This is a genomic window from Aquirufa sp. (assembly GCF_044342065.1).
GTDB lineage: Bacteria > Bacteroidota > Bacteroidia > Cytophagales > Spirosomataceae > Aquirufa.
Genome location: NZ_JBIIQN010000002.1, coordinates 1 through 57,671 on the forward strand (window position 1 = coordinate 1; position 57,671 = coordinate 57,671).

Annotated in this window: 38 protein-coding genes (1 of these 38 running past the window's edge); 12 read left to right on the plus strand and 26 right to left on the minus strand. The window is 42.1% G+C overall.

All coding sequences use genetic code 11. The features are described 5' to 3' along the window. Nucleotides 1–95 precede the first annotated feature (95 nt). From ACIQZ2_RS01000 to ACIQZ2_RS01065, 14 genes are all read right to left on the minus strand, one after another. Nucleotides 96–2,507: an alpha/beta hydrolase family protein gene (locus tag ACIQZ2_RS01000; RefSeq protein ID WP_395766967.1), complete on the minus strand. Its 2,412-nt coding sequence runs from the start codon at nucleotides 2,505–2,507 to the stop codon at nucleotides 96–98. 54 nt (nucleotides 2,508–2,561) lie between these two features. After that, on the minus strand, nucleotides 2,562–4,049 hold the full coding sequence (locus ACIQZ2_RS01005; RefSeq protein ID WP_395766968.1) for a RagB/SusD family nutrient uptake outer membrane protein: 1,488 nt from the start codon (nucleotides 4,047–4,049) through the stop codon (nucleotides 2,562–2,564). A 9-nt stretch (nucleotides 4,050–4,058) separates the two neighbouring features. Then, complete coding sequence (locus ACIQZ2_RS01010; protein WP_395766969.1) at nucleotides 4,059–7,211, minus strand: SusC/RagA family TonB-linked outer membrane protein; 3,153 nt, start codon at nucleotides 7,209–7,211, stop codon at nucleotides 4,059–4,061. Nucleotides 7,212–7,382: 171 nt separating this feature from the next. After that, the gene (locus tag ACIQZ2_RS01015; protein WP_395766970.1) at nucleotides 7,383–8,828 is read right to left on the minus strand and encodes a RagB/SusD family nutrient uptake outer membrane protein; all 1,446 of its coding nucleotides are present in this window, start codon (nucleotides 8,826–8,828) and stop codon (nucleotides 7,383–7,385) included. Nucleotides 8,829–8,846: 18 nt separating this feature from the next. After that, nucleotides 8,847–11,996 (minus strand): SusC/RagA family TonB-linked outer membrane protein, encoded by a 3,150-nt coding sequence (locus ACIQZ2_RS01020; protein ID WP_395766971.1) that lies wholly within the window; start codon nucleotides 11,994–11,996, stop codon nucleotides 8,847–8,849. Between the two features lie 310 nt (nucleotides 11,997–12,306). Beyond that, the gene (locus ACIQZ2_RS01025; protein ID WP_395766972.1) at nucleotides 12,307–13,821 is read right to left on the minus strand and encodes a SusD/RagB family nutrient-binding outer membrane lipoprotein; all 1,515 of its coding nucleotides are present in this window, start codon (nucleotides 13,819–13,821) and stop codon (nucleotides 12,307–12,309) included. A 20-nt stretch (nucleotides 13,822–13,841) separates the two neighbouring features. Further along, nucleotides 13,842–16,949 carry a SusC/RagA family TonB-linked outer membrane protein gene (locus tag ACIQZ2_RS01030; RefSeq protein WP_395766973.1) on the minus strand — a complete coding sequence of 1,036 codons (3,108 nt, stop codon included), beginning with the start codon at nucleotides 16,947–16,949 and terminating at the stop codon, nucleotides 13,842–13,844. 164 nt (nucleotides 16,950–17,113) lie between these two features. Continuing rightward, complete coding sequence (locus ACIQZ2_RS01035; RefSeq protein ID WP_395766974.1) at nucleotides 17,114–18,544, minus strand: SusD/RagB family nutrient-binding outer membrane lipoprotein; 1,431 nt, start codon at nucleotides 18,542–18,544, stop codon at nucleotides 17,114–17,116. 21 nt (nucleotides 18,545–18,565) lie between these two features. Next, nucleotides 18,566–21,772, minus strand: a complete 3,207-nt coding sequence (locus ACIQZ2_RS01040; protein WP_395766975.1) for a SusC/RagA family TonB-linked outer membrane protein — start codon at nucleotides 21,770–21,772, stop codon at nucleotides 18,566–18,568. A gap of 327 nt (nucleotides 21,773–22,099) precedes the next feature. After that, nucleotides 22,100–23,614 carry a RagB/SusD family nutrient uptake outer membrane protein gene (locus tag ACIQZ2_RS01045; protein WP_395766976.1) on the minus strand — a complete coding sequence of 505 codons (1,515 nt, stop codon included), beginning with the start codon at nucleotides 23,612–23,614 and terminating at the stop codon, nucleotides 22,100–22,102. Between the two features lie 19 nt (nucleotides 23,615–23,633). Then, on the minus strand, nucleotides 23,634–26,582 hold the full coding sequence (locus ACIQZ2_RS01050; RefSeq protein ID WP_395766977.1) for a SusC/RagA family TonB-linked outer membrane protein: 2,949 nt from the start codon (nucleotides 26,580–26,582) through the stop codon (nucleotides 23,634–23,636). Nucleotides 26,583–26,825: 243 nt separating this feature from the next. Beyond that, nucleotides 26,826–28,139 (minus strand): gluconate:H+ symporter, encoded by a 1,314-nt coding sequence (locus ACIQZ2_RS01055; RefSeq protein ID WP_395766978.1) that lies wholly within the window; start codon nucleotides 28,137–28,139, stop codon nucleotides 26,826–26,828. A 356-nt stretch (nucleotides 28,140–28,495) separates the two neighbouring features. After that, on the minus strand, nucleotides 28,496–29,365 hold the full coding sequence (locus tag ACIQZ2_RS01060; protein ID WP_395766979.1) for a sugar phosphate nucleotidyltransferase: 870 nt from the start codon (nucleotides 29,363–29,365) through the stop codon (nucleotides 28,496–28,498). Nucleotides 29,366–29,368: 3 nt separating this feature from the next. Next, nucleotides 29,369–30,445, minus strand: coding sequence for a mevalonate kinase (locus ACIQZ2_RS01065; protein WP_395766980.1), 1,077 nt, complete (start codon nucleotides 30,443–30,445; stop codon nucleotides 29,369–29,371). Nucleotides 30,446–30,521: 76 nt separating this feature from the next. Here ACIQZ2_RS01065 and ACIQZ2_RS01070 point away from each other — a divergent pair, with 76 nt between their 5' ends. Then, nucleotides 30,522–31,607, plus strand: a complete 1,086-nt coding sequence (locus ACIQZ2_RS01070) for a DUF5009 domain-containing protein (protein ID WP_395766981.1) — start codon at nucleotides 30,522–30,524, stop codon at nucleotides 31,605–31,607. A 299-nt stretch (nucleotides 31,608–31,906) separates the two neighbouring features. On the opposite strand, the gene ACIQZ2_RS01075 is transcribed toward ACIQZ2_RS01070, so the two are convergent. From ACIQZ2_RS01075 to ACIQZ2_RS01085, 3 genes are all read right to left on the minus strand, one after another. Beyond that, nucleotides 31,907–32,281: a group III truncated hemoglobin gene (locus tag ACIQZ2_RS01075; protein WP_395766982.1), complete on the minus strand. Its 375-nt coding sequence runs from the start codon at nucleotides 32,279–32,281 to the stop codon at nucleotides 31,907–31,909. Further along, the gene (locus ACIQZ2_RS01080) at nucleotides 32,281–33,600 is read right to left on the minus strand and encodes a vanadium-dependent haloperoxidase (RefSeq protein ID WP_395766983.1); all 1,320 of its coding nucleotides are present in this window, start codon (nucleotides 33,598–33,600) and stop codon (nucleotides 32,281–32,283) included. The genes ACIQZ2_RS01075 and ACIQZ2_RS01080 overlap by 1 nt, the downstream gene beginning before the upstream one ends. A gap of 61 nt (nucleotides 33,601–33,661) precedes the next feature. Continuing rightward, nucleotides 33,662–34,855, minus strand: coding sequence for an NAD(P)/FAD-dependent oxidoreductase (locus tag ACIQZ2_RS01085; protein WP_395766984.1), 1,194 nt, complete (start codon nucleotides 34,853–34,855; stop codon nucleotides 33,662–33,664). Between the two features lie 87 nt (nucleotides 34,856–34,942). Here ACIQZ2_RS01085 and ACIQZ2_RS01090 point away from each other — a divergent pair, with 87 nt between their 5' ends. The 3 genes from ACIQZ2_RS01090 to ACIQZ2_RS01100 are packed head-to-tail and all read left to right on the plus strand — an operon-like array spanning nucleotide 34,943 to nucleotide 37,262. Then, nucleotides 34,943–35,704, plus strand: coding sequence for an alpha/beta fold hydrolase (locus ACIQZ2_RS01090; protein WP_395766985.1), 762 nt, complete (start codon nucleotides 34,943–34,945; stop codon nucleotides 35,702–35,704). A gap of 1 nt (nucleotide 35,705) precedes the next feature. Next, entirely contained in the window at nucleotides 35,706–36,374 is a 669-nt protein-coding gene (locus tag ACIQZ2_RS01095; protein WP_395766986.1) for a hypothetical protein, read from the plus strand. Nucleotides 36,375–36,377: 3 nt separating this feature from the next. Beyond that, nucleotides 36,378–37,262 carry an NAD kinase gene (locus ACIQZ2_RS01100; protein WP_395766987.1) on the plus strand — a complete coding sequence of 295 codons (885 nt, stop codon included), beginning with the start codon at nucleotides 36,378–36,380 and terminating at the stop codon, nucleotides 37,260–37,262. Nucleotides 37,263–37,505: 243 nt separating this feature from the next. Here ACIQZ2_RS01100 and mutS read toward each other — a convergent pair whose 3' ends face one another. Next, nucleotides 37,506–40,136: a DNA mismatch repair protein MutS gene (mutS, locus tag ACIQZ2_RS01105; RefSeq protein WP_395766988.1), complete on the minus strand. Its 2,631-nt coding sequence runs from the start codon at nucleotides 40,134–40,136 to the stop codon at nucleotides 37,506–37,508. 76 nt (nucleotides 40,137–40,212) lie between these two features. On the opposite strand from mutS, the gene ACIQZ2_RS01110 reads away from it, so the two are divergent. The 3 genes from ACIQZ2_RS01110 to pgeF are packed head-to-tail and all read left to right on the plus strand — an operon-like array spanning nucleotide 40,213 to nucleotide 43,320. Next, on the plus strand, nucleotides 40,213–41,970 hold the full coding sequence (locus ACIQZ2_RS01110; protein WP_395766989.1) for a GMC family oxidoreductase: 1,758 nt from the start codon (nucleotides 40,213–40,215) through the stop codon (nucleotides 41,968–41,970). Next, nucleotides 41,970–42,593, plus strand: coding sequence for a gluconate 2-dehydrogenase subunit 3 family protein (locus ACIQZ2_RS01115; protein ID WP_395766990.1), 624 nt, complete (start codon nucleotides 41,970–41,972; stop codon nucleotides 42,591–42,593). The genes ACIQZ2_RS01110 and ACIQZ2_RS01115 overlap by 1 nt, the downstream gene beginning before the upstream one ends. Next, nucleotides 42,583–43,320: a peptidoglycan editing factor PgeF gene (gene pgeF / locus ACIQZ2_RS01120; RefSeq protein ID WP_395766991.1), complete on the plus strand. Its 738-nt coding sequence runs from the start codon at nucleotides 42,583–42,585 to the stop codon at nucleotides 43,318–43,320. Before ACIQZ2_RS01115 ends, pgeF begins: the two co-directional genes overlap by 11 nt. Nucleotides 43,321–43,418: 98 nt before the next feature. On the opposite strand, the gene ACIQZ2_RS01125 is transcribed toward pgeF, so the two are convergent. The 3 genes from ACIQZ2_RS01125 to ACIQZ2_RS01135 are packed head-to-tail and all read right to left on the minus strand — an operon-like array spanning nucleotide 43,419 to nucleotide 47,721. Continuing rightward, nucleotides 43,419–46,502, minus strand: a complete 3,084-nt coding sequence (locus tag ACIQZ2_RS01125; RefSeq protein ID WP_395766992.1) for a hypothetical protein — start codon at nucleotides 46,500–46,502, stop codon at nucleotides 43,419–43,421. A 21-nt stretch (nucleotides 46,503–46,523) separates the two neighbouring features. Then, nucleotides 46,524–47,018 carry a T9SS type A sorting domain-containing protein gene (locus ACIQZ2_RS01130; RefSeq protein WP_395766993.1) on the minus strand — a complete coding sequence of 165 codons (495 nt, stop codon included), beginning with the start codon at nucleotides 47,016–47,018 and terminating at the stop codon, nucleotides 46,524–46,526. A gap of 1 nt (nucleotide 47,019) precedes the next feature. Then, nucleotides 47,020–47,721 carry a hypothetical protein gene (locus ACIQZ2_RS01135; RefSeq protein WP_395766994.1) on the minus strand — a complete coding sequence of 234 codons (702 nt, stop codon included), beginning with the start codon at nucleotides 47,719–47,721 and terminating at the stop codon, nucleotides 47,020–47,022. A 619-nt stretch (nucleotides 47,722–48,340) separates the two neighbouring features. Here ACIQZ2_RS01135 and ACIQZ2_RS01140 point away from each other — a divergent pair. Beyond that, nucleotides 48,341–49,078 carry a helix-turn-helix domain-containing protein gene (locus ACIQZ2_RS01140; RefSeq protein ID WP_395766995.1) on the plus strand — a complete coding sequence of 246 codons (738 nt, stop codon included), beginning with the start codon at nucleotides 48,341–48,343 and terminating at the stop codon, nucleotides 49,076–49,078. A 279-nt stretch (nucleotides 49,079–49,357) separates the two neighbouring features. On the opposite strand, the gene ACIQZ2_RS01145 is transcribed toward ACIQZ2_RS01140, so the two are convergent. Genes ACIQZ2_RS01145 through ACIQZ2_RS01160 form a run of 4 tightly spaced genes read right to left on the minus strand, consistent with a single transcriptional unit; the run spans nucleotide 49,358 to nucleotide 52,112 of the window. Further along, nucleotides 49,358–50,074, minus strand: coding sequence for a carboxypeptidase-like regulatory domain-containing protein (locus ACIQZ2_RS01145; protein ID WP_395766996.1), 717 nt, complete (start codon nucleotides 50,072–50,074; stop codon nucleotides 49,358–49,360). A 56-nt stretch (nucleotides 50,075–50,130) separates the two neighbouring features. Beyond that, entirely contained in the window at nucleotides 50,131–50,964 is an 834-nt protein-coding gene (locus ACIQZ2_RS01150) for a phosphatidate cytidylyltransferase (protein WP_395766997.1), read from the minus strand. 2 nt (nucleotides 50,965–50,966) lie between these two features. After that, nucleotides 50,967–51,161 carry a hypothetical protein gene (locus ACIQZ2_RS01155; RefSeq protein WP_395766998.1) on the minus strand — a complete coding sequence of 65 codons (195 nt, stop codon included), beginning with the start codon at nucleotides 51,159–51,161 and terminating at the stop codon, nucleotides 50,967–50,969. Next, the gene (locus tag ACIQZ2_RS01160) at nucleotides 51,162–52,112 is read right to left on the minus strand and encodes a lysostaphin resistance A-like protein (RefSeq protein ID WP_395766999.1); all 951 of its coding nucleotides are present in this window, start codon (nucleotides 52,110–52,112) and stop codon (nucleotides 51,162–51,164) included. It lies immediately after the preceding gene. 33 nt (nucleotides 52,113–52,145) lie between these two features. Here ACIQZ2_RS01160 and dusB point away from each other — a divergent pair, with 33 nt between their 5' ends. The 3 genes from dusB to ACIQZ2_RS01175 all read left to right on the plus strand — a co-directional run bounded on the left by dusB (nucleotide 52,146) and on the right by ACIQZ2_RS01175 (nucleotide 55,343). Next, nucleotides 52,146–53,123 (plus strand): tRNA dihydrouridine synthase DusB, encoded by a 978-nt coding sequence (gene dusB / locus ACIQZ2_RS01165; protein WP_395767000.1) that lies wholly within the window; start codon nucleotides 52,146–52,148, stop codon nucleotides 53,121–53,123. Next, nucleotides 53,116–53,997: a DMT family transporter gene (locus tag ACIQZ2_RS01170; RefSeq protein ID WP_395767001.1), complete on the plus strand. Its 882-nt coding sequence runs from the start codon at nucleotides 53,116–53,118 to the stop codon at nucleotides 53,995–53,997. Before dusB ends, ACIQZ2_RS01170 begins: the two co-directional genes overlap by 8 nt. Nucleotides 53,998–54,074: 77 nt before the next feature. Continuing rightward, on the plus strand, nucleotides 54,075–55,343 hold the full coding sequence (locus tag ACIQZ2_RS01175; RefSeq protein WP_395767002.1) for a DUF2851 family protein: 1,269 nt from the start codon (nucleotides 54,075–54,077) through the stop codon (nucleotides 55,341–55,343). On the opposite strand, the gene ACIQZ2_RS01180 is transcribed toward ACIQZ2_RS01175, so the two are convergent. Further along, complete coding sequence (locus tag ACIQZ2_RS01180; protein WP_395767003.1) at nucleotides 55,330–57,072, minus strand: family 43 glycosylhydrolase; 1,743 nt, start codon at nucleotides 57,070–57,072, stop codon at nucleotides 55,330–55,332. The genes ACIQZ2_RS01175 and ACIQZ2_RS01180 overlap by 14 nt on opposite strands. A gap of 39 nt (nucleotides 57,073–57,111) precedes the next feature. Here ACIQZ2_RS01180 and ACIQZ2_RS01185 point away from each other — a divergent pair, with 39 nt between their 5' ends. After that, nucleotides 57,112–57,671, plus strand: partial view of a fatty acid desaturase gene (locus ACIQZ2_RS01185; protein ID WP_395767004.1) — the 5' portion only. Its footprint extends 139 nt past the window's final position; only the first 560 of its 699 coding nucleotides appear in the window; its start codon is at nucleotides 57,112–57,114; the stop codon falls past the right edge of the window.

The following is a 57,671-nucleotide window of genomic DNA, read 5'->3' on the forward strand; positions in this document are numbered from 1 at the left end:
TAGAGACGCGATACCTCGCGTCTTTAAAATAAATTTAGACGCGAGGTATCGCGTCTCTACAATTAAAAAGGCGACCGAAGGGTCGCCTTTTTAATTTATTTAAGATATTTCTCCAACCACTGAAACTGTTCCCACAGCAAGTGTAGGACATTTTCTCGGCCACGGTAGCTATGTGCTTCGTAGGGTAAATACACAAAGCGGGTTGTGCCTCCATTTCCTTTCAAAGCCGCGTATAAACGCTCACTGTTAATTGGGAAGGTTCCCGTATTATCATCTTGCTCACCGTGCACTAGTAAAATCGGTTCCTTGATTTTATCGGCATAACTGAATGGACTCATCTCAAAATATAATTGAGGTGCTTGCCAGTAGGTACGATCTTCGTTTTGGAAACCAAAAGGCGTCAACGTACGGTTATAGGCGCCACTTCGTGCGATTCCTGCTTTAAACAAATCGGTATGGGCCAATAAATTAGCCGTCATAAAGGCACCGTAGCTATGACCACCCACGGCCATGCGCTTGCGATCACCTACGCCCAATTGCACCAAATAATCAATCGCTGCGGACGCATTTAAACGTAATTGATCCACAAAGTTATCATTTGGCTTCTTCGAAGGATCCGTTGAGACAATCGGCATTTCGGCATTGTCTAAGATGGCATATCCTTGGGTTGCGTAGTAAATCGGCGAAGCCCAGCTCAAGGTCGTAAATCGGTCTTTGCTTCCGCGAATCTGCGCTGCATCTGCTGCGGAATTAAATTCACGCGGATATGCCCAGATTAAAACAGGCAAAGGACCATCCTTTTCTTTGTTATAGCCTTTGGGTAAGTACAAATCTCCGGTAAGATCTACCCCATCGGCACGCTTGTACTTGATTTTCTCCTTGGTAATCCCCACTAAATTCGGATAAGGATTCTCAAAATGAGTCAATGCTTTGTCCTGGGCAGGATTCAATAGGTTTTTGATGTAGTAGTTCGGCACCTCTGTTTGAGATTCCTTTCTGCTCAATACAATCCCTTTTTCCGCATCGATAACCTCTTCTACTTGCTCGAAATGACCCGGCTTCGCGCGCCAAATAATCTCGTTATTCTTCGAGGCTAAATCAAATTTGGCAATAAAAGGAAGGTCTCCTTGATCTGATGAGCCCACTGGGTTGTTCATCAAAATCTTAGTTCCGCCATCCGTTACCTGAATCACATCGCGCCCAAAGGCATTTTTAGTCTGAACAGGACTACCTGGATTGCGGTAAGCATCTGTTAGATTTCGTTCATACAAAACCTCCATCGCACCCGTCTGTGGCGTATAGCGACTCACTTTAGACGTCTGCTTCCCACGCAATACCTCGGATACCAAGGCAAGATTTTTATCTCCCCAAGTCACCCCGGCAAAACGCGTTTTAGTCTTGAACAACTCTTTCGGCTCTTGGTTAAATGGCGCGGCTAGGCTATACACCGCATCATGAAATTCTACTGGTTTCTTGATGAAACCACTATCCAACGGCATGGCGTACACGATCGAAGCTGGTTCATCATCACGCCACTCAAATCCCCTAGGGACATTTTGCACGTTGTCATTTCCTGATGGTGCGCTCTCGGCAGAGGGAAGTTTGGCTAATTCTTTGATAAGTTTCCCCTCCAGGTTCAGTACAGAAACAGTCGATGTAAATCCATAGGCAGGCACCGCATACGAGAATGGCTTGGTCAATGTCCGCGTCATCACATACTGGCGATCAGGCGATAATTGGAAAGAGTTTGTCAGCTCAGGCTTGCCCACTTTCTTGTTTACCCCATTTTTATAAAGTACCAGTTGGCTTTCAGCATAATACGCAAACAGACTCTCATCGTACGGGGATTTGATCAAATCCTGAAATGTAGGTCTTGGTGCTGCTTTGCCAATATTTTGTTGGATTGTTGGCCCCTTCGGCGTAATAGGACGCTTCGGTGCACCAGCCGCATCATGTGTGGTGGCTTTGTATAAAATAGTTTGATCGTCCACCCAAGTAAAGGCATTGCCTAGTACTTGGTTAATGGGATCCGCATTCACACGTGTCACTTTTTTAGTTGCGATATCGATGACATATAGGTCGACCCGATTAACCTCGGTTTGGGTAAAAGCAATTTTGGTTTCGGATGGATTCCAAGCAAAGCCACCAGCTGCCATGTTTTTCGGTAAACCGGTAATTTCCAGGGTAGCACCTGATTTTATCACCTGCAAGGTAATGCTGCTGATGGGGCTTTGTCGGCTTGGTGAAAAATTAAGGGGATTCAATCGCAATCCCGCAATCTTCATTTCCGGTTGGCCTAATTCCTCCACACTCGGATACGAATTACGGCCCAGTAATAAGAGATATTCTGCTTTCGAATCTATGCGAACAAAAGGTGTAGGCTTCGCTAAAAGCAAGTCGGCAATTTCCTTAGGCGGCAGTTGATAGGTATCAGCATCTTGGCTGTAACTTGAAAACGCTGAACCTAGAAACAAGCTAAGCGATACAAAAAGGGATATTTTTTTCATAGGATAGAGTAAAAAAAAGGTGGCTGATTTGTCAGCCACCTTTTGAAATTCAATTTATAGTGGATTTTGGACGATCGCTGGATTTGCGTTAATCTCACGACGTGGGAATACAAATTCCCACCGAACATCACCCGCTGGCACATCAAATAACAAGACAACAGCTGGAATTGCATTCGTACCATTCCGATTCAATGGCGCATTGGTACGCTTCAAATCAAAGAAACGATGTCCTTCACCCCATAACTCGATGCGGCGTTGGAGTAAAATTTCATTAACCAATGCATCACCCGTACGCGTTGATTGTACATAATTCGGATCACGTGCTTTGACTAAATCAAATAATACTCTGGAAGCTCCAGCTGCATCATTCAGTCTAGCTCTTGCTTCAGCTTCGATCAAGTACATTTCAGCTGCACGCATGTACGGTACATCACCCATGGCCGATGTAGAAGGTACACCTGGCAATCTGAACTTCTGGTTCAAGAAACGTGGACGAACACCTCCTGGAGGAACGATTGAGTTGGTTGCTGTGGGATTCTCTACCCACATTCTCGATCTCACATCCGAAGCTGGAATCTGCGCATACAATAAGTTATTGATAATTTTAGGGTACGTTCTAATAACCGTTGAGTTATAGTTACATGAAATGTACGAGTGATACCCACCAAAAAACTCAGATTGATCTTCTAAGTGGTCAAAACCCCACATCCACTCCGGATTAGCGATATCTTGAAAACCATCTTGATACTGCGTCGCGTTCATTGGAACATATCCAGCACGTGCCTCAGCTGCAAATCTAGCTGCATTCGTCCAGTCTTGCTGTACCAAAGCCACACGTGCTTGCATACCTCTTACCACATTTAAATTAAAATGCGATTTGTTCAACCGAGCAGAAGTCAATAATAAGGCAGCATCCGCTAGGTCCTTATTGATTTGTGTATAAATCTCCTCCACGGTGTTACGTGGTTTCCCTTCGGTTGTTGGCTCTAAAACCAATGGTACACCTAGCTGAGTATTCGGTTTAGCACGCGACTCGTAGCGCTTGCCATATAACTGAACCAAGTTAAAGTACCCAAAAGCGCGTAAAGCTAAGGCCTCTCCTTTTAACGAATTACGATCAGCAGCAGGACCTGCAGCCTTATCAATATTCGCAATACCAATATTAGCATTACCAATAATACGGTAATACATCTCGTAAGGGAACTGCGAAAACGTACCTACGTCGGTACGGTGCGCTACCCATCTGGACTCGTTTGCATGCCATCCGTTCGTTCCGGCAGTTGTACCGATTAAAAAATCCTCCCCTAAATGATCTAAGGTAATCATCATAGCCGGGTGACCTGAGTGACCTTGAGAACTTAAATAACGAACGACAAAAGAACGGTAGATTCCGTTAATAGCTGCAGCTGCATTCTTAGTAGTTGCATATGCTGAGCCTGCATCGATACTCGCCGTAGGCGTTGTATCCAAATATACGTTCTCACATGAAATCGAAATCATGCTGAACAATAAAGCGATAAATATGACTAATTTATTTTTCATGATTCAAAATTATAAAGAGAATGAAATACCTAATACCAAAGATTTCGCTGGACTATACACATTACTCGTTGTTCCACCAAAATTCTGCTGAACGTTCATACCGCTTCTACGAGATAACATTAAGAAATTCTCACCACTCATGTATACCTGCGCATTATCAATTTTATACTTTGACAAAACTGATTTTGGTATGCGATATGACAAAGTAACGGTTCGAATGTTCATGAAACTTCCGTCGATTAACCAGCGATCTGACGCGGCATCAAAATCCGCGGTACGACCTGCATCCATACGAGGAACGTTGGTAACATCACCAGGATTAACCCAGCGCTTTAAGATATCAACGTGTTTCGCATTGTGGTAGCCAGCACCCATCAAACTAGCATACGCACCATCGTAGATTTTTCCACCTACCTGATAAACCATTAAAGCAGAAAGTGAGAACCCTTTATAGTTTAATGATGTATTAACCGAACCCGTTAAATCTGGAATCGAAGTACCATTATACCAAAAACGTGCATTCGTAATGTTGGTAGTCAAAGTATCTCCTTTTTCAGTTATGCGTGAATTTGAAGGCACAAATGAAATAGCGCGATACTCGGCGGCACCAGTCGCTGGATCTACGCCTTTATACTCACGTAACCAATAATCATAAAGGGAACTTCCCTCTTTCAACTTCTTCGTACCATCGATGATTTCCTTACTCTCCTGTGGCATTTTGGTAATCTTATTTTCTAAACGCGTCGCGTTTAAATCAATATGCCAATTGAAATCTTTTGTACGAATCACATCATAGCCCAATTGAATCTCAATTCCTTTGTTATACATCGAACCGATATTACGAGTCTCTGAACCAATACCCACAGAAAGTGGCAATGGAACTGCAAAAATCAAATTGGTCGACTGGCGATCGAAATATTCAATGGTACCGGATAAACGATTCTTGAACAAACCGAATTCTACCGCTACATCAAAGGCTGTATTCGTTTCCCATTCCAATGACTTACTACCTAATGAAGATTGCAAGATACCAGGTTCAGTCGCGTTATTCCAGCCTAAAGCATATAATGGTTGCCAAGCGTAGTTGCTAATACCACCATCGTTACCTGTTTGACCCCATGAACTTCTTAATTTCAAGTTATCAATGAAGCTAAACTGCTTAATGAAATCCTCTTGATCTAAACGCCAAGCAGCAGAAACTGAGTAGAAATTACCCCAACGCTTATCTTTATAGAATTTAGATGAACCATCACGACGCGCTGAAAATGAAACAAAATATTTTGAATCAAAATCGTAATTCAAACGCGAAAAGAAACCTTCCACACGGCGCATGTCATATTGTGATGTCAAGTTGGTCGTTGTCGTAAAGTTGATCAACTCATAATTTCCATCCAAAATTTGCTGCGAACGAGAACCGTCTAAGCTATTGCTTACTAGGTTGTAATTTTCATGACCAACAAGTGCATCAACATTATGCTTACCAAATGAATGATTGTAAGTTAATAATTGAGACAAGTTGTAATTTGTTACATTCTCAAACAAATTAGACGCACGACCTGCTGGAGCTCCATCACCAATTTCTGGGTTACCAAAAACAATGGAGTTGGCATTGGTAATATCAACACCTACGTTGTTTGTAAATTTAAAATCTTTCAAGAAAGAGATTTCAGCGAAAGCACGACCACCTAATAAGTTTCTACGGAAGAAGTTTTCATTTAATTCCGTTTCAGCGATTACGTGACGACCACCGTATTGAGGACGGTTAGATAAGCCCAAAGAACTTAAATTACCATAGTCATAACGACGTCTACCATCTTCTAACGTTAAGAAAGTACCTGGACTAGCCGGATTATACGCATATACAGGATAAATAGGCGCCATTCCACGAGTAAAGAAGAAAGGATTCACAAATGAAGTACCCCCATCAGCTGTTGACTGATTCGAAGTAGTTACCGTTGTGTTCATATTCGCACCCACTTTAAACCAATCGTTCATTTGGCTATTCAAGTTTAAACGAGCCGTAAAACGATCATAATCAGATTTAATTTGATACCCTTTATCGTTCAAATAAGAAACAGATAAGAAATAATCTGTTTTTCCCGTTGCACCAGAGAAATTGGCATTAAGTTCATCACGAACTCCTTGACGCATCACTGCTTTCTCCCAATTCAAATCATCTGGATTGTAAATCAACTGTGCTGATGGATTTAATTTACCATCTGTACCTACTAATTGAGCAAAGGGTACATTGTATACGTTGTATCCTGCACCAACAATTGCTCCTAAACCCGCAGAAGCGGTAGAATTAGCTGTAGCAATAGGTACAGGGTTAGTTGCACGGTATGCTAAGTTATTACGATTTGCCTCCCACATTAATGGATAATAATCCGCGGTACCCACGCGATCATACTCGGGCATAGCTCGCGTATTAAAACCTTTGGTATACTTAATGTTAATTGTATTCTTACCTTTTAGACCCTTTTTAGTTGTCACCATCACCACACCATTTGCAGCACGTGCTCCATATAATGCAGTAGATGCGGCATCCTTTAATACTGTGATTGACTCAATATCATCGTTGTTCAAATTGGCAATACTCGCCGAATATGGAACGCCGTCAACCACATATAATGGATCGTTGGAAGAAGAAATTGAACCAAAACCCCGGATACGAACTGCGGGAGAAGATCCTGGCTGACCACCAGTAGACGTTGTCGTTACACCGGCAGCAATACCCTCTAAAGCTTGTCCAATATTGGTAATAGGTCTAACCGCCAACTTTTCAGCTCCAATTTTAGCAGATGATCCTGTAAAAGATGTCTTTTTTGTTGAACCAAAAGTGGTGACAACAACTTCATCCAAGGTGGAGGACGTCGATTGTAGCGAAATATTTACCACGGAACGGTTCCCAACCCGCACCTCTTGCGTACTATATCCTACTGAGCTCACGACAAGCACGGCATTAGGAGATACGTTTAATTTAAATGCACCATCTACGTCTGTATTGGTACCATTTTTAGACCCTTTAATGGCAATGTTAACACCAGGCAAAGTTGAACCGTCATCTCCGGTCACTTTTCCTGTGATAGCTCTATCTTGGGCTAGCAATGGAACCATTGCAATGAGCCACAAGAAGATACTTAATAGTAGCGTTTTTTTCATAATGTCTTTAGTTTAACAAATGATGAATGAATAATCATTAAAATAGAAATAGATAACACCTCTAACAAAAATTAACAATAAATTGTTTTTATGATACTGATAAAAGTTCAAAAAAAAAGGCGACCGATGGGCCGCCTTTTTTTTAATCCCAATAAGTTTAAAATACTTATTTTATTTACCGATACTTGGGTTTGTTTGAACCTCAACTAAAGGTATACCGAAAATATAACGTGGATCAGAAGGCTGAATGATTGCACCAGCACCGAACGAGTTCAAAGGCTCACCACGACGTAACACGTCATTGGCACGGAAACCTTCTCCCAAGAATTCAATACGACGCTCTGTCAAGATAGCACGAACGACTTCTGATTTAGTTGCCAAAGATGGAAACTCAAACGTCGCATCAGAACGAGCGTGCACCGCGCGCAAAATCGCAGTTGCACGTGTCAAGCTACCTCCTTCTGCTTCCGCCTCAGCAACGTTCAACAAAACCTCCGCATAACGGATGTTCGGAACAAAATCCACAAATGGAGCTACACCACTGAATTTAGTCAATGATGGCGCATTTGCCACAGCTGTTCTTGGAACAGTCAATTTTGTTTTACGGTCATCATTAGCACCAAATTGCGCATTGTTGTAAATACCCGTTGGACCTGGATTCAACGTATATTCTACGTTACCTGCATTCCAGTAAAAACCTAATTGGTTTTGTGTTCCTGGCGCATTTGTTGCATCCATTGGGAAAGACAAGATAGACTCAGTCGTTGTATATGGTGCCTTAAATACGTTAGTAACGTCAGCCTGTAGGGCATGTGCTACACGCGTCGTTGAACGGAAAGGTGCCGCTGCAGTAACAATTTTGTTACCTTCTGCGATAACAGCTGCATAATCACCCATGGCCAACAATACACGCGTTTTCAAAGCAACTGCTGTGTTTTTGTGTGCTCGTGAAGTGTTCAACAAAGCTGTTCCATAAGAATCTGGCAATTCAGCTTCCGCCTCATTCAAATCCTTTAACACTTGAGCATACACTTGAGCAACTGAAGAACGAGCTAAATCGTTATTTGCTGAAGAAGCCTCTCCTTTTAAACGTAAAGGTAAACCTGCCGATGCACCCTTATCTAAAATATAAGGCTTTGCAAAGAATTGTACCAATGAGAAATAAGTCAATGCACGCAAAAACTTAGCCTCTCCACGGTAATTCGCTGCTAATGCAGGTGATACAGCGGTTGGATTAGCCGCTAAACCCTCAAGAAACAAGTTGGCACGATTGATTGTCAAATATCCTTGAATCCAGAAGTTGGCAATATACGAATCAGAAGGATCTTGATTTCCTTGATACGTACCGTAACCAGTTACACCGTTTGTAGTCCGGTTAATCCACTCCTCACCACGGATATCGTTGTAAATCAAATAACGACCTCCAAATAAACTTCCGCTTTTCGCAGAACCATACAAACCATTTACCTGAGAAAGTACACGTGCAGGCGTATTGAATACGGTTGCATCTGATAAATCCAATTCAGGAACTGCATTAAGGAATTCCTTATTGCATGAAGAAACAGTCATCGCTAGTGCGATAGACAAGATTCCTATTTTTGTTGTGAATAATTTCATTTTATATCTGCGTTAAAATTATAGACCAATGTTGATACCAAAAGTAAATGCACGTCCTTGAGGAATTGAGTTACGCTCAATACCTGAAGCCAAGTTAGAATCTCCATTTGATGAAATTTCAGGGTCAACACCTAAGTAAGGAGTGAACAACAACAAGTTGTTTCCTTGAGCGTATACACGAATAGATGTAATACCGATTGAAGTCAAATTCGTAGGGATTTTGTATCCTAATGTTGCAGTCTGCAAACGTAAGAAATCACCCTTTTGAACATTGGCATCAATCAAGAAAGCAGAACCATTTGAAATATTGTCACCATAAATGGCACGAGGAATTTCAGTAATTTGACCTGGCGTTTTCCATGAGTTCAACACATCCACAGAGTTGTTCCATACACGTTGGTCACGAAGACCTGCTTGTGAACCATTGTAAATGTAATTACCTCCTGAGAACGTAAAGTTTAAGCCTAAATCAAAACCTTTGTAACGGAATGTGTTGTTGAAACCACCGTAGAACGTAGGCAATGTATTACCTAATACTTGTTGTTGGTTAGAAGGTGAAGTGGTAGGCGTACCATCTAAGGTTGTCCATGCATTCACACCACCCAAGTGTAGGTATTGAACTTTTGTACCATCACGTGTGATATAGATACGACGACCATTCGCTGGGTTAACACCACCCGTCTTCACACCGTAAATTTGTGCTGCAGAATAACCCACACGTGTAATGTTAGTAGTCTCAAGTCCCGAAGTCGCTGTTAAGATTGGCGTATTTGCGTCAACCAATGACGTAACCATGTTTTCGTTTGTCGCAAAGTTTACATTAGTTGTCCAAACAAACCCATTGTTGTCAATTGGCGTTGCTGTAATTGCTAATTCATAACCTTTGTTGTACATCGAACCTACGTTAGCCAAGATTGAGTTTCCTGGAATACCTTTCGAAGGTGCTTGAGGAACGTTCAAAATCAAGTTATCAATATCCTTGTAGTAGTAGTTAGCTTCAACCTGGATACGATCGTTCAAGAAACTCACGTCTAAACCTACGTTGGTTTGTGTAGAAGTCTCCCATTTCAAATTCTTATTTCCTGCTTGGTTAAACGCCAATGTTGGCGCAGCACCGTACAATCCAGAAGCAAATGTTGAGTAAGAACCGTACGCATTCGGTACGTTACCGTTACCTACTTTACCGTAACTTGCTTTCAAACGTACATTTGAAACCTTATTTCCTAAGTTCAAGTTCTTGAAGAATTTCTCTTCAGAAACTGTCCATCCTAAAGATGCTCCACCGAAATCACCCCAACGGTTCTCTGAAGATAATGCAGAGTTACCATCCACACGGTAGTTTGCGCTTAAGAAATACTTATTTGCATAGTTGTATGAGAAGCTAGAAAAATATGCCTCATATGAAACTTGGAAAATACCATTTCCCGCAGCCAAGTTTGTACCAAAATTTCCTTGGAAATCGGTAAAGAAGAAATCAGCCAATCCTTGACGTTGCGCACCCCAGTTCAATACACGTGTTTTCTGAACGTCAGAACCTGCTACAACCGAGAAATTATGCTTCTCAGCTAAAGTCTTATTGTATTGCAATGTATTAATCCAGTTCCAGTTGTCTGAACGCGCTGTGTTGTTATATGCGTCACCACTTACAGACCAACCGTCACCATTGAATGGGTTAAAGAAACGAATGTTCTCTGTGTTACGACGATCCCAAGAATAGCTTGTTTTCGCAGTTAAACCTTCCGCTAAACGGAATTCAGCTCCTAAATTAGCAATCAAACGTGTATTCTCAGATGTAATGTTATCTAAGTCACGAACCACAGCCGGGTTAGGAAATTGTGCTGGCAACAAGTTATTCATACGACCAATCGTATTGTTTTCCAAGTTGTATGAACCATCAGCTAAACGTGCAGGCAAGTTAGGCACTTGAGCCACAGCAATACGACCTAAACCTGACGTATTAAATGCACCACCCGCATTTGAACCTGACATTGGCGCCTGATTAAATGTATTCGAGTAATTTAAGTTGGCTGATAACTTCAACCATTTCGTTGCTTGGTGATCCATGTTGAAACGACCTGAACGACGTTGGAAAGTATTACTCTTCAAGAAACCATCTTGATCTGAAAAACCAGCAGAGAAGTAATAATTTGTTTTATCTGTACCACCTGTAATAGATAAGTTGTGGTTTTGAGAAACTGAAGTTTGATAAACTTCCTTGTACCAATCTGTATCAATTAATTTACCATCTGCCGTGTAAGAAGGCAAAAATGATTGATTTAGTGCATTACGCTGCGATGCAGCTACGGCGTTTGGATTCAATGCTAACGCGTTTGCAATCGCACCATTTTTGTGCAACATATATTGTTCAGCGTTCAATACATCTGGAAGACGTACCGCCTCTGAAACACCAGCCCAAGATTCTATTGAAACTTTTGCTCTACCAGACTTACCGCGTTTTGTTGTAATTAACAAAACACCCGCACCTGCACGAGAACCGTAGATCGCAGCAGAAGCCGCATCTTTCAAGATATCAATCGACTCAATATCAGATGGGTTAATATCTGCTAATGGGTTGTTGGTCGTTGAGTTAGCCGAAACGTTATCTGTAGAAATAGGTATACCATCGATAACTACCAACGGAAACGAGCTCAATGATAATGAACTCAAACCACGTACACGAATTACTGGAGGGTTATTCAACAAACCGTTCGGTTGTGTAATGTTAACACCCGCAGCTTGACCCGTCAAACCTTGTGAGAAAGATTGTACCGGACGCTCAGCAATACTTGCAGCCTTCACTGACGAAGCAGCACCCGTAAACTCTTGGCGCTTTCTCGTACCATAACCTACCACAACTACCTCTGATAATTGTTGATTGTCAACTTGCAATTGAACATCAATTACACTGCGAGAACCTACCGAAACCGATTGCGAATTGAAACCCACAAAAGAGAAAACAAGGCTTGCGCCATCGTTTACTGCAATTTTATACGTTCCATCAGCGGCAGTCGTTGTCCCTTTTGAAGACCCCTTTGCACTAACGCTTACGCCCGGCAACCCGCTTCCATCCTCAGACGAAGTGACTTTACCGGTAACTTGCCTTGTTTGAGCGAATAATGTGCTTACAACAGCCATCATCAACACCCAGGATAGTACTAGTTTTTTCATGTTGTTTAGTTTAATGAATGAATTTGAATCCGAAATTTACTACTGAAACTCCAAATTGCAACAAATAGTTGATAATTATTCTTCAACTATACGAATAAACAATAGAAAATTTGGCAAAAAAGGCGCCCAGTAGAACAAGATACCAACTTTGTATATCATCATGCGTCACAACAATTTCATAATTTGCCACTAGGCGAATAAAACCAAATAGTTATAAGATGCCATCTCTACAGATTTTACATGTGAAAAGGCTTAAAAAAAAGGCTGTTCTAGTTAAAGAACAGCCTTTTTATATACCCATAAATCAAATTTATGGACGAGTATCCCAGAAAACTCTAGTCAACATATTGGTTTTTTGCTTGAAGTTGGTGTTTGCACTAACCTCTGAATCTGGATAAAACAACGAGCGCGGAATACCACCTGTTGAAGCAGCGACACTTGGATCTACTGCTAGTAAGGTTGGATAGCCAGTACGTCTCCAGTCGTTCCATGGCTCTAAAGCAACGCCATAATTAGCGACGTACTTTTCCCGTATAATTTTCGCGATGTTTAATTCCGTAGATGCTTCATTCAGATTTCCATGCGTTGCTAAATAGGCAGTTTGATCAGCTGCACTAACTCCCACAAGACTCATAGAAGCTCTAATGCCCTCCTTGAAGAAACCATCAGCGACACTTGCACCCGCACCATAGCGTAAAGCATGCTCAGCTCTGATAAAATTGTATTCCGCAAATGTTAACATACGTATAGGTGCAGCACCAGTATACGCATTGTTGTAGGCTGCAGCTGCAATAATGGCACCTGAAGCATTAACACTTGTGGCTGGAATCGCAGATTTCAAATTTCCTCTTAAGAATGTATGAATTCGAGAAAAAGAAAATGACTGCCCATCCACCGGACTTGCGCCTCGATAATTTCCTGAACCAAAAGGAAAATCAGTGAAGTAAAATGGTCTTCTTGGATCAGCTGAACTATTCATCATGTCTACCAACGTTTTGTTCGGGAAAAACTGATCTGGTCTTGAAATCTCAAACTGATGGATTGAATTTTGAGAAGAAACAGCATCCACAAAGTTCATTTGGAAATTATCCGCATTAGAACTTAAGAAAATCGCATTGCTAGCCACGAGAGCATCCATTTTAGATTTTGCAAAAGCAGCATCCTTTGCTGAATAATGCAAAAACAAACGTAGTTTCAAGGTGTTAGCAAGACGCTCCCATCGCATTCTGTTACCCAAAAATATGGTTTCATCCACACCTGGACTTAACGCAGAGGTTGTCGCTTTAACATCCGCAATACCTAGGTCGATCAACTCAATTATTTTCGTGTAAATCACCTCATCGTCATCCAATTTAGGTTGATTAACCTCGGGCGATTTAAATGCTTCCGAATACGGCAAATCACCCCACATATCTACCGCCTGAGAATATACGTATGCTTTTAAAATACGTGCAACTCCACGGTAATGTGGGCTTTTCTCGCTGTTGTTGATGATATATTCTATATCGGCCAACTGACCTGCAAATAAGGACGCATACAAATTGTTCACGTCTGTAGGCTGAATAAGGTATCGCGCATATTCACGTGATTGCGTACCTGCCGCTCCTTGACCAGCAAATTGCTGCGCAATAAGGGAAGTAAAACGATGCATATCGCTACCCCCTCTAAATCCTACGTTAACGGTTACACTCGTTAATACTTGAGAGATGGGCGCGGAAGTTGGCGAGTTAGGACTAACATTAATGTCCAAATAACTGTCGCAAGAGCTTGTACCCACAAAGATTGCAGCTACCAAACTCATTGATATATATCTGATAATTTTCATATTCTTATTAATATTTATGATTAAAAAGTAGCTCGTAAGAAGAAACCATAATTTCTGGTTTGAGGTAAACCGTTCGCTTCAAAACCTTGTGAGTTTGTCACACCTGTTGCGTTGGTCTCTGGATCGAAATGAGGGAAATTTGGTGCATACAACCAAAGATTACGTCCATTAACGCCTATCTCCATTTTACCTATTGGCGTCTTCGCTAATACTTTACTTGGCACCGTGTAGGAAATTGATGCCTCACGTAATCTTAACCAAGAACCATCAAACACATACGATTCACCGGTACCAAAATTGTAGATATTAGTCCAATAATCTTGCGCTGATACAGCCGTTGTATTGGGTTGGCCATTTGCAAGTGTTCCTTCAATAACATAAGGTTTTGCTATGTCACCAGTCTCCGTAAATCTAGGAAACTCAGCTGTTTCTTTCGCTGTACCACTTCTATATAAGTCACCGATATTACGTGAATAAACATCACCGCCTTTACGGATATCAATTAAGAAATTGAAATTGAAATTCTTGTAACGAATGTTATTCGTGATACCAGCCGTCCAATCCGGGTTCGTATTTCCGATTGCCCCTTGTAACGGACTCAATGATGTTAAACCATTGGCTCCAATCAATCTCTTGCCGTCTGAAGCTCTGTTGAATACAGAACCAAACAATAAACCATACGGTTGGCCAGCATATAAACGCGTTCCTGGCGTAGTAAATCCTCCTAATTGGATAAACTCAACACCTTTTGCCAAAGATTCAACAATTGGATTAAGTGTTGTAAAGTTGGCTGAGATATCCCATGAACCGTTGCTTGTTTGCAAAGGAGTCGCTGTAATTAACAATTCAAATCCTTTTTGCTTCAATGAACCCGCATTTCTGTTCTGTGAAGTAAAACCAGTAGATGGGCCCACAGGCACAGCAAAGATCAAGTCAGTAGACAAGGTGTTGAAGTAGTTCATTTCAATACCAACTCTGTTCTTGAAGAATTTCGCTTCCAATCCAATTTCTCTTGAAGTCGTAAACTCAGGTCCCAAATTCGGGTCAGCCTGCGTATTGCTCAAAGTACGTCCTCCCAAGTTATTGTAAGGGAAGTTGATCACAGGACCGAAACCATCACTCGCTCCTGCTAAAAGGAATAAGGTGTTGGTTGCATATGTACCTGCCTCTTTACCTACTTTAGCATAGTTTCCAGATAATTTCAAGAAACTTAACACATTCGACTTTAATCCAGGGAAAGCCTCTGTAGCAATAAAGCTCCCCGCGATAGATGGGTAGAAATACGAGTTCTGACCCGCACCAAAAGTAGAAGAATAATCATTTCTACCGGTAAAGCTTAGGTTAGCATATCCTTTGTAGCTAAAGTTAAACTCCCCGAATATACCCACTAATCTTCTGTTTGCTATTTGATTAAATGCAGTCACTACCGATGCGTTGGAAATATTCTTAAGATCTCTAATCGCTAAGTTTCTTCCAGTGGTACTCATGTACGTTGATCTACTTTCAACGATCTCATTACCGATGTTAAAATCTAATTTCAAATCATCTGTAATATTCTTGTTACCGATAATCTGGAAGTAAGAGTTCATATCTCGTGAAGTCAATGAGCTATTCGCAATACCACCCGTACCACCAGCAGATGTATTCGCACCACCACGTGCACCTATCTGATCATAGCCTTGGGTACCATATGAAGAGGCGTCAACACCTAAGCGGTAGTTCACAGCTAACCATGGTTTTAGGTAATATTTTAAGGCAATATTACCGATCACGCGATCTAACTCATCCGTGAACGTGTTATTCTTCAATGTCCAGTAAGGATTATCTGTGTTATCAAAAAATACTTGATTTCCTGTTGCAGGATCTTCAAATGGAATTCCCGATAAATCATAGTTTCTTGGCATGAACCATGAACGGAAGAACGGGTTGGAAAGTTGGTTACCAATTTGTGATCTTTCCGAAACCGATGTAATGTACTGTGCAGAAACACTTGCAGATAGTTTTTCTGAAACCTGCGAATTGGCATTCAAAGTAAAGTTATTTCTGTTAAGTGAATTGCTACTTAAAATACCCGTTTCCTGAAGATTTCCGTAGGAGAATCTAAAAGCTGACTTATCCGTTCCACCTTGGAAACTAAGGTTATTCTGCATGTTAAATCCTTGTTGGAAAATATCTGACACGTTATTTGGGTAAGCTGTTAAATTCTCTTGCTTTCCAAAAGCGTTGGTTACCGCTTGACCAGCAATTTTAGGGCCCCAAGATAAATTACTGATTGGGTTATATCTGCCACCTACTGTACCTTGCGCATATTCATTTTGATAATCAGGTAATCTATTTACCTCAACGATGTTATATGAGGAATTAAATACAACACTATTTTTCTGACCAGTCTTCCCTTTTTTCGTGGTAATCAAGATCGCTCCATTGGCCGCTCTTGAACCATAAAGTGCTGCTGCTGCTGGACCTTTTAGGATGGACATGTTCTCTATATCTTCTTGGTTGATGTCAATCGCTCTATTCGAATTAGAAACACCATTTTGTAATGCGTTAGTACCTCCACCGTTGTCGATTGGCACACCATCCACCACAAATAAGGGTTGGTTTGAACCCGTAAACGTAGTAAAACCACGAATAAAGATAGCCGTAGACGAGCCCACCATACCATTTGAAGAAGCAATACGCACACCAGCTACCTTTGCAGCTAGGGCATTTACGGGGTTAGTTGTTCTACCTACCGTTAATTGCTCATTCGTAACCGTGGCTGTTGCGTAACCCAACGATTTCTTATCGCGTAGGACTCCACCCGCTGTTACAACAACCTCATTGAGTACTTTAGTGTCTACTTCTAAAATTACATTAACTGAAGTTGCGTTACCTACAGGAATCGTCTTGCTAATGAATCCTACAGATGAGAATACCAATGACGCACCATTTCCTACCGAAATTTTATACGTTCCATCTGCAGATGTTGTCGTTCCTGTAGTTGAACCTTTGATGCTGACACTTACTCCCGGAATTGTACTTCCATCATCAGAGGAAGTGACTTTACCGGTAACTTGCCTTGTTTGAGCGAATAATGTGCTTACTAAAGCCAACATTAACACCCAGGAGAGTACTAGTTTTTTCATATTGTTTAGTTTAATGAATTTTAAATCGAAAAATAATATGCATTTTTCAAAATCCAATAGTTTATTTATAAATCTTCTTTATAAATAGAATAAAACAATAGATTATTCGGCAAAAAAAAGGGCAACCCAATGGATTGCCCTTTTAACACTCATGTTACAATTAACTAGTTTTTATCCCAGAACAATTTAGTAGTAACAACATCACCACCAATAGCAGCAGCTGCAGCTGTGTAGTTTGTCCCGTTCAACGTTTGTTCCGTATTTGGATAAGTCAAACGAGTAGGAAAACCAGATTTTGCATTCACGGGCTCAGCAATTTTAGGTTGGTCCAAACGACGAATCTCGGTCCAAGCCTCATAAGAACGATTATATAAGGCAATCCACTTTTGCGTACCAATCTTTTGCTTCCAGTCACCTGCAGCAGTTGAATATGCCACATCTGTTTGCTCTAAATAAGCAGCCGCTTGTGCAGCAGTTCCACCCCAATATAATATAGAAGCTGTAATGGCATTGTTGTAATGCATTTCAGCAGTACCAGCTACGTTAAATCCTCTTTCTTTTGCTTCAGCACGTAAAAATTCAGTTTCAACATAATCAGCTAAAACATAAGGAGCATCCGCAGCAACTACTTTCGCACCTGCACGAGAAAAATCTACGTAGGTATTTACTTTTCCTACGATACCACCCGCATATTTACCACCATTATTCGTTGAAAAATAAGATCCCGTACGAGGATCATTCCATCCCAACAATTTATCCATCAAATCCTTCGCAGCGATGTAATCTTGACGACCACCCAATACGATATCCACATGTAATGGATTTTGGTTTGGCGATGCAGATAAGTAAGTGAATAAACCATTATCTGATGCTGCCGAGATTGCACCAGCGTCTGAAGCTTCAATAGCCGACTTGGCAGCATTGGCATCAACATCAGCTAATACCATTCCCAACTTCATACGAAGCGTGTTGGCAAATTTAGCCCACTTGGCAACAGATCCTCTGTAAACAACATCCTCAGATGCAGTAAATCCAGCACCTGACGCATCTAATTTAGTAAGGTCGTTATTCAAACGAGCGATTAAATCGGTCGAAACCGATTTAGCATCATCATATTTTGGGAATAACTTCGCAGAATTCAATGCTTCTGTATATGGAATATTACCAAACGTGTTCACTAAAATAGAGAACGTGTAAACTTCCATAATATCCAAGATCGCTAATTTGTTGGCCTTTTCTTTCGGCAACAAAGTCGCATCAGCATTAATCAAACGAGATGACTCACGCAAGTCTGCTAAAACATCACGGTACATGCCTGACCACCAGGTGTTCGGGATTGCACGTGTTGCAAAATCATATTGTGCTTCATCTTGATAAACCGCCATAGCCCATTGGCTTGTCGTAAATCGGAACACGTTCGTATTCACACTCGCTGTCGCTAAGTTTCCCGCAAGAGACTTAAGTGCACTTGAGAACAAAGTTGGCGCAGGAATAGTCGCTGGCTTCTTTGTCTCCACATTTAATGAGGCTAAATCCTCTGTACAAGCTGTTGCAAGAAACAAGAGCGGTACAAAAACTAAAAATATTCTTTTCATCTGATTCAAAATTAAGGATGATTAAAACACTAATTTTACGTTGAAACCAATCGAACGAGTCGTTGGATACGCACCTGATTGATATCCCTGCAAGTTACCTGCAGATAAATTCTCCTCAGGATCTGAGTGTGGTATGTTCTTGTGAATAATCCACAAATTGCGACCGAAAACAGATAAATCTACGCCTTTTACGCCACCTAACTTAGCTACGATTGAACGAGGTAATGAATAAGTCAAATTCGCTTCACGTAGTTTTACATAGCTCGCATCATATACAAACTCACTTTGTGGGTTGAATGCGTAACCATAAGTACCATAGTAGTTTTCAACACGAATATCATTTTTCGATCCATCCGCTTTAACACCTGGCATGATAACACCACCCCCATTAGCAACTTCGTCACGTGAAGGATTTCCTTTGTCATTCAATAGTGCTGATTCTTCTAGAACACCTGTCGCGGCACCGTAGTATTGATCAAGTGAGAATACTGAACCACCCGACTTCACATCAATTAAAAAGCTTAATGTCAAGTCTTTGAAACGGAATGAGTTATTTACACCACCAATCCAGTTGGGATTAACGTTACCAATGTTGTTCGTAGTCGTTGTAGTCATATCATAACGACCGTTCGCTTTTACCAACTTCTCGCCATTTAGGTATTTCCAAGTTTTACCTTTCAAGATACCATAAGGCTCACCCACCGTAGCATTTAACGTAACACCACCTTGGTATGAAGCTAACTGCAAGTTTTGGCTTTCGTTGTAAAGACTTAATACCAAGTTACGGTTACGTGTAAAGTTCACGTTTACGTTCCAAGAGAAATCAGCCGTTTTGATTGGGTTAGCATAAAGGCTCAACTCAATACCCTTGTTCTCAATGTTACCTGCATTTACAAAAGTCGAATTATATCCTGTTGATGTAGTTACAGCAGCTGGTAATATTTGATCCAATGTATTGGTTTGGTAATAAGTCAAATCAAATCCAATACGGTTTTGCATGAATGCCATTTCTACACCGATTTCTTTCGATATCGTTTGCTCTGGCTTCAAACCTGGGTTGTTTTGCGTTCCTGGAACCGAGAATAAAATGGTCGATCCAAATGGAGCTGGTTGATCATAAACGTTCTTAATCGAACCCCATGGAGCATCATTACCTACCGTTGCATAGTTGGCACGTAATTTCGCGTTAGTCAACCATGGTAAATCTTTCAAGTGCTGTGAAAATACCCAGCTCAAAGAACCCGCATAATACAAATACTTGTTGTTCTCAACAGGCAAAGTAGATGATTGGTCTTGACGAACCGTTCCGTCCAATGTCAAGAAATCCTTGTATGAAACCGTTCCTCCAGCGAATAGGCCAAATACCTCACGTGGATTGTAAGACTCAGATGGAGCAGACACCGTTCCTTTTGAGTTGGCAATTGAGTAAAGACCGGGAACAATCAAACCACCATTGGTGATTGCAAAGATTGAGCGGTTCAATGACTTACGTAAGTTCAAACCAGCCAAAGCCTTTACATTTAAATCTTGCATGACATTCTTATCGAAATTGGCAATAAGATCATAGTTGACCTCTTGGAAATGACGATCAAAGCGCGAATACTCAGGAATATCAGTTGATCCCACCGCGATACGCTCCTCTTGGAACTCATCGTACGTATCCATCGTAATACGACCTAATACATTTAAGTAATCCGTTGGCTTGTAGTTCAACATCGCATTACCAAACACACGCGTACGTGTATCGTTCTCGTAGTTTTGGTAACGAGTCCAATAGTAATTGTCTGTATAAATTGGCTTCAATCCTGCAGCAGTTGAAGGATCTGACCAGTTCCACGTTACGTTCTTGTTGTTACGGAAATAGGCATCACGTTGCTCATAAATGTCAACGTTAGTTTGATACCATTGACGAAAGTTTTGGTTCACGTTTAATCCATCGTAACCCGTACCATAACGACCTTTTCCTTCTACTACTGAGAAGTTTGCTGTCGCAGAGGCCGTCAACTTAGATGAAACATTGTATGTACCACCTAAATTCATGATATTCTTTGTAACCTTTGAATTTGGTAAAGTTCCACGATCTTCATTACGGGTATAACCGAATTTGATCGTTCCTTTATCCGTTGCACCATCCAATGATACGTTGGTGTTGTTCGAAATAGCCGTCTCGTAAAACTTGATTGGTGTATTTTGAGCAGCAACCCAAGGCTTAGCCTTTAGGTAGTTAGGTCCTGCAGGGTCAAAAGCATCCCAGTGGTAAACCAGTAAAGAAGGATTAAATTTCGTTCCATAAGAAGCATCTTCTGATGTTGGAACAACTAAATCATCCTGACCATCACCATTTACATCAAAATAGAAGAAACCATCTTTTTGGTATGGATCTGAATAACCTGCACCATATTGGTTTTGGTATTTAGGAAAAGTAGACTTATCCACCGTTCCTACTGTCAAACCGGTGTTAATCGTTAAGCCTAAACCACGCTTTGCTTTTTTCGTGGTAATCATGATGACACCATTTGATGCACGAGAACCGTAAAGTGCCGTTGCCGCAGCTCCTTTCAACACGGTCATTGACTCGATATCATCAGGGTTAATATCTGCAGCTGCATTACCATAGTCATAACCTCCACGACCTGTACGCTGGTTCGAGGTGTTGGTTACGGAGTTGTCCACCGGAACACCATCCACAACAAATAAAGCTTGATTATTTCCAGTTAAGGACTTTGATCCACGAATTACAACGTTAGTTGATCCGCCAATTGCGTTACCTTGCGTGATTTGAACACCCGACACTTTACCAGAAAGTGCTTGGAATGCGTTACCCGTACGAACACGCGTTAATTCTTCACCTTTAATTTGCTGTGCAGCATAAGGTAACGAGTTTTTGGTACGTGTTAAACCCAAGGCAGTTACGACAACCTCATTCAATTCAGATGCATCTGAAGACAATGAAATGTTAATAACCGATTGGCTTCCCACTGATACAGATTGTTGCTTATAGCCAACAAAGCTGAATACGAGTGAAGTACCATCACTTACGGAAATCTTGTAAGATCCATCAGCACCCGTTGTTGTACCTCTTGAGGTACCTTTTAGGCTGACACTAACTCCCGGAAGAGCAGAACCATCCTCTGAAGCAGTAACCTTTCCTGTTACTTGTCTTGTTTGGGCAAATAATGAACTAGAAACCGTCATTATCATAACCCAAAAGAGTAAGAGTTTTTTCATGTTTATTAATTTAATTTATGAAAAGGATAAATAATAATTATGCAAATTAGGAAAATTACCATTGCGACCAAAGAAAGTCGCAAAAAAAGCGAGATGCTCACCTGGAGAACCTCGCTTTAAGTATATATTACCAACTATTATTTTGATTTAATATAGCCTGAATCCCCTTCAGGCACATGTATTCACTATTTCACAAATCATTAAAAAAAATCACGAGGCAAATCAATTACAAACAAAAGCAAGGCCTAAAAAAGCCATGCATCAGCAAAAAAGAAAGGGGGTAAGCTGATGCTTACCCCCTTTCAATGATTAATCAGGTATGAATGACTACTTCCAACTTGGATTTTGAACCAAATTAGGATTCGCATTTAACAAGGTTTCCGTAATAGGGAATGTCCATTCTCTCGCAGTAGGAGATAAAGAACATCTATCAATAGGTGACTGTGATGGAATTCCACAGGTACTTCCTCTTGTCAACGTTCTTGTCGTACGCTTTAGGTCAAAGAAACGATGGCCTTCACCTACGAACTCTCTTCTACGCTCATCTGCAATGGCATTCACCAAAGTTGCGCCTGTTAGATTTTCATTTACATAACCACTAATTCTAGCCGTCCTTACCGCATTCAAATCATTCATTGCCAACGCATCATTTGGAGTACTTGATCTCGCGTACGCCTCAGCTCTGATTAAATACAACTCCGCAGTCTTCATGGCAACAAAATTTGCATTACCGTTAGAAACACCGCCTTTACCTCTATACTTTGTTAACGCTAGAGCCTGAGGAACTTCAGTTGTACGATTCACGTTAGCAAAATACGCCGCATAACGAATATCATTGCTTTGAATCAAACCAGTCGTACCAGCGATTGTCGCGATCTCTAATGCCGGTCTGAAGTAACTTCTGTTGTTTGTTGCAAAGAAGGCAACAAAAGAAGGACCGCTTTGACCCGCGTCAAATTGTACGTTCCAAATGATTTCACCTGCTGCTGCCTCGGAATACATTCCGTTAAAGGTTGTTTGATTACTCACCAAAGCTGGCGCAATCGCGATACCCGCCGTTGCTGCAGCAATAGCATCCGCATATAAACCAGCATATAGGGAAACACGTGCTTTCAACAAGTGTACAGCAGCTAAGCCCATTTTAGGTCGAATAGCTGTAAATCCTTGATTTACGTTTTTGTCAATATCCGCAAGAAGAGCTTGTGCCGCATTGATGTCCGCAAACAATTCATCATAGTATACTTTATTTGATAATCTCACGGGCTTTGAATCAGAAGATATTTCAAAAGTTTTACTGTAATTCAATGCCAATGTAGTCGTACTGTTGCGATCATAATTTTCAGCAAAATATCTGAAAAGGTCAAAATGCGCGAGCGCACGAATGGCGTGTGCTTGACCCTTAATACGATTCGCTGTCTTTTTGTTCGCAGGTGTAGTAAACTTATCTACATCTCTCAATACAATATTAGCAACAGATATTACCTTGTATACTGAATTGTAAATGTTCGTAATCTGAGCGGTATTTTGCTGAAACTGGAAATTTGACATATCGCGTGAATTTGCCAAGGTTTGAATTGTTTCATACAAGTTATCACTCAATACATCGGGCATAATGGCTAAACCAGCACCCGTTCCACTTCCTGAACCATAATAGTCATTGGCTCTAAAATTAGCATACGCACCGTCAAGTACCTGCTCTAGTTGCCCCATGTTCGATGGGTTATTCACAGCATCCAGCGTAAACTCTGGAGCGAGATTGACAAATTCGTCTTGACAACTCTGTAACGTAAACGCAGCGATTAAAAGTAATGCTGAGGTACGTTTGAATATTTTATTTATCATAATTTCTACGTGTTTATAATTAAAAACCAATGCTTAAACCAAATGTGGTCTGTACCAAAGAAGGATACTGAGCACCTGTTAATGAAGTTCCCGTTGCTTCCGGATCGAAACCTCTAAATGTAGTCTTCGTCCACAAGTTTTGTCCTTGAACAAAAACACGTGCAGACTTAAGCTTCAACTTCTTCAACGTATTCGGATTTACTGTATACCCTAATGTTACGTTACGTAATCTCCAGAAACTAGCATCATCGATTAAGCGAGATGTCTGTGCTCTGTATGGGTTTCCTGGTCTTGGAACATCCGTGATTTTATTCGTTGGCGTCCACTCGTTAAGCACAGAAATATGCATATTATCCCAATAGTATGTCGGGTTAATGATGTTATTCAAATCATTATTATACATCTCTCTTCCTAGGAAGAAGTTGGCCTGCGCACTTAAATCAAAACCAGCATATGAAATTCTTGTTGTGATTCCACCGAACAATGGCGCATCTGACGTGCCGTACTTGATTTTATCAGCTACGTTGAACGTCTGCGTTTGTGTACCATCTAACTTTGTATACAAAGCATTTCCTGTTTCCGGATCAACCCCCGCGTAAGGAACTAAGAATAAGGTATTGATTGGGCTACCTTTTGACAATACAGTAACGCCTGAAATAACATTATCCTGAGGCAATTCCATAATCTCATTCTTGTTATATGAGATATTACCGCCTACGTTCCAAGTGAAAGAAGAAGTCTTAATTACATCCCCATTGAATGAAACCTCAATACCTTGGTTTCTAACTTGACCAAAATTACTCTGAATCGATGTAAAACCACCTCCAGAAGGATCTACTGGAAGGTTATAGAATTGGTCCGTTGTATTTCTCGAATAAACTTCAACGGTACCATTAATTCTATTTTTCATAACTGAAAAGTCAACACCAACATTAGCTGTTGAGTTAATCTCCCATGTTAAACTTGGGTTACCTGGTACACTTGGAGTCCATGCTCCCACACCTGCGTATGAAGTTCTTCCAAATTGAGGAATTGGATACAAATCAGCACCGTTATTACCCGTTGTACCATAACTAGCTCTAAATTTCAAGCTAGAGATAAACGTAATGTCACGGATAAATGCTTCCTCACTAGCTAACCAAACAGCACCAACTGATCCAAAGTTTGCCCACTTGTTGTTCAAACCAAAACGAGATGAACCATCACGTCTTGCAACCACGTTCAAGTAATACTTTCCATCATAACCATAATTAGCTGTCGCGAAAAGTGACATTAAACCATATTGGTCACCGCTACCTGAAACTGCTGGAATGTAGTTTGGTGTTGTTGCTGTTCCTGGCGTGATACCAGCTTCGTTGGTAAATCCATTCGTAAAGCCATAACCTGTAAATCCAAATGCTCGGTAGTCATTCTTGATAACCTCACCAAAAACACCTGCACTAACTTCATGCTTTCCAAAAGTCGCATTATAGTTAACCGAAGTAGTTCCTGTATAACGGAAGTTACGATTCATCGAACGTGTCAATATACCTTGACGTGCGATACCACCTGAAACGCGTGGATCTGTAAATGCAGCATTCTCATTTTGCGTATAGTCTACCCCCCAGTTTGTACGTAAGAACAAACCTTTAACTGCTGGAATGTGATACTCTAAATAAGAAGTAGCCACACCTTTAATTTGCTTGTTAAAGTTGTAATTTAAAAACAACTCCATCGCACCATTTGGCTGTCCTGAACCTAATTGGCCCGTACCTGCACCACCTGATTGATTGTAGCTTCCATCAGGAAGTTGGGCTACCTCATATGGATTACTCCAACGAATCGCGTTCAAAGGTGAACTCAAAAACGTATTCGCCTCTGATGTATTTGTACGATCAGAGAAACCCCCTTGAATTCCTAAACCAAATTTGAAATTCTTTACATTGTTATCTACGTTGGCTCGTACTGTGTAACGCTTAAGTCCTGTCGTTTTTACAATTCCTTCTTGATCCAAGTACGCTAATGAAGCATAAAACTTACTTGTCTCGTTTCCTCCATTTGCTGAGATCTGATGTTGTTGTGTTTTTGCTGTACGGAATAACTCATCTTTCCAGCTAAAATTCACTTTACTTAATGAATCACTTTCAGCTTTTGACCAACCGTATGGATTGCCACGCTGAAGCTCATATTTAATTTTTTGCTCGCTATTCATAACAATTAAGCGATCTTCAGGCATGGTACTTTGTCCTTGTTGAAAATCATAATTGAATTGAACTTGGCCAGCTTTACCACGTTTTGTTGTGATAACAAATACACCATTAGCTCCTCTAGAACCGTAAATACCCGTTGAAACGGCATCTTTTAAAACTTCAATGCTCTCAAAGTCTCCTTGGTTCATGGTTTGAAAATCAGCAGCTGAAATTTCAACACCATCTAAGATAAACAAAGGTGTATTTACACCATTGATCGAACCGTTACCACGAATTCTGACAACAGCTTGTTGGCCCGGCTGTCCACCATTCGCCATAACAGATACACCCGTTGCTGCCCCTTGTAAAGCTTGGTCAAACGAACCAAAAGGTTGTCTTGCCACCTCTTTCGAAGAGATATTCGCTGTTGCACCTGAGAAAGTTCGCTTTTGAATGGAACTATAGCCCGTTACAACAACCTCAGATAACTGACGTGCATCCGTCGCTAAGGCAACGTTGATAACCGATTGATTACCTACTACCACTGATTTTGGAAGTAATCCCACAAAGGAGAATACCAACGTCGAATTAGACGCAGCAGACAACGTATAATTACCGTTAGCATCCGTTTGAGTTCCCTTTCCTGATCCCTTAATTGAAATAGAAACACCAGGAAGTCCAGAACCGTCGTCGACTGAAGTTACCTTTCCGGTAACTTGTCTGACATTACTTGAATTTTGAGCCTGTGAAACACTTACAAACGCAAGCATTAAGGCCCAAACTAGTAAAAGTTTTTTCATGTACTTTTTTTTGTTAGGGTGAAAATTTATAAACTGATTAATTGTATCCCGAAAATTAGGGAAAGATTAACTAATTGTCAAATTTTTGCCAAATTATCAACGGCAAAATTGACATTTTCCAAAATATCATTAGGGAAAACAGCTTCTACGAACCTCTTTTGAATGAAGCAACAATTGGGAATATTACTATTCCAAGGCGAGCTTTAGCGCTTAAATCAGATGGATTTAAACTATTCCGTGAAATTAAATGAGTTGACTTAAAAGAAGAACCCCCAAAAGACCTGCTATGGAGACAATGGTTTCCATGAGCGACCAAGAGCGGATTGTTTCTTTTACGGATAAATTAAAATATTCCTTGAACATCCAAAAACCGGTATCATTCACATGCGAAAACATCAAACTGCCCGCTCCAATGCTCAATACCATGAGATTTGGATCTACCCCTCCGGCACTGACAATAGGTAAAATCATGCCCGCAGCCGTTAATCCAGCAATCGTGGCTGAACCGATACAAACGCGAATGATTGCCGCCATTAACCAACCTAATACTAATGGATGGATAGGTAATTCACCTAAATAACCTGCAATTTCTTTAGAAACACCAGAGGCCAATAAAACCTCTTTGAATGTTCCCGCACCTGCGATGATTAATAAAATCATGGCAACATCCTTCACCGCATCAGTATATACGACCATAACGGATTCCATAGATTTACCCAAACGGATACCCAAGGTATAGGTAGCGAAACAAATAGCAATCAACATGACCATTGCGGGATCCGCAATGAGATGTAAGATCGGACTCACCGGAGAATCCTTCCCTAATTGAATATCCAAAGCCGTTGTACATACTAATAGGAATACCGGTAACAAAGCTGTTAAAAAACTGGAACCCTTACTCGGCAAATCAGCGTCCGCTATTTCCTGCGTAATAAATGATTTAGATGCTTTAGGATGAATATGTCCTAAGGTCTTGGCAAATATGGGGCCAGCTAATACAATGGCCGGTATGGATACCAAGATTCCATAAGCCAAGGTCAAACCCATGTTGGCACCAAATTGTGCCACCAAAGCCGCTGGTGAAGGATGTGGTGGTAAATACCCATGTGCCACCGACAAAGATGCCATCATGGGAACCCCAGCCATCAAGGGATTTAATTTATACCGTTGCACGAGGGCAAATATCAATGGTATCATCAACACGAAGCCTACATTATAAAATAAAGGTATGCCAATGATGAACCCGGTGACCATCAGGCCCCAACTAATATGTTTCTCTCCAAAAAGTTTAATCAAAGAACTAGAGATTTGTTGGGCCGCACCACTTGCTGCCACCAATTTCCCCAACATTGCCCCCAACACAATTATCGTAACCAAAGATCCTAACGTATCACCCAAGCCCTTTTGTATTGATTTCGCTAAATCAGGCAAAGGAAGGCCTAAGAGCACACCTGCACACAAACTGACCAACAAAAAAGCGATGAATGAATTGACTTTTAAATACGTGATCAAGAAGACCAAAAGCCCAATACAAAGGATAACAATGGCAATCGACATAGTTTATAAATAGGTTTTGCACCAAAGTACAAAATATTCCTAGATAACAAAAGGCGATGGACTTTAGACATTAGACGATGGACGTTGGAATAAAATGTAGAGACGCGATACTTCGCGTCTAAATCAAAAAATAGACGCGAAGTATCGCGTCTATTCAGAAATCGGCGCGCAAAGCGCCTCAAACTTTGGCAATCCTGAAAGGTTTGCCAAAGAAAAAACAAAAAAAAAGACGCGAAGTATCGCGTCTCTACAAAATCGGCGCTCAATGCGCCTCAAACTTTGGCAATCCTGAAAGGTTTGCCAAAGAAAAAAACGGACTAACGTCCAGTGTCCAACGTCCAACGTCCAGCGTCTAATTAAAAATCCCCGTACGTCTCCTCCAAATACTGCTTCATAACCAAAATGTCTTCCTTCGAAGTTAAATCTGGAACATTCTCAGCTAATGGAATGGTGTAAAAACCACGACCTTCTCCCTCCCCAAACATGACCACCGACGTAGGTAATTCCTTTTCATTACGCACCGCATGGAACGGAGTCTTCGCTAAATAAGGAAGGAACGTGGATGCCTCGAAGACAAATACGTTCATACTCACACCTAAGCGACCGATCTTCGCCATCAATTCCTCAGCTTGTTCTGCCGTTGGCTTTTCAATAATCTCCAATAAATATCCATCAACATCTGTACGAATCAAAGCAAAAGCTGATATACGCTCCGCTGGATACAATAAACTATCGCGGTGATACGAGATTAAGGCATTCGGTTCCGGAGAAGCCCAAAGCGTTTTCAACGCATTCACACTATATAAGTTGTCTGAATTACATACAATTACACGACCCGTTTGCCAATCCGCATGTTGCATCAACGCTTGATAAACCGCATCCGCCGTTCCTGCTGGCTTCTCGCGATCCGCAGGGATTTGTTGGCGTGCGAACACGATTTTCATGCCCCAACAAGCATCTTTGGCCATTAAACTTTCGCAATATTCCTGCGAAACGGTATCCGTTGGGTGTAACAATAACATAACCTCCTCAATCCCCGCCAAATGCGCATTATATAATTGATAATCGATTAAGGTCTTTCCATTCTTACCCACCTGAATCATTCCCTTCGTCACCGAGTTTGCTTGTGCAACTAAGTTTGGATCTAAATCACTCGCTCCTTCGGCCATCGCCTTCTTCATGCGGGAAGCCATACCGCCCGCCAAAATCAATAATCTCTTTTTCATATCTTAATAAAATAAACTTGCTTTCTCTGCTTGCGTACCTACATCGACGCGAATGATATACCCTTTTCCACCTACCTCATTAATCGCTTGCACCACCGCTTCCGGATTTTCCGGCGCGTAGGCAAACATGCAACCGCCTCCACCTGAACCATTAATCTTTGCCCCTAATGCTCCAGCTCCTAATGCAGCCTCAATCATGCGATCGATTTTCGGCGTCGAAATGCGCTTGTGTTGACGCAAATTCACTTGATGCTGGTTCAATAAGTCCCCTAAACGCGCATCCTCCCAAGGAGTATCGCCCTCAAACATGGCTTTAGCAGCCAGTAAAATATCGCGATCTGAAATATTGGCAGCTAATAAAATCCATTCATCTGCGCTTAATAAAGACTTATAATCCTCACAGGATCTTAGGTCCGTCGTTGCCAAATCAAAAGACGGATCCACCTTTTTTATTTTTTCAATGCCACCCAAGGTGCCAAATTTGACATGCGTCAAAATACCCAAGGTATCCTTTGGTTCGAAAGAATCGCCTAAAACGAATGTGCCGAGATCCCGGGCATACGTTTTAATGTCAATTTCAGGCTTGCTCGCTAAGTAAATAACATTGCCCACCGCCGTAGCGTATTGATCCATCATCCCTCCCGGTTCCGTAAATTCCAATACTTCGGCCTCGTAGGTAATTTCGCCCACTTCCTTTTGGGAATAACCGAGCTTATACATTTCATTGAGCAATTGCACCCAAGAAACGAGCAAGGCAGACGAACTCGATGTGCCCGAATTAATTGGAATATTACCGCGAACTTCTAATTCCAATCCTTTGTCGATGACATGTCCGCGGCGCTGCAATACGTTGCAAACACTTTTGAAATAATCACGTTCCTGCGTATATGCCAACGGGTAATCTAGGACGAATTCGTCACTTTTTTGCACATCAGGTAGTTCGAAATGAACGATACGATCGGGGCGAAACACCCCTTTAATTTGAATGCGCTTAGAAATTGCAGCCGCAATAACGGGAAGACCTAAATAGTCTTGGTGTTCACCAAACAAACAAATCCTCCCCGGAGTAGATACAATCATATGCATTGACAATAAACAAAAGTACAAAATTGATTTTAAAAAAATAGTTTACCTTTGAACCACGCAATCTAAACCAATGATTACAAACCGCTTCCCTGCTGTTGATTATTTTCGAGGGTTTATCCTATTTCTTTTGGCAGCCGAAAGTACCGGCTTATATGAACACCTAGATACGCTATTCCCTCATTCATTTGTTTTGAAGCAATTTTTTCATGCCGACTGGCAAGGATTGCATTTTTGGGATTTAATCCAACCGGGATTTATGTTGATCGCTGGATCTTCCCTCTATTTTTCAACCTATAAAAGATTAGACCAAGGCGCAAGTTACGCAACGCTTTGGCCTCATATAATCAAAAGGTCAATTTTGCTATTTCTTGCCGGAACAGGCTTGCATTGCATTTACCGAGGCGAAATGGTTTTGGAACTTTGGAATGTATTAACCCAACTAGCCTTCACAACGCTAATCACTTTTTTTCTATTACGCTTTTCGATTCCCTTGCAAATTGCAGCCTCTCTATTATTGTTATTGATTGCTCATTCGCTGTATATGTTTAGCTCGATTCCAGGGTTCGATCAACCATTTACACCGGATCAAAATTTTGGATCGTATGTTGACCTACTCGTGATGGGTAAGTTAAGTAACGGCCATTGGATTGCCATGAATTTCCTACCCACCGCAGCTCATACGATTTGGGGCGGATTAATCGGCCGATTGATACACAGAACCAATCCACCTAAAACCGTCTTGCGAACATTAATTGGGCTCGGACTGTTAGGAATCATCGTGGGATATGGCCTCGATTTTGCCGGGATACCTATTATTAAACGAACGGTAACACTCTCATTTATTGCGGCATCAGGCGGATGGGTTACCTTACTGATGGCTTTATTTTATGCCAATTGGATGAAAGGCACAGGACAAATTCAATTACCAAAGTACCTTCATGCATTAGGTAATAATTCCATCTTCATTTATATATTTTTTGAGACGATAGTCACTCAGTGGTTGAATAAAACGACGCACATTTTCGTGGGCGGTTTTGCACATCTGGTTTCGATTCCCGAAGCATGGGGCGATGTGCTCAATTCCATTGTGGTGCTGATGATAATTGTTCGGCTTGCTACCTGGCTGGATGGGAAGAAGATTTATTTCAAGTTGTAGAGACGCGATACCTCGCGTCTGAAAAAGTAGAGACGCGATACTTCGCGTCTGAAAAAGTAGAGACGCGATACCTCGCGTCTGAAAAGTAGAGACGCGATACCTCGCGTCTGAAAAGTAGAGACGCGATACCTCGCGTCTGAAAAGTAGAGACGCGATACCTCGCGTCTATTTAAAAAAGACGCGAAGTATCGCGTCTCTACAAAACAAAAAAAGACGCAAAGTATCTCGTCTCTACAAAACAAAAAAAAGACGCAAAGTAAAGCGTCTCTACAATTAGACTTCGGACTAACGTCCAACGTCTAACGTCCAGCGTCTAATTTATATGCCCACGTCTGCGCAATATTCCATGCTTTTGTCTTCGCCTCCTCGGTTTTTGGACCAGCAAAATGAGCGTCTAGGGTTTTGGAAAACATTTCAAACCAACGGTCAAAATGGGCCATTGTCAGGGGTACTTTTTGATTAATCTCCAGATGTGGACGCATGGGAGCCCCTTTGTAATTTGAACCGTCGAGCAAAAGCATCTCCCAGAAATCGTACATTTTGGGTAAGTGATGCGCCCAATCCACTTGCATCACATCGATAAAAACATGCCCCACCAAATCATCCGATTGCATACCCCCATAGAAGGCATCTACAAAAACCTTGATGTCATCTCGAGAGGCTATGTCGTGCATTACATACGTGTTTTGACATTGGCCAATAACCATTGACCTACTTTCGAACCTTGCTTCGCTCCTTCGTCCAAGGCTGGGCGGAAGTGAATACCGCCATACAAACGGCTTATAGACGCCTCATCAGCAGCTTGAATAAATGACGTAAACTTACGCGGCGGTAGGCCGTAAGGAACCTCCGTAGAATCATTGAACGCCACATTATCTCCATAAACTTTCGTTAACACCTCAGCGGCTGCACGGGAGATTGTACTATGCCCCGACGTATATTCAGGGAATGGCGGTGTTTGTAAAACAGGAATCCAAGATTTATCTACTGATGCATTGATGATGGTTTCTGGACGGATGCGAATCGAACGGTATTTTTCATCCCAACAAGAAACAAACCCATCAAAAATGGCAATGGAAGTTAGTGCTAATGCCTCAGCTGTTTCAGTATAGCCTTTCTTATATTGACGGGAGATTTGAGCAACAATGCCCAACCAGTGCCCACCTGGCGACATTTTCTTGGTAGCAAACATCGCATGACCTGTGATGTTCATTTTGAATGGATTACAATCCCAGAAATTAGCAATATCACGTTGTTCATTGGTTAAATTCCTCACCGTCTCATACGAATCCATTACCTCCTTGTAATATGGACTCCCCTTGGTCATATCAAATTTGGAAGGCGTTGGTGCACGAAATTGACTCGCAGAATCCAATATCACAGGACGAACTTTATTCCAAAATGGCTCCACAGCATCCATGTAAGCAGGGGGCGTAGGCGTCCATGTTCCTGGTAAATTTGTTACCGTGAAACGGAAACCACGCGTTTGTTTATAATTGTCTTTGGCAGCCCAGCGCATAACCGATGCGGCAATCGAATCTCCCAAGGCAACCGAACGTTCGTATACATCATCTGGCATACCCGTTTTACGAAAATCTTCTTCAATCTGCTTGTCAAATTCAACATATAGCTCCTGAGCGAAAGTCAGTTTCTTACCTACCGATAGAAACGCACGTGTAGAAGCCAATGGATAGCAGTATTCTTTTCCTGCTTCCGGTTTCGCCACAGATTCAAATCCGTTTAACTGACCTACTAATGATTTAAACTTGGGATTTCCCAAAATCGCAGCTTCATACCCAGCCACACTTGAATACATATAAATACGGGATGATACTGGCGGAGCGAAAATATCGTGGATGATACTTTCTGTCAACATATTTTGCGCTCGCTCCAAGAAACGCGGATCGGCAGCTTCTTTTTGATAGTCAGGATTCGTTTTTTTGCAAGAAATGGCCATAATACCTACGGCCAAAAGAACAAATATTTTCTTCATAAGGGTCAATTTACCGGACAAATATACGGCTTTCTATCCAAAAAACCCTGATGAAAATCAGTTATAGAAGGCTTTGTATCGCTGCTTTTTCCCCAGAAACGAGCGCCCCTTGCAAAGAAGGCATTTCACAATAATCACCCGCCAAAATAAATCCTTTGGACGCAGCCGTTTGCTTCAAGGCATCAAATGCCCCCACTTTCGCTAATGACCTCGGGATTGCATAGGCCTTCAAAAATTTCAAACCCTGTACATCTTCGTATTCGGCCAACAAACGAAGCGCTTCCTCCGGCTCAAGGCCAAGGTCCAAGCTCGTTGCCTGAATCAAGTCTTTACCTTTCGGAGCATAATCCGCAGCCACGTGGGAAAGAAAACAGTAATGAAGTAATTTTGACCCCCCCGGAATAAGGTGTAATAAGGTATCTTGTACTTCACGGAAGGGCGATGAAAAATAAAAGGTTTTTGAACCCAAATGAACTGATTCAGGTAATGCTACGTGCATTAATTTAGCCGCAGCGTGTGGATCCAAGGCTATAATTACACGATCGAATTCAAGTAATTCGCCCCCCTTAAGTTCCAATTTATTTGACGATAATTGAATAACCTCTGCTCCAAATCGAATAGATTCCGAAGGCAAACTGTCCAGTAGTTGATCCGCTAATGCTCCCATCCCTTTGGCAGGCAATGCCGCTTGCCCCTCCAAAAACTGTCGCATGTAAAAGAAAAATAAGGAAGCTGGTTGCTGCAAATGTTCATCCAAATAAATGCCACGAAAAAACGGCCGAATAAACTTCGTTTGAAATGCCTCTGAAAAACCCCAACGATTCAACATATCAGACGTACTTTCATTTGATTGAACTAGTTCATCTGCCGACCATTGTAGGTTAAACCACAATCGACCTAATAAAAAAATATCGTTAAATGAAATTACATGCGGAATCAAGTCCAGTAATTTCAAACCCGAACGCAATGGATTCAAGAAAGAAGTCCATTGTGCCCTAATCCACAATCGCGCACCTGAATCAAATGCTTGAAGTTGTAGGGCCGTCAAATCAAAAGATTGTTGGACTCCCGAATAATTCGTTTGCAAAACCTGAAAACCCCGATCTAAGATAAATCCTTCTACTAAATCTGATTGAATACGCCCACCGGCACGATCAGATTTCTCCAACAATACAAATGGAACATTTTTTCGGTGCAATTGGGTAGCAGCTTGTAATCCGGCGATTCCGGCCCCGATAATAACAATTGGCTTCATAACTTGTTTAATAAATAACAAACTGCAAAAAGGTAGAAAAGTTTGATTGCTTTTTTATTACTTTGCAAATTAAATAGTCCCCAAGGAATGAATTATACGATTAAGGAGGAAAACAATTACCTGTATATTGATGAAGGCCAAGGAGAAATCCTACTTCTTTTGCACGGTTTGTTTGGAGCGCTGAATAACTGGAAGGGAGTAATTGATCATTTTTCTAAAAATTACCGGGTCATCATTCCATTGATGCCCATTCACGATATGCCTATCAAAGAGGCTGGTTGTGAAGGCTTAACTACCTTCATCGAAGGGTTTATTGACTACAAAAAACTTGATACATTCAGTGTGGTTGGCAACTCCTTAGGAGGCCATGTGGCCCTGATATATACGTTAAAACATCCTCAAAAAATTGAGCGATTGATTTTAACAGGTTCTTCTGGTCTGTTTGAAAATTCCATGGGCGGTTCGTACCCTAAACGTGGCAATTACGAATACATCAAAGAACGTGTGGAGTATACATTTTACGATCCCAAAACAGCAAGCAAAGAATTGGTGGATGAAGTATTTGAAATCACCAACAGCATCCCTAAAGTGATGCGCATCATTGCCATTGCCAAATCAGCTCAAAGGAACAATATGGCAAAAGATATTGTTCGCATCAATAAGCCCACTTTGTTAATTTGGGGCTTAAACGACACCATAACACCGCCTCACGTAGGCCATGAATTCAATTCCTTGATTCCTGGATCTGAATTGCAATTCATAGACCGTTGTTGCCATGCGCCCATGATGGAAAGACCTGAAGAATTCAATGTGATTTTGCAAAACTGGCTCGATAAAAACCCCTTATAGGATGTTGGCCCTCACCTACCTTTCCTACGATTTTCCTACCCTATCCTTACAGGATTCCATCCAAAAGGGATTAAAAATTCTGCACCAATCCAAGCAAGAAAATCTAGCTGTGCTGGATGGCAAACAATTGGTAGGGAATGTGACTGAACGCATGTTAATTCAATGCGCGCATCCGGATGGTAAAATTGCCCAATTGCACGATGATTTAGCCCAATATAGTCTTGAATCTGAAGAGGATGTCCTTGCTAGCCTACCTTGGTTTGAGGCAAGCGGATTTTCCATGCTTCCCGTGACGGATGAAACAGGGAGATTTCTTGGCTATTTAGCGTCCAACGCTGTAGCACAGGTTTTACTAAATAATGGCTTCAACTCATCCAATGGCGGAATTATTTACATTCCATTCCACAGCCAGCGTGATTCTTTTAGCATGATAGCCCGGCACATAGAGGAAAATAATGGACTCATTACGCGTTCCTTCATGATTCAAAACCCCAAAGATCCGATGGGACTACCGGAATTGGTTATTCAGGTACAAACGGAACAATTTTCAGTCATTATTCAGAGTTTGGAACGACACAGCATTCACATCGAAAAAGCCTTTCATTTTGGCAAAAATGAAACGATTGATACCTCGCGATTTGATCTGCTATTAAAATATTTAAACCCCTAGTTCGTGTCTTTAAGCATAGCTATTCATGGTAAATCTTTTTCGGCCGATAACCGTCCGTTGATGGAAAAACTATGGCAAGTTTTATGCGAAAAGCCCTGCGAAATTGTGTTATCAGCCTACTTTAAAAATCACTTGAAAGAACACGGTTTTGCGGTTGACAACTTAGCGTCATACGAAGAAAAATCAGGAACTCCCGACCATGTTCAGATGGCTTGGAGTATCGGTGGCGATGGGACTTTACTGGAAACTTTAACACATATAGGAGCCAAAGAATTACCTATTTTAGGTATAAATACGGGCCGCTTGGGCTTCTTAGCTACCTTATCTCCTCAAGAGGTGGGTGCGGCTGTAGACCAATTAATGGCTGTTAATTACCGGATAGAGGATCGGACCTTGGTTTCGGTGCAATCGGAAATTGACTTATTTGATGGAAAGCAATTTGGCTTGAATGAGGTGGGAATTATGAAGACGGACACATCCTCCATGATTGTCATCAAGGCTTATGTGGACGGAAATTACCTGAATACCTACTGGGCGGATGGATTGATTGTTTCTACAGCTACGGGGTCAACGGGTTATTCGCTTTCTGTAGGTGGACCTTTGGTTATGCCAAGCTCCGATATTCTCATCATTGCTCCCATGAGCCCGCATAATTTAAACGTGCGTCCTTTGGTGGTATCGAGTGATGCCAAATTGAAATTTGAAGTAACGAGTCGGAGCCAAAATTTCCTAATTTCCATCGACTCCCGTTCCCGTGTCATCGATAGCAAATTCACCATCGAAGTTCAAAAAGCACCTTTCACAGCCAAAATCGTTAAAATCCCCGGAGATGATTTCTTGCAAACGTTAAGAAATAAATTGAATTGGGGGTTAGATGTTCGAAATTAATTTGTAGAGACGCGATACTTCGCGTCTTTTTGTTTTGGACGGGATACCTCGCGAAATTTATTGTAGAGACGCGATACTTCGCGTCTTATTGAAAAAAAGACGCGAAGTATCGCGTCTCTACAATGTCATTTTGAAAAAAAGACGCGAAGTATCGCGTCTCTACAAGTCATTTTGAAAAAAAGACGCGAAGTATCGCGTCTCTACAATGTCATTTTGAAAAAAAAGACGCGAGGTATCGCGTCTCTACAACAATCTTTTAAGCTCATTCAACTTCAACAACGCCTCAATCGGTGAAAGCGTATTCACATCCAGCGAGCCTAATTGCTCCTCGATTTTCTTCAAACCTTCGGGGATTTCAGCACCGAATAAACTCAACTGGTAATTGTTTTTCGGCATGTCTTTGAGCTTCTCTACATTGTCTTCGAGCACATGATCCTTTTCTAAATTCTGCAGAATCTCATGCGCACGTAAAACAAGCGAGGTTGGCATACCGGCCATTTGAGCCACGTGAATACCAAAACTATGGGCCGATCCACCGGGGACCAATTTCCGTAAGAAAATAATCTTATTGCCCACTTCCTTCACCGATACGTGGAAATTCTTGATGCGTGGAAAGTCTTCCGTTAATTCATTTAATTCGTGGTAGTGCGTGGCAAACAAGGTTTTGGCCCGATATTTCGGGTGGTTGTGCAAATGCTCCGAAATCGCCCAAGCCATGGAAACCCCGTCATAGGTCGAGGTACCCCGACCGATTTCATCCAATAAGACCAATGAATTATTGGATAAATTATTAAGGATCGCAGCGGTTTCCGTCATCTCCACCATGAAGGTTGATTCACCTTTGGAAAGGTTATCCGACGCCCCTACGCGAGTAAATACTTTGTCTACCAATCCGATCGATGCCGAAGTAGCCGGTACGAAAGAACCCATTTGCGCCATCAAAACAATGAGGGCCGTCTGACGTAAAAGGGCCGACTTACCCGCCATGTTCGGACCGGTAATCATGATGATTTGTTGGGTCTCGTTATCCAAATATACGTCATTGGGCACATAGACTTCCCCCAAAGGTAATTGCTGCTCAATAACAGGATGACGCCCGGCTTCTATCTGTATCGAATCACCCGTGTGCAAAGAAGGCTGCACATATTGATTGCGTTTGGCTACAACGGCAAAACTTGTCAATACATCCAAGGTCGCGATGCCGTGTGCATTCAACTGAATCAATTCTAAATATTCAAGTGATTCACGCACCAACTCCTGAAAAATCCCAAATTCAATCGTCGAAATCTTATCTTCCGCACTTAAAATCTTCTCCTCATATCCCTTTAATTCCTCCGTAATGTAACGCTCCGCATTAACCAAGGTCTGCTTGCGAATCCACTCCGGCGGAACACGGTCTTTGTGCGCATTGGTCACCTCCAAATAATAGCCAAAAACCTTATTATAGGCCACTTTCAGCGACGTAATCCCCGTCCGTTCGATCTCCCGTTTCTGCATTGCAGCGAGGTAATCCTTGCCGTTGGTCGATAATAAATGAAGCTCGTCCAACTCCGCCAGATACCCCGTTTTGATAATGCCACCCTGATGCACGAGCATCGGCGCGTCGTCACGCAAGGCTGATTCAATCTTATGCACCAAATGCAAACACGGATTCAATTGATCCGCCCACTTCTGTAAAATTTCAGCGGGATGTGAGGCCAAGGTTTCCTTGATCGCTGGAATTTGTTGGAGCGCGCGTTTCAATTGCACCAATTCCCGCGGATTAATCCGACCAGCTGCCACTTTGGAAATCAAACGCTCCAAATCACCAATGGGCTTCAAAAGCGAAATCAACAAATCCATCGTCTCCTCTAACTCCAATAAACCAGCGACTCCAGCTTGGCGTTCTTGTATCGCAGCCAAATCTTTCAGCGGCAAGACCATCCATTTCCGCAACAAACGAGCCCCCATCGGAGTCATCGTTTGGTCCATCAAATCAATCAAAGGAACACCGCCTTCTTGAACCGAATAAACGAGTTCAAGATTACGAATGGTAAAGCGATCCAGCCACACATATTTATCTTCTTCGATCCGCTGAATGGTCGCGATGTGACCCACTTGCTTATGTTCAGTTTCAGCTAAATAATGCAAAATCACACCCGCAGCAATGATACCTAAGGGCATGCCTTCAATACCGAAACCCTTCAAATTTTTAGTCTTAAAATGTTCGGTCAACAAAGGATAGGTAAACTCATGGGAAAAAATCCATTCTTCTAGCGAGAAGGAATGGGTCTGATCGCCAAAATTTTCTAGGTAAATCGACCGGTATTTTTTGGGAAATAAAATCTCCGACGGCATAAAACTTTGCACCAGCTTTTGGATATATGCCAATGGTCCTTGTGAACACATGAATTCTCCGGTAGAGATATCCAAAAATGCCACGCCATATTGCGCATCTTTTTCTTGGTAGCTGATTGCAGCAACGTAATTATTGCGTTTGTTATCGAGTACTTGATCGTTGAACGAAACTCCAGGCGTCACTAATTCGGTAACGCCGCGTTTGACAATTCCTTTGGCCTCGGCGGGATTCTCCAACTGGTCACAAATCGCGACGCGCTGGCCGGCACGCACTAATTTGGGTAAATAGGTATCCAACGAATGGTAAGGGAAACCGGCTAGGTGATCGTCAGCATTGCCGTTATTACGGCGGGTCAACGTGATTCCTAAAATTTTGGAAGCCTTCACCGCGTCCTCCCCAAAGGTCTCATAAAAGTCCCCTACCCTGAATAGCAAAATCGCCCCAGGATACTTGGCTTTGATCTGATTAAACTGTCGGGAAAGTGGGGTTTCGCCTTTTTTCAAAGGCTCCTGCCCATCGGGGTTTTTTTTGGCCAAAATTTTTGTCGCTAATGAAAACAAAAATAAGTCAAATTTTATACATTTACCATTCTTTAAAACCTTATCAAAAACTATGATTAATTCGTCTATATACATTCAATCCCAGCAGGAAGTTTTCGACGTGGTGATTGTGGGCTCTGGAGCCGGTGGAGGGATGGCAGCGCATACATTAACGAAGGCAGGAGCCAAAGTTTGTGTGTTGGAGGCAGGCCAACCGTTCGACCCAGCTGACCCAAAAGATATGACCCAAATGAAATGGCCTTACGAGTCATTGCGTCGCGGTTCAAGTTCTTCACTCCGTAATTTTGGTGATTTTGATGCTGCTTATGGCGGGTGGGATATCGAAGGAGAACCTTACACACGTAAAGATGGCACTAAATTCGACTGGTTCCGTTCACGGATGGTCGGTGGTCGTACAAACCACTGGGGACGTATTTCCTTACGTTTTGGACCGGATGATTTTAAAAGAAAAAGTATTGACGGTTTAGGTGACGACTGGCCAATTGGCTATGACGACATGAAGCCTTACTACGATAAGGTGGATAAAATGATTGGGGTTTTCGGGACCAACGAAGGCTTGCGCAATAATCCAGATGGGTATTTCTTGCCTCCTCCGCAGCCTCGTTTGCATGAATTAATGATCAAAAAGGCGAATAAAGCCTTGGGTATTCCGACCTATCCGTCTCGGATGTCGATGTTGACAAAACCCATTAACAACGAGCGTGGCCAATGTTTTTATTGTGGTCAGTGTAATCGCGGGTGTTCTGCCTATGCGGATTTCTCTTCGTCATCGGTATTGATTAAACCATCTGCGGCTACAGGAAATCTGACGATGCTTCCTTTTGCGATGGCACGTGAAGTAACGACCGATCCGGCAACAGGTTTAGCGACAGGCGTTTCGTATATCCACACAGGTACGATGCAAGAATATACCGTACGAGGTAAAATTGTGGTTTTGGCAGCCAGTGCGGGTGAAACAGCGCGTTTATTATTGAATTCAAAAAGCTCACGCTTCCCGAATGGTTTGGCCAATTCGAGTGGCGTTGTAGGTAAATATCTAAATGACTCCACGGGGGCATCTCGTTCAGCCATCATTCCGAAGTTGTTTGACAGAAAACGTTATAATGAAGATGGTGTGGGTGGTATGCACATTTACACTCCATGGTGGTTGGATAACGCTAAATTAGATTTCCCACGCGGATACCACATCGAATACGGTGGAGGTATGGGTATGCCAAGCTACGGTTTCGGTTGGGGCATTGAAGGCCTAAATGGCCGCGAAAATTTCACACGTGATGGTTTGAAAAAAGCAGCGGGTGGATACGGAGCAACCTTGAAAGAAGATTACCGCCGATTCTACGGAGCTTATGTAAATTTCGCAGGACGTGGTGAGCCGGTTGTTCGCGAGGACAATTACTGTGAGATCGACCCGAATGTGGTGGATAAATACGGTATTCCGGTGTTACGTTTCCATTACAAATGGGCTGATTACGAAGTAAAACAAGCCAAACACATGCAGGATACCTTTGAGGAAATCATCCATGCCATGGGTGGTGAAGCGATGGGTAAAAAGCCGGGAGCGGATAGCAATTACGGGTTGGCGGATCCAGGACGTATCATTCACGAAGTGGGAACGGCGCGTATGGGAGACAATAAGAGTACATCGGTATTGAACTCGAATTGTCAGGCACATGACGTGAAGAACTTATTTGTCGCGGATGCGGCACCGTTCGTATCGCAGGGTGATAAAAACGCCACGTGGACGATTTTGGCTTTGTCACTACGCACCTCAGAATACATCATTGATCAACGCAAAAAAGGCAACCTATAATGAAAAGAAGAGACTATTTAAAAAATATGGGCTTGAGTTCGTTGGGCTTAGCCGTATTCAATCCCGATGAGAAGGCGATTGAGAATTTAGAATTAGCCAAAGTTCCGGTGAAAAGACCAAACGGTCGGACGCAAGACGAGGCCGAAATGGAGGCACGTTTACAAGCGGAAGTATTCTTGAACAAACATGAATTGGATACGATTACGATTTTGTCGGACATCATCATTCCGGCCGACAAGAAATCGGGCAGTGCGTCGCAATCGGGCGTTACGGCATTCATTGAATTCATTGTGAAAGATAAGCCGGAGTTTAAGACACCGATGCGCGGTGGATTGCGTTGGTTGGACTCGGAGTCCAATAAGCGTTTTGGCAAAAAATTCATTGAGATTACGGCGGCGCAGCGCATCAACATTGTAGATGACATTGCGTATCCGAGCACGGCTCCGAAGCATTTGTCGCAAGGGGTGAGTTTCTTTACGTTGATGCGTAATTTAACGGCCACTGGATTTTATACATCCAAAATCGGCATTGCGGATTTAGAGTACAAAGGCAATACCCCGAATCAGTGGAACGGTGTTCCGGATGAGGTATTGAAGCAGTATGGTTTAAGTTATGACGCCTAGTCGGGTTGTCAGACCTCGCATATTTTCTCATATTCCACAGCTCGTGGCGGGCATTTCGACTCGCCACGGGGGTGTGAGTTCTCAGGCTTATCAAAGTTTAAATTTAGGGATACATACGGACGATGATCCGGCGGCGATTGAGGCAAATCTGAAGCTTTTTTGTTCCGATTTAGGTATTTCGCCGGACGCTTTGGCGCGTTCGTATCAGGTGCATGGATCTGAAATTTGGACGACGTCGGAGGCGGGGTACCAGACAGGTTTTGATGCTGTTTTGACATCTGAGCAGGGTATTTTCGCGGGTGTGGGCATCGCGGATTGTTGCCCTATCCTTCTCGCCGACCCAGTCCTTAAAACCGCCGCAGCGATTCATGCCGGTTGGAAAGGCACCGTGGCTCAAATCGTTCGCAAAACGGCCACCTCGATGATCGAAGCGGGATCAAATCCCGCGGATATACTCGCGTACATCGGCCCTTGCATTAGCTTGGAAAACTTCGAAGTGGGCGACGAGGTAGCGGAGCAATTTGAGCAGAAGGAAAAACGCGGTGATCGCTGGCATGTGGATTTAAAGGCTACGAATGCGGCGCAATTGCGGGATGTAGGAATTAATCAGATGGAGATTTCGGCGTATTGTACGGTGGCCAACAATGATGTTTTTTTCTCGCACCGTAGCGAAAAAGGGATTACAGGCAGGATGCTGGCGGTGATTGGATTTCAGTTAAGGGGGTAAACGCTATCGGGGCCTGCGACCCCGGCGTAATTACCACGTAGATGTGCGTTGCGAATGATTACTGATTGAAATAAACTGATTTTCTCGAAATATAAGGATTAAAATGAACGGATAGCCACAACATAATTGGTTGAAGATTTAGCATCCTGATAGGTGTTCGTAGATGAATTAGCTCCTAAAGCGTAAGCCAAATAAGCATAATCACTTCTTTCCGAAGATGACCAATGAACATGTGTCGCAAAATTACAGTTAGGGAAATAGGCTGATTGAGCGGCAAAAAGTGTTAATTCGTAGGCGTTTGGCAAATACCAATCTGAAAATTGAGGTGTAATTGTTACACCACCCACAACAACCGCACTGCTTAAATAAGTAGCAGCCCAAAAAGCTGCGCTCCTTGGTCCAGTCCCTGGATCACCATTACCATAGGTTGGCACAGGGATAACATTCAGAATTCTTTGTGTATTCAATTTACCACCTAAGACACCATAAAAACTTGTTGTCCCGACGTAGGAATTAGATCCGCCACCCCATGTCATTGCTTGACCGTTATTTAATTCTGTATTTGCACCAATCAACCCATGCGCTCCTCCATCCCATACATAAAATACAATTCCACCACCATAAGATTCACCAATGGTATGCGTTACACCACCAGGAGTGGTCCAAGCTGCTGATCCAGTGGAATTAATACTAAGAACTTGTCCTGCTGTGGCATTATGGGTATTTGGATATGTAACAGTTCCTGCGGTAAGCGTTCCTGTTGTTTTAACATTAGTTATGGCCGTTGAGCCAGTTACCACGCCATCACCTCCTAATTGAATGGTATTTGCTGCGCTAGTCGCCGCCTTGTATCCAATGGCAGTTGAATTAGCAAAAGAAGCAGTTGCATATCCTCCAATCGCGACAGCATTTGCAGCTGTATGGGAATAAGTACCAATGGCTACCGAATTTGCGCCTTGACTTATTTGGCCTGCAACATCACCAATGGCAACGGCATTTGCGCCTTGTGTATATTGAGCAGCGTTAACACCAATAGCGATTGATCTAGTACCTTGACTTGAACCACCAGCAACATATCCTAATGCCACTGCAAAAGCTCCTTGGTTTGTTTGGCCCGCTGCACCACCAAAAGCAAAAGCTCCCTCGGCTTGATTTGTTTTACCGGCATCTGCGCCAATGGCAACCTTTGTTCCTGCTAATCCAAGCACAGCTTGTATGCCTGCAATCGTTGTCTGTCCCGTTCCCCCATTCAATACAGGTAAGGTACCTGAATACGATGTAGCCGTTACGCCACTCCATGATGTATTTGTCCCATCAGTCGTTAAATATTTTCCTGTATTACTTGCTTGATCAGGAACCAACGCATTCAATGCTGAATTGGCTGTGGAGGCACCTGTTCCTCCCGCTGTAATCGGTAAAGTCCCTGTCGTCAAGGCACTTGAACTTGTTGCATAAACGGCACCGCCATTCGTTACTGAACTTAATCCTGTTCCTCCATTAGCTACTGGAACTACGCCAGAAATGGTATTCGCTGAATTAGCGGGTGCTGCCCATGTCGCACTTCCACTTACATCATAGGTTAATACATGACCTGCAGTCGCAGGCGCGATGGAACTAATGGGCGTTCCGCGTAATTTGACAACCGATGGGCTCAACGCTGTTCCACTTAAATCCCCAGTCAATTGAACAATCCCTTTAGAGGAGCTGCTTGCATCTACTGCTCCAGCTGAAACCTGAGCATCTACGTATGCCGTCGTGGCTAGCTTCGTTGAATTATCTCCAAGTGTTGGTGTCGGTGCCGTTGGCGTTCCCGTAAAAGTTGGTGAGTTAATATTTGCTTTCGCATCCACGGTAGCTTGCAAGGCAATACCAGTAGTAGCCGTTTGTACAAAGGCAGTGGTCGCTAATTTAGTCGAATTATCAGAGGATGCTAGTGTAGGCGCCGTAGGTGTTCCCGTAAATGCAGGCGAAGCAATGTTTGCCTTGTTTGCCAAATCTGCCGCTAGTGCCGTTCCCAGCGTCGCTTGATCCACGTAATCTTTTACCGCTTTGACCGAAGGGTATTTCGTATTATCCGTTCCGTCGGCTAGCACGTTCAACGATTTATTTGCTGTGTTTTCTTTGCCCGCTAAAGCCGGTACCGTCGGGCTAGTGGCCGTACCACCAAGATCACCTGCCAGTTGCACTTTACCTGCCGCCAAAGTCGTTGCATCCGGCACGCCCGTTGTTGCTATTTGCGAGATGACTTGATCCACGTAGGCTTTCGCAGCCTTCTGACTTGGATAAGCCTGATCTGATGGATTCGCGCCTCCTAAATTTGTATCTGTGGATTTATTGGATTGCATTTCAGCAACGCCTGTTAGATTGCTTACTGTTGAATTTGTCACGTTCAGTTGGCCTTGCAAACCGCCAAACTGTGCATTCATGGTGTTATTATTCACCGTGATCTGGTTTTGTTGGTCTGTAATTTTAGTGTTTATCGTGGTAATCGAGCTCGTGTTAGCTACTACCTGTTTATCTATACTTGTTAAGTTTTGATTCACTACTAAAAACGTCGCATCGCTCGCTTGTTTATTGTCGGCTATATTCTGATTCGCCGTCGCGATTTTTGAGCTGTTGCTTTGAATATCTGTCTTCAACGGATTCAAATCCTTGGGAATCAAAAAACCTTCATCGTTTGAGAATTGCGATAATTTGGTAGGTGCCTCACGTACGTTCTTGTAATCAACTGCTTCTGCATAAAGCGCGTAAGGTGTGTAATTAAAACTTTGTGTACTTACTTGCTTGAAGCTGCTACAACCATCATAGCTGACACTTACCTTCAAGCTCTTAACACTCGCGTTCCATACAATGCTCTCAAAGCTTTGGTAGACGCTCGTGCTGTTACCCGCTTGGGCTTGGCTGCCGGTTCCAATCGCCACACTTACGAGTCCAAACTCATCCGTGGTGACTTGTTGGGTTTCTTCGTAATCCAACCCTCCCGTGGCATTCAGCAAGCTGAATTGTAGACATACATTGCCTTTGTTTAAGGGCTGGCCGGTAATGCTGGCTCCCGGAATGTCGATCGCCTTCGGATCGAGAATAACGGCTTGGTAATTCAGCGTCTTTTTGTTGGACTGCGCGTAGGCACTCAGGCTCAAAAAGCTGATGGTGATGAAGAGTAAATGCTTTAAATTTTTCATGGTAAGTTTACATTTTCAGAACTACTGAACTGCTTTGATAAGTGTTTTTATTTGCGGTTTTCCGTGGTGGAAAACTTGTAAGATGTATTTGCCAACTTTAATATCTTTGAATTGATTTAGGCTTATTTCTGTCTGTTTTTCATCGTATACCCCTTCCCAGATTAAATTCGCGTCGATGTCATACAGCATCAGGCGGGTGGGTAAGTTAGTCGGCTTGTTTAGCTTCACAGTTAATTGGTCCACAAAGGGATTCGGGAAGGTTTCCACCGACCAATTCACAGGTTCACCCGCGCTGAGCATGCTCGTAATCGAAGTCTTTTGACTCATTACACCAAAAGGCTGCTTGAATCCCTGGCGGACTTGCTTGTTGGTTCCCGTAGCCACACTCGACTGCCCCACAACCTGCGAGGCGTAGGCGCCTTTGGAAATCCCTGAGGATGCCAACGTCGAAAGTTTCAAGTATTGACCTGAACTGCTTAGGCTGATAAGAAGTAAAAAGAGTAGATATCTATGCATATTAGTTCATGAAGCGAATGCCTACCGAGAATACAGTTGGCTTGAAGTTTAATGTTGATTGTCCTTCGGGCTGGTCATTCAGCGTTTGGGTTTGTTGGTAGGATACATATCCGGCCAACTTATCCGAGAAGCGTTTCTCAACCTCTGCGCCATAGCCACCCATAAATTTGATCTGGCTAAACTGTGGATCTTGGGTTAAGTCCTCATAGCGATTCATTAGGAGTTGATTGCCATGTACGATTTTATTGATGCTGGCAATCCCTTGTAGGTTGATTGCTGTCTTCCATGGTAAGGGTATGCGGATACCGAATTTTCCGTTTACGCCTAGGAAATCGGTTTGATAGGAAAAGGCGTTATTTTGAATGTCCCCTACTGCGTTCATTTGGGTGAACTGCAATCCTAGATCGTAATTCAATAAGCTTAGCAGCTTAGCGATCTTCGCATTTTGAGAAAGGTAAATCGCGAAGGGCGTTTGCTCGAGTTTTTGTTGGGTAGTGTCGACCAAACTAGCTTTATGAAAAGCTAATTGGAAAGAAAGACCGGAGCCTGACTTCAAACCATCGACTAGTTGGCCTTGTTCATTTTGGTAATTGAACTGCGTCAGGGCGATGCCTTGGGTCAGTTTGAATTGTTGGCCGTAAGCTACTTGAACCAGCAACAAGGCTGTACCAATGAGCAACGAACGCGGGATGATAAGCTTCATGAGTAACATTTTTGTTTGGACTACATTTTAAAGTCAGTACAAAAATGGTTCCTTATGTAGGCTATTGTGGTCCGGAATGGACCTAAAAAAGTGTAATTGATTTTTTTTTACACCACCTTGAAAAAGTATATGAGTGTAACTATAATCATTTTCATACCTTCGGTTCGAAAATTAATTAAACACAAACATGATATATACGTCAATCTTCATCAATATCATCCTGTGTTTACTTTTAGTTAATTTTCAATGGAAGGATCAAAAGGCAATCATATACCTCTGTTTTGTATTGATTATTTTCAATATTCGACAGCTTACTTTATTGCTTCTTAATTCTCAGTTCGATGACATCATACTAAGCCAATTAATTTTTGTAACGGACCCATTAACCTGCCTTTTGGGCCCAATGATATTTTTATATTTTAAAAGTTTAATTGAGAAGAAACTATATGTTAACTATCTATTTTTCCTATTCTGCATCCCTAGTTTATTGATTGTTATAAATCTTTGGCCTTATTATCATTTTTCATTTGATGAAAAACTAAGTATAGTTAGAGCAATAAAAAATAATACGTTTATAAGAGACTATCCCGTTAATCATACGATGCTTATCGGGTTTAATATGCAGCGATTACTTATTGTCACCTTCAATATCGTATTTATTGTATATTCCTTTTTTTTCACTTTTAGAGCTAATAAAAACAATAACATCAAAGCTAAAAATGCGGGAATGATCTATTCAACACTGAGCCTTGTTTTTATCTCAAGCTTTCCCCTTTTCCTATTTCTCTTGTATGCGAATTTTACCATACCAGGAACATTTAGGTTTACCTTTCTACTACCGAATAATCTCTATTCGGAGAAAATATATTTATTTACACTTACTCCTTCCATATGTCTTTTGTTCTTTCCCAAATTAATTTATGGGCTTAATCAAAGTAATTCAATTATAAACCGGGTACGGGAAAACTTTCGAGATTTCTTCACACACACCACTGAGCCCATCGCTCCTGCGGTCGCCTTTACTTCAGAAAAAAACCAAATCATTGATTATATAACCAAGGAAAAGCCCTATTTAAATCCCACATTTTCCATTCATACCGTATCCAAAGATTTAAATATTCCACATTTACAAGTTTCAAAAAGTTTCAACAAAGAGATGGGCATTTCGTTTCCAGAATACCGTAAAAGAAAACGCGTGGAACATGCCATTGAACTATTTAAGGGAGGTGCGCACAAAAAAATGTCCATTGAAGGTGTGGGTACACAAAGTGGATTTAAGAATAAATCATCCTTTTTTCTGGCTTTTCAAAGTGCGTTTAACATGACTCCTAGTGAGTGGATAGCAAAAAATTTATAATTTTTCGATACAATATTCGTGTTCATAGGTCCTAGCCATATCCCGATCGAAATAAGGAGTGAGTTAGGAGATTACATTGGATATAGTGGTTAAATAGAAGAAAATATCGCGGGGAGTAAACGCTGCCGGGGTCTACGACCCCGGCAGCGTTACCCCACAAAGCTACCAAAAGCAAAATGGAAACCGTCCCAGAAAACTGATAAAATAAGCCCTAAAAAACTTAGAAATACACTATTTCAAAGGAACAACACAAGGAACCTGATAAACTGAGACAAGCCTTTAATTCTTACGTAAATCTTGCTTAAATTGTTGGGGAGTAATTAACTGCTTCGGCTGTAATTCAAAGGCCTCTTTGTAATCCTTTCGTTTCAAATCCCCATTCTTTATCGACTTAATAAAACTCATCCAAGCAAAAGGGTTTGTCAAGGTCATCAAGGGGCTCGCGACGAATGTCCGATTCGCCTGCGAAGAAATCATCATATCAGAGAAATTTCGGAAATTAGAATTGGCCCCCAAACCCGCTTGCAAAGCGAAAACGTTCAACTTCGATTGCTCCAAATTATCCGCTAAAATCGCACGCTGCTTTTCATCCCGTAAACGTAAATTCAAAAAGGCCTTCTTGAACTCCTCCTCACTCGCATGTGGGAAAACTTTCACCTCCGACAACATTCGTGAATCTTCTTTCATCTCAATAATCGCTTGGTGAACCACCCCCGTTGAACGCGGAATAATATAGGATTGTGGCTTAAAACCGACATAAGTTACCACAACACTATCCCCTGGAAACACATATAAATCGACCGCTCCAAAATTATCACTCAAGGCTCCACGTCCTGCTTGAGGAATGTAAACGTAAGCCAGTGGAAGGTATTCCGAATTCGTGGCAGAAATGATACGCGCATTAAACAATACCGTCTTGTCCTGCCCCTGCGCGAATACTTTTGTGCTAGCAAACAAGCACAATGCAAACACAACAAAGAAATACTTCTGAAACATGACGCAAGTAAATAAAAAAATAAATACCTTTTTTCTTAATATTCGTTAACGCTGAGTTAGGGAAATAATTTCACAAAGGGAATAATAAAAGGTATCGAAAGCAATAAACCATCAAATCGATCCAGAAATCCACCATGCCCCGGAATCGTATCCGCAGAATCTTTGATGTTTATGCTCCGTTTAAATAAGGATTCTACCAAATCCCCATAGGTTCCCGCCACAACAATAATAACCCCAATCGCATACCACTGAAAGGCCGAATAATTGGTGTAATACTTCGATATAATCGTTGCAACAATCATCGCTGTCACCAATCCCCCGATACTCCCCTCCCATGATTTCTTCGGAGAAACACGCTCAAACAACTTCGTTTTACCAAATTTGGTCCCAGCGAAATAAGCCCCCGAATCACTTGACCATAACAAAAACAGACAGCCCAACACGATATTGGGGTCATAGGTGTCATTTTTGATAAAGGCTAAAACCGTGAATAAGGTAAAAGGTAAAGCCACGTAAATGATACCTAAGAAGGTATACGCAATGTTTTTGAAGGGCTTCTCGTCTTTTGATTTATATAATTTGATAAAAAAGATAAAGGTCAATAAGGGCGAAAGAATATAATAATACTGATACGCCAAATCCCCCTTTTCTATAAAAAAAGCTAATACATGCATCACAACTCCACAAAACGTCCCGTAAAAAGTCAAAGGCAAATTGTCGCTGATGCTTCCGACCAACTTATAAAATTCCAATTGAGCTAATACCCCAATCACCAAAAACAAAACCAAAAAAGTATAATCACTATACAATACACAAAACAGTAGGAACGGTACCGCAATAATAGCCGCAATAACACGCTGTTGTAAATTTGACAAATGACGTACTCCCATAGTTAATCTTTTAATAAGTTGAGCGCCTCCACCTCGTCATCTTGGTGCACATATAGCTCCCAATTCCCCAAATCATACGCACTTAATTTCTTATTCATTACCACCGCATGAATCTCCCCCTTCTCCCATAACAAGGCCTTCTGCATCTCTAAATCAATGCCTGTCCTAGATTGTCCAATCAATTTCCAGCCTTCCATTTATGATTCCGAACGATAAGTAAGCAATCTACGAATATAAAACGCAACTAATACCACAGATAATAAGGCAGACCACCAAGGAATCGAACTTACCAGCTTGGAGGGATCAATCGAAATGTTTTTTTGTTGGTACAAATAATGCATCAACAAGGTCCACGCATTGTTAAAAAAGTGTGCGGCAATAGGCACCCAAATACTCCTAAACCAAACATATAAATACCCAAAAAACGCGCCCAAGAACATCCGAGGGAAAAAGCCGTAAAACTGAAAATGGATAAAACTGAAAATAGCCGCTGCAAGCCAAATAGCCACATGCTTATTTCCAATGTAGCGTTCAAACATCGTTTGCAGTACCCCTCTAAAGAAGATTTCCTCCCCCAATGCCGCCATGCCCGCAATCACCAGCACTGCCAAAGCAAAATCCGTTTGCGAATGAAAATTCAATAAAAACTTCGTCAATTCCTCTAACGCTTTTTCAGAGCTTTGCATCGCTTGTTCCAAATCCTCAAAGCCCGCCGGCAACTTTATATGCTGATTCCATTCAATCAAATATTCCATCGCAGGCATTGATACCAATACCGTTAAAATCGCCCAAGAAAAAACAGTAAATCCTGGAGCCTCAGAACCATTTAAATCAAAAATGGAGCGCTTTTCAATGAACCTTAAATAAGCCCAAGAAGCTAATACAAAAGTGAATAGCGCTGAAAACCACTGCAATGCCATCAAGGCATGGAAGCCTCCCTCATACTTCTGAGGATGTGCCATAAAATCCATGATTTGATTCTGAAATGTGACAATATTTTGTGTCGGAAATTCCATCAAGGCAACCACAGCAAGCAATCCAAAAAATTGACCAAAAAAGCTGCCAACCAAGAAAAATCCGAATAGACTTAAGAGGTTTGAACTTAAGCCCAACCAACGAGTTGGCCCTTGATAATAGTTTTCTTCCATAATGCTCGTAAATTTACAGAATTTTTAATGAGAATGGTAAAAATAGGAAACATCGAGTTAGGGGACTTCCCTTTGTTATTAGCACCCATGGAGGATGTGTCTGATCCACCCTTTCGTGCGGTTTGTAAAGCGAATGGTGCTGACTTGATGTATACCGAATTTATTTCTTCCGAAGGCCTCATTCGAGATGCTGCCAAAAGCGTTCAAAAATTGGATATATTCGAATATGAACGCCCAATTGGGATCCAACTTTTTGGTAGTTCCATCGAAACCATGGCCTCTTGTACCGAGATTGCCACCAAAGCCGGACCCGATTTAATTGACATCAATTACGGTTGTCCTGTTAAACAAGTCGCTTGCAAAGGCGCTGGAGCAGCCCTATTGCAAGATATTCCCAAAATGGTGGCCATGACGCAAGCCGTAGTAAAAGCCACGCATTTGCCTGTCACCGTCAAAACCCGCCTCGGCTGGGACGACTCCACAAAAAATATCGAAGATGTCGCAGAACGTCTTCAAGACATCGGAATTCAAGCCTTAACCATTCATGGACGTACCCGCGTGCAAATGTACAAAGGCGAGGCTGATTGGCGTTTGATTTCCAAAGTGAAAGAAAATCCGCGAATCAAAATTCCGATTTTTGGTAATGGAGATATCGATTCTCCCCACAAAGCATTGGAATACCGCGATAGATATGGCGTTGACGGGATTATGATCGGTCGGGCATCCATCGGATATCCCTGGATTTTTAACGAAATCAAGCATTTCTTGGCCACCGGAAATCTACTAGAACCTCCTACCCTCGAAGAACGGATTGCCGTATGTGAATCCCATTTAGACTTTTCGATTCGTTGGAAAGGTAATCACGGAGGGATCGTCGAAATGCGCCGCCACTATTCAAATTATTTCCGCGGCATGGACCATTTTAAACCATTCCGCACCAAACTCGTTACCAGTTATTCACTTGATGAAATCAAGGAAACCCTTCAAGAAATTACCCATCACTATGCCTGAGAATAAAAAACCGAGTCTCATCATCTTTTTAGCTATTCTTGGACTCGCAGTGATTTGGGGAAGTTCTTTCATCCTGGTCAAAAAAAGTTTAGCCCATTATTCAGCCCTTCAAGTAGGCGCTCTGCGCATCTGTTCCGCCAGCCTATTTTTCATCCCCATTTTTTTGAAACGTTTCAAACACATGGAGAAAAAATATACCTTATCTTTTCTCTCAGCTGGTCTAACTGGAAATCTAATCCCAGCAATCTTATTTGCCATTGCAGGCCAGCACCTTTCCAGCGCACTTTCTGGTATGCTTAATGCCTTCACCCCTCTTTTCACGCTCATCATCGGTATAGTATTCTTTGCCCAACCCTTTTTATGGAAACAAATGACGGGTATTTTAGTAGGGCTTTTGGGCTGTCTCGGTCTACTTTTTGCTGGCCAAGGCTTTAACATTGATTTCAACGTACATGCCCTTTGGGTAGTTTTAGCCACGCTATTGTATGGTATCAACATGCACATCGTAAAAACGAGACTGAGCGCATTACATCCCTTGACTTCTACAGCGGGCATCTTCATGATGATCGGCCCACTGGCACTGGGATTATTGTATTCAACAGGATTTTTCGAAATACCCTTGGATAATGAACATTTATGGGCATTCATTTCAGCGATGGCCTTGGGACTTTTCGGTTCGGCAATCGGTATGCTTGCCTTCAATCAAATCATCAAGTGGACCTCGGCAATTATAGCTAGCTCAGTAACTTACATGATTCCGATCGTAGCATTGGGGTGGGGATTTGCCGACGGTGAAGCGATTTATTTCTCGCAGGTCATCTTCATGTTTGTCCTGTTAGCGGGTATCTACTTGGTGAATAAATCAAAAGCTTGATAATTTTCTGATTACCCTCCGTTTACCAAATAACTTTTAATTAAGCAATCTACCTTCATTCATCAAATCACCCCACGATGAATGAACTCACGATGGCCCTTATTTGGAAAAATAGACGCCTAAAACAAGCGATAAAATTAAGCAACGGCGAATCCTTACACATCATTTCTCCTGGTATTGAAAATATCCATGCAGGGGCAGATTTCCAACAAGCCCGGCTGCGAATCGATGAACTGGAATGGATTGGTGCGGTAGAATTACACGTAAAATCTTCCGACTGGTTATTGCATCGACACGATACCGATAGCAGTTACGAAAATGTCATCCTGCATGTTGTATGGGAAAATGATTTAGCGATTCCCTACCAGGAGGGCTCGCCCATTCCTACGCTCTGCCTCGCTAATTGGGTAGATATGAACGAATTGAAGCCTTCATTATCAGACCAACATGCTTTGGCCTGCCACCCCTTTTTCGAGCAGGTTCCTATAGAATCCAAATCACACATGCTACAAAAAATGAGCATAGAACGACTGGAACAGAAAAGTCGTGCTATTCAACAAATCGTAGTTGATAAAAACTTCGACTGGGAAGAGGCTTTTTACATTTCACTCGCCAAAAGTTTTGGTTTTTCATTGAACGCTGAACCCATGCTGCGCTTGGCCAACAGCCTTCCGCTGAAATTAATCTTACTCTACCGTGACCGCCCATTAGGAATCGAAGCGGCCTTGTTTGGGATTGCAGGTTTGTTAGAAGACCCCATACTAGATGATTACCAATACGAGCTAAGGCGCGAATTCATTCACCTCAAAAAGAAACACCGCTGGGAAGAAAGTCACCTCAAAAAATCAGATTGGAAAATGTTGCGCCTCCGCCCTGCCAACTTCCCGCAAATCCGTATAGCGCAATTCGCGGAAATCATTCGTGCGAATTGTGCACTCATATCACTGCTACTGGAAATGCAGGAACTGAAGACCCTACGCCAATTATTTGAAATTCCTTTGGAAGGCTATTGGGCAAATCATACGCAATTTGGCAAAATAAGCGCACCCCATCATACGCAACTCGGTGCAAGCGCTTTTCAATCAATATGCATCAATACGCTCATCCCCATGCTCATGTGCTATGCGAAAGCACGAAATCAGCCACAATATGAAGAAAAAGCATGCAGGTGGTTACGTGAATTAAAAAGTGAAAACAACCACATCACCCGCATCTTTAGTGCCTATAATTTACCCTTAAAACATGCCGGAGATTCTCAAGCCTGTATTCATTGGTATCGAAATTATTGCCAACAAAAAAAATGTTTGCAATGTGCTGTCGGGCAATCCATACTTACTCCGACTTGATTACGGGACCTCGCACACCTATCCCATTTTCATTGAACGCTTCAATTTGAAAATAATAAGTCCGATCCTTGTCCATGGATTTGAAATAATATTCATTCGCACCAAATACCTGTACCGACGTATATAATTTATCCGGCGAAATACCCGAATAAACGACATAACCCGTGGCATTAGACAAATGCCCCCATTTCAACCAAGCACTTCGCTTGTCATGATCCCCACGTAAGACAAGTAAATCTTTCACAGTCGCTGGTTTTTCACCATGCCCTAAGCCAAAAACACGCAAACCACTGATGGCAAATTTCCCGGCAGCCATGTGTTTATTGGTCAATCGAATGAATCTCGCTTCAATCGGTTTAGCTAATTCCACATAATCGTGCGGGACATCGGTTTTGTTTTTTGATTTATCGACCGCGACCATCCAGCGTTTCCCATCGAGGCTATACTCAATGACGTATTGATGATAAATCCCATTCATTTTTCCTAAGAAACTGGAATCCACATCTTGATCAGCATAGTTGACCTGTATCGCCCGCACCGTTGACACCTCCCCTAAATCCGATTCAATAAACTCACCCGGATTAGCCGTTTTCGCCGACCAATACGTCTTCATTTGTTCATCCACCGCATAATTTGCCCCGTATCCCGTCAAGCTCGAAGAAACACGAACCGGTTTGTTGTAGTTCAAAAGCATCCAACCGGTGAATAAATCACGTGGATTTTCAGTGCGTTTAATGGGTATACGATGCGGATAATCACCATAAGCTGTATTCGTATACAAAATTCCATCCGCGTCAAAAGCCGTAGGCCATAAACCCAAACGACGTTCAAAACTATTTTTCACCGCAAGGGTAATCGTAGAGATGTGCCACCAATTTCCGAATTGGCCCTCGAACGTAGCCCCATGCCCAGCACCTCGGGTAAAACCGCCCGGCTTAAACGAAAATGGATTATGTGCTTGATAAGTAAATGGCCCGAAAGGCTTGTCGGCCGTATAAACGCCATCCCCATAGGATGAGAATTCCGTACCCGGCGCTCCGTATTGTAGGTAATATTTGCCTTTGTATTTATTCATCCAAGCACCCTCCATAAATGGTTTCAAGAACGTGTTATCTTGATACTCGCCAAATCGCTCCCAACCATGTAAGTCATCATGTAAGCGGATCAACTCATGCCGCTCGCCAATGGGCTGAAGTGTTTTTCGGTCAATTTCTTGCCCGTACATCGGATAAAAATTACTCGAACCATGGTATAAATAAACGCGTTTATCATCGTCTTCAAAGAAAGCAGGATCCCATGCCCCAGCTGTAAAGGCATGAACTGCCTCTTTCCAAGTATCCGTTTGAGGCTGCTGGCTATACCATAACGTAAAATTTTTTTCATAGGTAGAGCCGATGACCAACAAACTATCACCCAAAACCAAAGTCGCAGGCGCACACAGCTCATCGTAAACTTTGTGATAGGGTTGTAAAAATTTTCGCGAGATAAATTTCCAATCTACTAAGTCGTCACTCACCCAATAGCCCCACTGGTTGGTTGAAAATAAATAATATTGATTCTTAAAATAGGCAATCACAGGATCCGCAGTAGCACGATGCCGTCCTTGTTCAGAAAAATTCGGAATGGGCGTAAAACCATAATCCAAGTTCATGGGATTGCAATAGGTTTTTTGTCCCAAACTCAGGAATGAAATTCCACAAAGGAATATTACGGCTAAAACATTTTTCATAGGTAATTAGTATTAATTTTGACCAACAGTCAAAAACACGTGAACAAAGTAAACAATTTTGTAGGATTATTTTGGGCTTTTGCCATCCTGACTCTTTGGATAGCGCATTTAAGCTATGTTTTAATTAATCCCTTGGACTTTCAGTCGCCCTGGACTTATGTACATGTTTTGATTCAAACCCATTTGTACACGGGTTTATTTATTACATCACATGATGCGATTCATGGCGTGGTTTCACCGGGTAATTCGAAGTTAAATCATGGAATTGGATGGGTTTGCGCGACACTCTTCGCCTTTAATAATTATGCCGTTTTAAGGAAAAAACATCATTGGCATCATGACCATGTAAACACGGAAAAAGATCCCGACGTACATCAAGGCAACTTTTTTATTTGGTGGTTTAAATTCATGTGGCAATATGTGACTTGGCAACAAGTTCTGGCCATGGCAGTCACCTACAATGTGTTGAAGCTATGGCTACCTATGGAAAACTTGATTGTTTATTGGGAAGTTCCAGCCATCATGAGCACCTTACAATTATTCTATTTCGGGACCTATCTACCACACCGAGGTGAGCATGATCCGACAAATAAAACGCA

What these genes read in the sequence shown, in the direction of transcription:
- ACIQZ2_RS01000 (WP_395766967.1), bottom strand. Translation starts at nt 2,507, where the DNA reads ATGAAAAAAATATCCCTTTTTGTATCGCTTAGCTTGTTTCTAGGTTCA.
- ACIQZ2_RS01005 (WP_395766968.1), bottom strand. Translation starts at nt 4,049, where the DNA reads ATGAAAAATAAATTAGTCATATTTATCGCTTTATTGTTCAGCATGATT.
- ACIQZ2_RS01010 (WP_395766969.1), bottom strand. Translation starts at nt 7,211, where the DNA reads ATGAAAAAAACGCTACTATTAAGTATCTTCTTGTGGCTCATTGCAATG.
- ACIQZ2_RS01015 (WP_395766970.1), bottom strand. Translation starts at nt 8,828, where the DNA reads ATGAAATTATTCACAACAAAAATAGGAATCTTGTCTATCGCACTAGCG.
- ACIQZ2_RS01020 (WP_395766971.1), bottom strand. Translation starts at nt 11,996, where the DNA reads ATGAAAAAACTAGTACTATCCTGGGTGTTGATGATGGCTGTTGTAAGC.
- ACIQZ2_RS01025 (WP_395766972.1), bottom strand. Translation starts at nt 13,821, where the DNA reads ATGAAAATTATCAGATATATATCAATGAGTTTGGTAGCTGCAATCTTT.
- ACIQZ2_RS01030 (WP_395766973.1), bottom strand. Translation starts at nt 16,949, where the DNA reads ATGAAAAAACTAGTACTCTCCTGGGTGTTAATGTTGGCTTTAGTAAGC.
- ACIQZ2_RS01035 (WP_395766974.1), bottom strand. Translation starts at nt 18,544, where the DNA reads ATGAAAAGAATATTTTTAGTTTTTGTACCGCTCTTGTTTCTTGCAACA.
- ACIQZ2_RS01040 (WP_395766975.1), bottom strand. Translation starts at nt 21,772, where the DNA reads ATGAAAAAACTCTTACTCTTTTGGGTTATGATAATGACGGTTTCTAGT.
- ACIQZ2_RS01045 (WP_395766976.1), bottom strand. Translation starts at nt 23,614, where the DNA reads ATGATAAATAAAATATTCAAACGTACCTCAGCATTACTTTTAATCGCT.
- ACIQZ2_RS01050 (WP_395766977.1), bottom strand. Translation starts at nt 26,582, where the DNA reads ATGAAAAAACTTTTACTAGTTTGGGCCTTAATGCTTGCGTTTGTAAGT.
- ACIQZ2_RS01055 (WP_395766978.1), bottom strand. Translation starts at nt 28,139, where the DNA reads ATGTCGATTGCCATTGTTATCCTTTGTATTGGGCTTTTGGTCTTCTTG.
- ACIQZ2_RS01060 (WP_395766979.1), bottom strand. Translation starts at nt 29,365, where the DNA reads ATGAAAAAGAGATTATTGATTTTGGCGGGCGGTATGGCTTCCCGCATG.
- ACIQZ2_RS01065 (WP_395766980.1), bottom strand. Translation starts at nt 30,445, where the DNA reads ATGATTGTATCTACTCCGGGGAGGATTTGTTTGTTTGGTGAACACCAA.
- ACIQZ2_RS01070 (WP_395766981.1), top strand. Translation starts at nt 30,522, where the DNA reads ATGATTACAAACCGCTTCCCTGCTGTTGATTATTTTCGAGGGTTTATC.
- ACIQZ2_RS01075 (WP_395766982.1), bottom strand. Translation starts at nt 32,281, where the DNA reads ATGCACGACATAGCCTCTCGAGATGACATCAAGGTTTTTGTAGATGCC.
- ACIQZ2_RS01080 (WP_395766983.1), bottom strand. Translation starts at nt 33,600, where the DNA reads ATGAAGAAAATATTTGTTCTTTTGGCCGTAGGTATTATGGCCATTTCT.
- ACIQZ2_RS01085 (WP_395766984.1), bottom strand. Translation starts at nt 34,855, where the DNA reads ATGAAGCCAATTGTTATTATCGGGGCCGGAATCGCCGGATTACAAGCT.
- ACIQZ2_RS01090 (WP_395766985.1), top strand. Translation starts at nt 34,943, where the DNA reads ATGAATTATACGATTAAGGAGGAAAACAATTACCTGTATATTGATGAA.
- ACIQZ2_RS01095 (WP_395766986.1), top strand. Translation starts at nt 35,706, where the DNA reads ATGTTGGCCCTCACCTACCTTTCCTACGATTTTCCTACCCTATCCTTA.
- ACIQZ2_RS01110 (WP_395766989.1), top strand. Translation starts at nt 40,213, where the DNA reads ATGATTAATTCGTCTATATACATTCAATCCCAGCAGGAAGTTTTCGAC.
- ACIQZ2_RS01115 (WP_395766990.1), top strand. Translation starts at nt 41,970, where the DNA reads ATGAAAAGAAGAGACTATTTAAAAAATATGGGCTTGAGTTCGTTGGGC.
- pgeF (WP_395766991.1), top strand. Translation starts at nt 42,583, where the DNA reads ATGACGCCTAGTCGGGTTGTCAGACCTCGCATATTTTCTCATATTCCA.
- ACIQZ2_RS01125 (WP_395766992.1), bottom strand. Translation starts at nt 46,502, where the DNA reads ATGAAAAATTTAAAGCATTTACTCTTCATCACCATCAGCTTTTTGAGC.
- ACIQZ2_RS01130 (WP_395766993.1), bottom strand. Translation starts at nt 47,018, where the DNA reads ATGCATAGATATCTACTCTTTTTACTTCTTATCAGCCTAAGCAGTTCA.
- ACIQZ2_RS01135 (WP_395766994.1), bottom strand. Translation starts at nt 47,721, where the DNA reads ATGAAGCTTATCATCCCGCGTTCGTTGCTCATTGGTACAGCCTTGTTG.
- ACIQZ2_RS01140 (WP_395766995.1), top strand. Translation starts at nt 48,341, where the DNA reads ATGCAGCGATTACTTATTGTCACCTTCAATATCGTATTTATTGTATAT.
- ACIQZ2_RS01145 (WP_395766996.1), bottom strand. Translation starts at nt 50,074, where the DNA reads ATGTTTCAGAAGTATTTCTTTGTTGTGTTTGCATTGTGCTTGTTTGCT.
- ACIQZ2_RS01150 (WP_395766997.1), bottom strand. Translation starts at nt 50,964, where the DNA reads ATGGGAGTACGTCATTTGTCAAATTTACAACAGCGTGTTATTGCGGCT.
- ACIQZ2_RS01155 (WP_395766998.1), bottom strand. Translation starts at nt 51,161, where the DNA reads ATGGAAGGCTGGAAATTGATTGGACAATCTAGGACAGGCATTGATTTA.
- ACIQZ2_RS01160 (WP_395766999.1), bottom strand. Translation starts at nt 52,112, where the DNA reads ATGGAAGAAAACTATTATCAAGGGCCAACTCGTTGGTTGGGCTTAAGT.
- dusB (WP_395767000.1), top strand. Translation starts at nt 52,146, where the DNA reads ATGGTAAAAATAGGAAACATCGAGTTAGGGGACTTCCCTTTGTTATTA.
- ACIQZ2_RS01170 (WP_395767001.1), top strand. Translation starts at nt 53,116, where the DNA reads ATGCCTGAGAATAAAAAACCGAGTCTCATCATCTTTTTAGCTATTCTT.
- ACIQZ2_RS01175 (WP_395767002.1), top strand. Translation starts at nt 54,075, where the DNA reads ATGAATGAACTCACGATGGCCCTTATTTGGAAAAATAGACGCCTAAAA.
- ACIQZ2_RS01180 (WP_395767003.1), bottom strand. Translation starts at nt 57,072, where the DNA reads ATGAAAAATGTTTTAGCCGTAATATTCCTTTGTGGAATTTCATTCCTG.